Below are 57,671 nucleotides of genomic sequence, written 5' to 3'. Positions count from 1 at the left end.
CTCTACATCGAAAGTGAACAAAGCCGGCTGCTCGTCGATGCCGGATTGACAGGAAAAGCGATGCTTGCATTGTTCGACCAGATTCACCGGTCACCGGAAGGCATCGATGGGCTGTTCGTCACCCATGAACACTCGGATCATATTAAAGGGGTCGGCATCTTAGCCCGCAAGTACAACATCCCGCTCTATGCGAACCAAAAGACATGGGACGCGATGGAAGCAAAAATCGGCAAGATTGATCCCGCCTTGAAGTTCCTCTGGGAAGTCGGCGAAGTGAAACAGTTCGGCGATATCGAAGTCGAATCGTTTAACGTCAGCCATGACGCAGCCGATCCGATGTTCTTCCAGTTCGCCCATGAAGGGAAACGACTCGCTCACATCACGGATACCGGCTACGTCTCGGACCGGATGAAAGGGACGATTCGTGGTGCCGATGCCTACATCTTCGAAGCGAATCATGATATCGGGATGCTCCAGATGGGGCATTATCCGTGGAGCGTCAAACGCCGAATCCTTGGCGACTACGGTCACGTCTCGAACGAAGACGCGGCAGTCGCGATGAGCGAGGTGCTCGACGAGCGGACGAAACGGATCCATATGGCCCATTTGAGCAAGGACAACAACATGAAGGAACTGGCCCGGATGAGTGTCTCCCAGACACTGGCGAGCCGGGACGTCGACCTCAGCAAGATTCATCTGCTTGATACCGATCCCGTCATTCCGACACCACTCCTGAAGCTCTGATTATGGGAAATTACTGAATATGCTCAAAAGACCCCCACATTTGGCTAACTTGCCAGGTGATGGGGGTATACTTGTGTAAAGAGAGTTTATGAAGGAGGCATGTGCCGATGGATCGACCTGAAGAACCACGGAATGAATCGGAACAGATCAATCAATCGACCGATGAGGAGAGCGGATTTCCACCGCGTCGACCGACTGAAGAAGAACCGGTCAGTCCTTATCGTGAACCATATGAAGAAACAGACGAACCTCCACGTAAGCGTGGTGGCGGTGGTAAAGCATTTTTTGTCGGCTTAATCGGCGGCGTCATCGGCGCCTTACTGATTGCCTTGATCGCCTGGCCATTTGCCCGTGATCAAATGACGAGTCCGACACCAGCCGCGACGGTGACGACGGAACAGGCAGCGACGACAGCGACGGAAGCCGAGAATGATATCGTCGGTGCCGTCAGTAAAACGAAAGAAGCCGTCGTCAGTGTGACGAATTTACAAAGTTCATTCCGCGGTGCGGATCAAGAGACAGGAGCAGGATCCGGCGTCATCTATAAAAAAGATGGCAATAAAGCCTATGTCGTGACGAACTATCACGTCGTTGAAGGGGCAAGCAGCTTGTCGGTCACGTTATCAGACGGAACGGCGCTCGAAGCGAAAGTCCTCGGCGAAGATCCGACGTATGATTTAGCCGTCTTATCCATCGATGCAGCAAAAGTGACACAGGTCGCGAAAATCGGTGACTCCGATACGTTACGTGCCGGTGAAACGGTCCTCGCGATCGGCAACCCGCTCGGAATCTTCGCAAACTCGGTCACGCGTGGTGTCATCAGTGCCCAGGAACGGACGGTGCCGGTCGATACGAACAAGGACGGCCAGCAGGACTTCAACACGGAAGTGATTCAGACGGATGCGGCAATCAACCCCGGGAACTCGGGTGGCGCACTGATCAATACGTCCGGTCAATTGATCGGAATCAACTCGATGAAGATTGCGGAAGCAAGCGTCGAAGGTGTCGGTTTTGCGATTCCGATCAACGAAGCGTTACCAATCATGCGTGACCTCGAACAGAACGGTGAGGTCATTCGTCCGCAACTCGGGATTCAGATTCGGGACGTCCAGGAGTTCCCGAGCGGCTACCGTGAGGACCGCCTGAAACTGCCGAGTGACGTGACGAAAGGAATCGTCGTCGTCGGTCTGACAAACAACAGTGGAGCAGAAAAAGCAGGGATGAAAGCAAATGACGTCATCGTCGAAATCGACGGGACAAAGATTAATTCATTTGCAGATCTCAAGAGTGTTCTGTACCGTGATGCGAAAGTCGGACAGACCGTCAAAGTGACGTTCTACCGGAATGGGGATAAACAGTCCCTTGATGTGAAGTTGTCGGCACAAGCGGCGACGGTGCAATAACAGATTCAGATTAACTACTCGTACATGTACGGGTAGTTTTTTTGTTTGGGGATATGAATGGGCATATGAAAGAAAGAGAAAGAGTCATCGTGATGTGCTGTCACGCGCTTTCCTCAGGCGAGGAACGAGCCGTTGGCTTCTTGCCTGACGGCAGATGCCAGGGTCTCGTTTTCCTCTGACAGCACGGACGAGCCGTGCTTTTTCCTGTAGGAGTCGCGTGCAGCCGACACGATGAGCAGCAGCTTAATCATGGAACGAAAAGAAGCAAGAATACCACGCATGTGGATAACTTTTAAGCGGTTGAAGAAGCCGATTTTTGTTATACTGGTAGCGGATAACTGTGGATAACTAAAAAGGAGGAGAAGACCTGTGGATAAATACGTCTGCTTGGAACATGTCGAGTTAGCACTTGACGAAGTGGTTGATGAAACGGAAGAATACCCGATTTTGGAAGAAGTGAATTCAGAAAAAACGGTCACATGTGAGTACTGTGATCAGCCCGCAACATATCTTGTGTCAAGCAAAAAATAATTATCAACATGTGGACATGTGGATAACTCTGTGGATAACTCCTGAATTTTCTGTCAGAAAGCGAGAAAAATGATGCAAATTACCATTATTACGGTCGGAAAGTTGAAAGAGAAGTACTTGAAGCAAGGGATTGCCGAATATACGAAACGGCTTGGTGCCTATTGTTCGATTCAAGAAATCGAGGTCCCGGACGAAAAAGCACCGGAACAATTGAGTGACGCCGAGATGCAACAAGTGAAGAAAAAAGAGGGCGAACGGATTTTAGCGAAGATTGGACCGGACGTTCATGTCTACGCACTTGCTATCGAAGGAAAGCAACGGACAAGTGAACAGTTTGCAACAGAACTCGACCGACTGGCGACGTACGGCAAGAGCAAAATCGCGTTTGTCATCGGCGGATCGCTTGGTCTCGCACCGGAAGTCATGCAGCGGGCGAACGATACGATTTCCTTCTCGAAGATGACGTTTCCCCATCAATTGATGAAGATGATTCTGTGTGAGCAGATTTATCGGGCATATCGGATTAATCGGAATGAGCCGTATCATAAGTGAATAGAGTTGATAAGAAAGACCATTTCAAACGTTAAGAAGCGTTTCAGATGGTCTTTTTTTGGTATATGGGTGCAAATAAACAACTCCTTTTTCTGTGTCTACAAAATTAAAATAAGCAATTGATTTGTATGGCATTTCATTGTGTTACGCTAGATGAAAAAATTGCAAACCTTTAAGAAGGTGTTAGACACATCAAATAAAGGATGTAAGGTTTAGTTAAAATCAGCATACTTAGCGACTCTAATCGGATCATGATACCGTCTAATCTTTAGTCTGATACAATCTTTTTTACGGTAAACTTTACACGTGCGAAATAGATTGTTTCTTCTCTAATCTCAGTGGTGCAGAATAAAGTTTAAATTGAAAAGTGAGGATCTTATGAAAATACTAATTATTGAAGATGATGTGATGCTGTCCAATACAATTGTCGAGTCTACGAATACATTATATGAAACTTCTCAAGCCTTTGACGGAGAAGAAGGGCTTTATTTAGCTGAGCAAAACATCCATGACATTATTATTTTAGACTTGATGTTGCCGCTTATGAACGGATACGAAGTATTACAGGCATTACGGTCAAAGGACATCACGACACCCGTAATTATTTTAACAGCTAAAGATGCGATTGATGATAAAATACAGGGTCTTCGTCTAGGTGCAGATGATTATTTAGTGAAACCCTTTCACCGGGAAGAATTATTGTTACGGTTAGAGGCAATCGTTCGAAGGACAATTGGGCATTTCAAAGAAAATAATATTTCGTTTAAAGAGCTTATTCTGAATGTAAAAACTAAAACTGCCACTTTAAACGGAGAGTCGATTAAGTTAAATCGAAAGCAATTTGAACTACTTGAGTATCTCATTAACAACAAAGAAACGATTGTGACGAAAGAACAAATATTTGACCGGATTTGGGGCTTTCAATCAGATACGACGAATACAGTCGTCGAAGTCTATACAAGTCATCTTCGTAAAATATTAAAGGCATATGATTACGATCGTTACATTAAGACATTTCGTGGATTAGGTTATATGTTATCCGAGGAAGGTCAGGACGCATGAATAAAAACAAGATAATAAGCAAGCAGCAATTTACGTTTATGTCGTTGAACTTTATTGCATTTACGCTGATTTTTGCGATATTCAGCGTGATTATTTTTACACTCGTTCAAAGTACGCTTTATAAAAAAGCGGATGAGGAGTTATATAATTTCAAACAAAAAATACAACGTGAAGACTTAGATCAGCAAGAAAATCTGCCGGCTGACCGTGGGCAACCGGACCAGCTGGCGCCCCCGTTAAATCCACGAATCATTGTCTTACGGTGGAATAGTGAGGGCGAAAATGTAAATGAAGATCAGATTGGTACGCAGTTCTATCAAAATTATTTTGAAGACCAAAACTTTAACGAAGAGTCCTTGAATGAAGTCACGAAGGTTCGCTTAAAGGATGAATATACTTTTCGGTCTTTGTCTTACGAGAATGATGAGAGTGATGATTTTTCCTACACCCAACTGTTAATTAATACAGATGCTGAAGAAAGTCTAACCGAAAACTTCAGATGGATTTTACTGATTTGTTCAATTGTAAGCATTGTTCTTTCTCTTACGATTAGTTATTTACTATCCAAAAAAACAATGCAACCAATCATTAAGTCCTGGGATCGCCAGGCTGAATTTGTGGAAAATGCTTCGCATGAGTTAAGAACCCCGTTGACGATCATTCAAAATAAGCTTGAATTGTTATTGGTCCAGCCTAATGAAAAAATTGTAGACTCTTTTGAGAGCATTGCACTCAGTTTATCTGAAACAAGACGCATGTCGAAGCTGACGACCGACTTGCTAACGCTTGCCCGTGCAGATTCATTGGAAACCCTGTTAAGTACAGAAACGTTCCACTTAGATGATTTTGTACGACGTGTCTGTCAGCCCTATCTTGAAATTGCTGAAATGCAAGATAAAACGATGTGGCTTCATGTAAATACTCCGATAGAAATTGAAGCAGATAAGAGCAGGATGCATCAACTGTTCGTCATCCTGTTGGATAATGCATTAAAGTTTACCGCGGAAAATGGAAGTATCGGGGTGAAAACATATCTGGAAGGACATAAGATAATCATAGAAATAAGTGATACAGGCATTGGAATAAGTCCAGAAAATAGAAAACGAATTTTTGAAAGATTCTTTAGAGAAGATAAAGCGAGAACACGAGATACCGGTGGGACCGGTCTAGGTTTAGCAATCGCCCACTGGATTGTCGTTAGTCATGGCGGCACAATTAAAGTAGTCGATACTGGTGAATCAAAAGGAAGTATTTTTCAAATTAAATTGCCTAAAAAGGAAATCACGCATTTGTGATTTCCTTTTTTTTTTGTTCAAATCGCGTAAAACTTTAAGCAATTTTTAAGGTTCATCTTTAATAATCAAGGCATGAGGAAGTTATTAAAAGGGAGTTGAACGCTATGCAGGCAAAGACGTTGAATGGTGTACAAGGGCGGACGGAGCTTAAGCACGAGCTATCAAAAATGGATTGTTACCTGCTTCGCCATCGATTGAAGCACATTATGGAGGTCGATCCTCATGCAAACGAGGAAGGCAAATATCATATTCGAAGCGTGTATTTCGATAACATCGATAATAAAGTGCTAACGCAAAAAAAAGAAGGATACTACGACCGAGATAAATTTCGTGTGCGGTTGTATGACCATCGTATCAGTCTTCTCCATTTGGAGAAGAAAAGTAAGCGTAATAATCTCACGTACAAGCAAAAATGTCGTATTCGCATTGAAGAGTATGAAGACATGCGAAATGGCGAGATTTCTTGGATGGAACATGATGAACGAATGTTGATTCGTGAACTCTATATTGAAATGAAGATGTACCAGATCAAACCAATGACCGTAGTGGATTATGAACGTGAAGTGTTCATTTATCATTACGGGAATGTCCGGGTCACGTTTGACAGCGATATCAAAACCAGTTTTCGAAATAATGACGTTCTCAATTTTGATTTGCCGATGATTGAAACGAATCCGGATGTCGTCATTTTAGAAATTAAGTATGACGAATTTCTACCGGATGTCATAAAAAAACTTCTTCAGATTGGTAACAGACGAAAAGGAACGTATTCAAAATATCAAATGAGTCGAATGTACGGATAATAAAAAAGACTAACGTATAAAAGATTAGTCATTTGGAGGAATAGAAATGGAAAATGTAACTTTTGATGATATTTTCAAGTCCAATATTTTAGAGAAAACAACGAGCTTTTCAATTGTTGATTCTTTGATCGGTTTAGTGGCAGCGTTTATTTTAGGTTTATTGATTTACACGGTATATAAAAAGACGTTTGCCGGCGTGATTTATTCTCATACGTTCAACATCTCGCTGATTATCATGACGATGGCGACTTCACTCATTATCATGGGGATTTCGTCAAATGTCTTGTTGTCTCTTGGTATGGTTGGTGCGCTATCGATCGTCCGTTTCCGGACACCGATTAAAGATCCGATGGACATTGTTTATCTTTTCTGGGCAATCGTAGTCGGGATTTTATGTGGAGCAGGATTCGTTCCTCTGGCAGTATTAGGTTCTATCGCCATTGGTCTAGTTTTAATTTTGTTTGTGAATAAAATCAAAATCGAAAATCCTTATTTACTTGTTATCAAATATAACGAAAATTCAGTCATTGAATTAGTGGATCATGTCGTCAAGAATTATGCGAAGAAACATACAGTCAAATCAAAGTCTGTGTTACCCGGTAATCAGTTTGAGGTGACTTACGAAATTCGTGTTAAAGAAGACGATATGGAATTTTTAAACACACTTTCAGATATGAAAGGTGTCCAATCAGCGGTCATGATCAGTTACGACGGGAACTTTACTGCCTAATTAAAAGAGAGAACCTCAAGTGGCAGCAAGAAAACTCTTGCTGCCACCGCTGTTTCAATTAAACGGATTACTTAAGATTTACGTAATGGAGGGGTGGAAATGTTAATAAAAAAAAGATGGATTATCACGTTAATGCTCGTTGCGATTTTCTTTACAGTGGGGAGCCTTTATACGGTTCAAGAATTTCAACTACAAAAAGTAAATTCTGCGTATTCGTATGACGAAACCATGTTTAATAAAGATGAAGTTTCTACTATTGAGATTTCAATGGATGACGATGAATGGGAGGATTTGATTGAAAATCCGCTTGAGGAGGAGTATAAAGAAGCTTCTATCACGATTAATGGAGAAGAAGTTTCGAATGTAGCCATCCGTACAAAAGGAAACTCCTCATTAACATCAGTTGCTCGTGATGAAGATTCAGACCGGTATAGCTTAAAAGTAGATTTTAACTATTATGATTCCAATCAAAGTTATTATGGTCTATCCAAACTCAATTTAAATAACAACTTTAGTGACACGACACAAATGAAAGAGTTTGTTTCTTATGAATTGATGGAGCAAATGGGAATAGAGACACCGGAGCATGCCTACATGAAGGTCATGGTGAATGGAGAATACTATGGACTGATGCTCGGTGTAGAAGCAATTGACGAGACGTTTATCGCCCAAAATTATAATACGACGGAAGGGTACTTGTATAAGCCGGACGGTACAGGTAGTGATTTGGTTTATATAAGTGATTCACTTGAAGATTATGACGGTATCGAAGTTGAAATGAATGAAGAAAGTGTAGACGAATCTGAACTGATCTCGATGCTGAAAGCCATCAATGAAGGGGAGGGGTATGAGGATTACCTGAATACGGATGAGATGCTCCGCTATTTTGCCCTGAACACGTCTTTAGTCAGCTTAGATAGTTATCAAGGCCAACTGAAGCATAATTATTATCTCTACGAAGATGCAGACGGTGAATTTTCGATTTTACCTTGGGATTATAATATGTCGTTTGGTGGATTTAACATGGGTGGTGGCGGTCAGGGTGGACCCGGTGGTCAAGGCGGACCGGGCGAAGAAGCTACACAAAATGGTGCAGACACACAAGGTGAAGAAGTAACAGCTCCTGAAACTAGACCGGAACAAGTTCCGCCCACGCAGGAGTCTGATACAGATGCAGAACCGGTAACTCCTCAAGCAGGTGGAGGGAATCAAGGTGGCGGAACGCAGGCTGGAGAATTATTAAGTGAAGACACGATCAACTTCAGCATAGATCAGCCCGTTTCTGGTACAACTTTATCTGAACGTCCTTTGTTGAACGTACTATTAAGTGACGAAACCTTATCGAAGCAATACGAGGAGTATCTGGAAGAAATTGCGACTGAAATTTTAACTGAAGAAAACGTGGAGTCTATTACGTCGAAGCTCGGTATCTTATTAGAACCCTACGTCGACAGCGATCCTTCTAAATTCTTTACAACGGAAGAATTTTTAGAAGGTGTCAGTGGTGAAAACAGTCTCCCAGAGTTTGCTAAACAACGCAGTGAATCAATATTAGCTCAATTATCGGGTGAACTCGTGGTTGACGCTGACGAGGTAGCTGAAAACAATTCAGCTGCAAATCAAACCCCAGACAATAATAAACAAACTACGAATGAAGAAGGTGCACCAGCACAACCAGGAGGGAATATGGGGCCAAGACCCGACATTAACTCGATGACAGATGAAGAATTTAATCAATTTGTCGAACAGATTCAATCTGGAAATCTGCCAATCGCCTTACCAGATGATTTTGAGACGATGACGATTGAAGAGAAAAAGACGTACCTCAATGAAAATATGGGGGGCGGACAAGGACAAGGACAAGGACCGCCTCAAAATGCTGATGGAGAAAATCCAAATAACAATCAACCCTTAAATAATGAAGCGAGTAACAATGCAGACAGTGACGAAACGAGTGGAGACTATACGAAAAGCGATGCGTATATTCTGTTTGCATTCTTAATGAGTTCAGTCGGTGTGATTGTTGCCTTTCGTCGCATCGGACGATAAAACATTTAAAAGCAGCCAAGACGAGAACCTTCGCCATGGCTGCTTTTTCTCTTCTTAAGTACGTTCAAGCACAGTTGCTAACATCCGGTGTACCACGTCATGATCGCGGGCATCATATAACTGATAATCTTTCCCTGGTAAGGTATAGACGTCTGTTGCCCCGGCATATAAAATCGCAAGCTCCAGCATGCCGTCCTCCTGGCATGTCGTCCGTAATTCCAGCTCGCCGCTGATGACGCCGACTTCATTTGTCATCACACCATGCGTGGCGGTGAAAGTAGAGGTTTTCGTTTCCATCGAATCAGTCCTTCCGGATAACTTGATTTATGGGGAATGTGTGCTTCTTTTAGTAATAACATGTGTTTAACATCGTTTGTAATGCTGTTTTTTCGGCTGCTTGGAGACTTAAGCCCCAGCGACTTTTTGTATGGATCCACATCTTCGAGTAACCACAGCTTGCACCCGAGCGTGTCGGTTGCCATGTTGATGGATCCTGGTCTCCTTTTGAACGGTTCGAGCTTGCAGAAACCGCAATCAGTTGCGGACCTTCGAGGTCGTTTGCGAATGCTTGACGGGTCGTCGTCGTCCAGCTGCTTGCCCCAGAACGCCATGCTTCAGCGAGCGGCACGACGTGGTCGATGTCGAGGTCGGATGGGTTCGTGAACGTCAGTCCATCGTAATAACTGTACCATGAGCCGGACGTGACCGGACAATTGCCGACGTAAGAATCCGCATCGCGTTTCAAGACGACTTGACGTGTGTCACATCCACCACCTTGGCTGCTCCAATGCGGGAAAAGATCACGGGAGTAACCGGTCATCGTGCCCTCGGTCTTGACCGTTAATGCATTTAATTCAGACTGAGCGGTTGCTTTTGACGGAAGTCCGGACGGGAGTGCCGAGACGGGTGAAAGGTCGAACTGAAATGCAGTGAGGAACAAGACAACGGATACGGCGAGTAACTTGAGTTTCTGGAACATGAACTGCCTCCTCTTATGTAGGTTATGATGAGAGAATCCTCTTACATTTTTCAGTATGCCATTGAATTTTTTTTAAAGGGTTGAAATCATGTAAAAATTACAAAAATTAAATGGTATTGACATGGACAATATGAAGACACAAAGAAAGTAGATTTATAAAACTGCCATAATAATAAAACTAGGAACTTTCGATGAAATAAAACGTATTAATTGAAAAAGGGGCTGAGACCATGAAAAAAAGGTTACATTCATCTATTACATCTATCGTTCTTTTAACTGGTTTAGCGTTCGCGGTAGCCATTTCACTCGTCTTCGTCCAACGCCACCTTAATACGGTTCAGATTGAGTCGATTGTCGAGCAAGCGGATGAACGAGGTCTCGGCTACGAATTGGTGATCCATGAACCAATTACGAACTCTTACAGTTTTAGAGCCTTCGAACAGGATTGATACGAATTCCGTCGAAAGGAGAAATCCATTGAAAGCCATCAGCCAGTTTTTACTGTTTTATGCCGTTACGGTGATGATCATTTATGTCGTCTCGATTTTTCTGCCGGTCGCGCTGAATTTCATCGTCTACTTTTCCATCGCGTTGCTGATTGTTCTGGTCGGTTATCTAATTAGACATTATTTATTCAGTTCCCGGGCAAAGAATTGAACTCTGTCAGCGAATCTGATTCAAATCTTGTATAGTAAAGGGGTACCTCTGTTCGACTTGGACAGGAGGCACTCCTTTTTTAGGAGCCACGAGGAATTCAAACGCCAAGGAGCTGAAATCGCATCATGAACAAACAAGACATCAGTGATATCCGTCGCCATTTTAAGGTCGACTCGGAACTACTTAAAATCAACGAAATTTATAATGTATATATCCGCAAGGAAACGAGTGAAATTTTCTATGAAGAAAGCCGACCGTTCGCTTTTCTCGAACTCGAGCAACAGGAACTGTTCCTGGCGAACTTCAAGAAAGTTTTAACCGGTAAGCTCGACATCAAGCTGTTTGAAGTCAAATTCCAGCAACCGGAAGAAGGTGCGACCGGACATACGCAACAACTGTTGTACGAAGGGCTCTACACGGAAGAGACGGAAGACTGGACGGAACAGATGCAACAGATTGCGCTGAAGATGGTCCAGGACGTTCAGTACGACAATGATATCGTCGTCACGTTCATCCGGGGACAGTATTACAAGACGACGAAACGTCAGGCAGACGAGACGGAAGTCGATAAAAACGATGAAGTCTATACGACGCCATTCATCCTCAGCAGTCTTAATCAGACGGAACTGCCGAAACAGTCGCTCGTCTTTGACTATGTCGATCTCGAATTTAAGTCGAACCTGCTGATCAATCCGGTCATTAAACTCGCGTCACCGATCGGCGGCTTTTTATTCCCGTGCTTTACGGACAATGCGGCGGACGTTAACCGTGTCCTTTACACAGCAAGCAAGCCGAATAAACCGGACCTTGCCTTCATCGAAAATGTCCTGAACGGGGACCAAATCGTGACGGCGGAAGAAGATAAAGCGGTCTTTGAAGAAATCGTCAAGCTCGTCATCGGCGAAGAAGTCGATTCAAAGACGCTTGCCGGTGTCTATGAAGAAGTCAATCACCTGCTTGTCCTTGAAGACGAAAAGGAAGATGAGACGGAAGAGATACCGATGCTTGACGTCAAAGAAGTCGAACGGGTCCTAAAAGCGAGCGGCATCGAAGACGTCGACACGGAACAGGTCGAGCGGGCCTTCAAAACAGTCATCGATGATACGACGTACGAAATGAAGGCGAGCAACATCGTCCCGAACTATGAAGCGAAATCAATTAAAATCAATACGAAAGTCGCAAACATCACGGTCAGTCCGCAAGACTTGAAGTATATTAAGCAAGTCAATTACAACGGCAAACAATGTCTGTTGATCGAAGTCGAGGAAGATACAATCATTGACGGCTTTAAGCTTGTTTCCGAAGAAAATATTTTAAGTTAAGTCAAAAAGCCACTCATTTCACGTCATTCCGACAAGGGAAGCACGCGAAAGATGAGTGGCTTTTTTGGAATCATCCAGAATGATTGATTAATCGGATAAAGATGCGTATGATTGGTTTTGTAAGCGGTCTCTTTTTATTGATAAAGGGGATCCTAAAAATTTTTTGAGATTTACGAAAGCGGTTTCGATACTTATTTTGACAAATGAATAATCTCTGATAAGCAAGCAAATGATGGAGTTAAAGGAGGAAGATGCATGGGACAGGATTATCAGCAATTGGTCGATCGGTTAGCGGAAAAAACGACCGGGGAACTGCAAGATGGCGTTGAAGTCGTTATCAAATCGGTGCCGGACCGTCAAGAAAAAGGTGTGCTCGATCCACGGGTCATGGACGTGATGCAGCAGCAAGTGCCTTCACCGGAACCCATCCCGTTTTCACTCGAAGCGGCACGGGCCGGGATGGGCTGGGTCAATACCGACCTGACGACGACAGACATCACGACGGAAGACATCATGATTCCAAGTAGGGAACAACCGATTCCGGCACGAATCTATCGTCCCCGGTCGACGGAACCGTTACCGGCTGTTCTCTACTTTCACGGCGGCGGCTTTTTCGGCGGGACGCTTGAACCGGTCGAGCACCCGTGTAAGTTGCTGGCAGAAAGGGCGCACGTCGTCGTCATTTCCGTCGATTACCGGCTGGCACCGGAACATCCTTTCCCGAGCGGTCTGAACGATTGTTTCGCGGCCGTCAGATGGGTCTACGAACAGGCGCATGAGCTCGGCATCAACAGCGAGCAGCTAGCCGTCGCCGGCGACAGTGCCGGCGGCAACCTGGCGACCGTCTGTGCCCTGCTTGACCGCGAACAACAGACAGAGATGATCCAGTACCAAGTCCTGCTCTATCCGGTCATCAATCTTGCCGCCTTGCCGACGGACGACTTCGAGTGGCGTCTTGACGCGTACGAGATGAACGAAAATCGTGAGTTACTTGAAGGGATCGTCACAGCACTTGAAGACACGGATGGCTTGTTAAACCGCTTGTACCTGCAAGGGACGACGGACGTACAGGATCCGCACGTCTCACCACTCTTCAGTGACAAGCTGGCAGAATTACCGGAAACGTTAATCATCACGGCAGAGTACGATTACCTCCGTCTTGAAGGCGAAGCGTACGGACGGAAACTCGCGCGGGCCGGCGTCAAAACAAAACGGATTCAGTACAACGGCATGGATCATGCCTTCATTGAAAAACTCGGGCAATACCCGCAAGCGGAAGACTGCATCACGGAAATCGCGAACGGTCTTCAGAAACGGTTTGCTGAGATAAAATCTGATACAAACACCATAGGGGGATGAGCAGATGACGACATACACGCTAGATTGGGACGCTTATACAGCACTTGCACGAAAGACGGCCGCAGAAGGCGCGGTCCTGTTAAAAAATGATAATCAGACGTTACCACTTGCTACCGGGACAACGATTTCTGTTTTTGGACGCAATCAGTTCAATTATTATAAAAGTGGAACAGGATCAGGTGGAATGGTCAACGTCTCATACGTAGTCAGTCCGCTCGAAGCCCTGCAACGTCATCCGGATTTGACACTGAACCAGTCGTTACTCGACGTCTATGAAGCATGGCTCGAAGATCACCCGTTTGATAAAGGGGAAGGTTGGGCGGCAGAAACATGGTCACAGGAAGAAATGCCGGTTAGCGATGAGTTGGTCGCAGCCGCAGCGGAACAGTCAGATGTCGCCATCGTCATGATTGGCCGGACAGCCGGTGAAGACCGGGATAACACGGCGGACCCGGGCAGTTATCTGCTGACGGACGTCGAGTTGACGTTGATCGAAAAAGTCTCGCAGACCTTCCCGAAGACGGTTGTTTTACTGAACGTCGGGAACGTCATCGATATGCAGTGGGCAGTCGATTTCAATCCGAGTGCGATTCTGTACGGATGGCAAGGCGGGATGGAAGGCGGCAATGCTTTGGTCGATCTCTTGACGGGCGCTGTCACACCATCCGGGAAACTGCCGGATACGATTGCCCGTTCACTTGATGCGTATCCGTCGACACCGTACTTCGGTCACGAAGACCGGGCGATTTACAAAGAAGACATCTATGTCGGGTACCGTTACTTCGAGACGTTTGCGAAAGACGACGTTCTCTATCCGTTCGGATTCGGCTTATCCTATACGACGTTTGACGTCGCGACGGAGACGATCGATATGACGGAGCAACAGGTGACGTTAACCGTCACCGTCACGAATAGAGGAGAGCACAGCGGAAAAGAAGTCGTCCAAGTCTATCTTGAGAAACCACAAGGGAAGCTCGGCAATCCGGCCCGTGGACTTGTGACGTTCGCGAAGACCCAACTCCTTGAAGCGGGTCAAAGTGAAACGCTGACGTTAACGGTTCCACTGACAGAATACGCGAGCTACGATGACTCCGGTCTGACCGGTCATAAATCGTCTTACGTCATCGAAGCGGGAGCATATCATCTGTACGTCGGAACAGATGTCCGGACGGCGGCGCACGTGGCCACGCAAACGATCGGGCAGTTACAGGTGATCGAGACGTTAAGCGAAAACATGGCACCGGTCACGGCATTCGACCGCTTGAAGCCGCAACAGACGGAGACCGGTTACGACGTGTCGTACGAAGCAACATCGCTGCGGACGATTGATCCGGAAGCCCGTCGCTTAGCGGAACGTCCCGTAGAGCGGATCTACTCGGACGATCAAGGACTGACATTGCAGGACGTTTACGAAGGCAACACATCACTCGACGTGTTCCTCGATCAGTTGACGGATGAGGATCTCGCCGCGATCGTCCGCGGTGAAGGGATGAATTCACCGCGTGTCACACCGGGAACAGCGGCGGCGTTTGGCGGCGTGACCGACCGGCTGACGGCGTTCGGGATCCCGGCAGCCTGCTGTGCCGACGGTCCGTCCGGCATCCGGATGGATATCGGAACAAAAGCCTTTTCGCTTCCGAACGGGACGCTTGTCGCCTCGACCTTTAACGTCGAGCTCGTGGCTGACTTATTTGAGATGACAGGTCTTGAACTTCGGAAAAACGGCGTCGATACCTTGCTCGGACCGGGCATGAACATTCACCGTCATCCGCTCAACGGCCGAAATTTCGAGTACTTCTCGGAAGATCCGCACCTGACGGGGATGATGGCGGTCGCTGAACTGGACGGGATGCACCGGGTCGGCGTGACGGGAACACTTAAACATTTAAGCGCCAACAACCAGGAATTCCATCGCCATGATCTCGATTCGATTGTCTCGGAACGGGCCTTACGGGAGATTTATCTCAAAGGATTTGAGCATGCTGTCAAACGCGGACAGGCCTATGCGATTATGACGACGTATGGTGCCGTCAATGGCCTTTGGACAGCTGGACTCTATGATCAGAACACCCGGATTCTGCGTGACGAGTGGGGCTTTGAAGGTGTCGTCATGACCGACTGGTGGGCGAAGATCAATGCTGAAGGAACGGACGCGAACCGTCAACAAACGGCAGCGATGGTCCGTTCGCAAAACGATTTATACATGGTCGTCGGTGAATCGGGTGCCAATCCGTTTGAGGATGATACATTAACATCAATCACTGACGGCACATTGACACGGGCGGAGCTACTCCGGAGTGCATCAAACATTTGCCGCTTCATTCTCCGCTCACCGGTCATGGAACGGGCGCTTGGTCAAGAAGCGACAGTTGAAGTGATAGGATTACCAGAAGAAACAATGGATACAAACGAACAAGCCATGACGCATCAACCACTCATCAGTGGTGTGCCACTGGTCTTCGATGAACTTGTTACGTCAACTGGGAACAGTCATGTTTTTGCTGTGACTGCAGAAGAGACAGGTATGTATCATGTTTCGCTAGAAGTACGTTCGTTTGCCGGTGAGCTGGCGCAGATGCCGGTGACGCTGTTTGCGAACAATATGCCGGTCGCGACCTTTACATTCAACGGGACGAACGGCGAATGGGTGACGCAAACGAAAGACGTTTTCGTCTTTAATCCGCATAATTACTTCAAGCTCTACTTTACGCTCGGGGGTCTTGATGTGAAGCAAATTACTTTCACGTTGACGGAGTCGTTCGATATGAAGAACGGGTAAACTAAACACCAGGCAGTCAGTTGCTGCCTGGTGTTTGATGTGTGTAAAAGGAGGACCCGGTGCAATTCTCAAAAATAAAAAAACAGATGTTGTCGTTTGTCGCACCATCGCTTCAGACACGTATAAATCTCTATGCAACAGTCGATCGTCATTTTCATGACGGCGAAGCTCGAGTCTGGATGACACTGGATGGAAAACCCTTTTTTAAGGCCGAAGATTTACGTTTTACATTAGAGTCAGATCGTCGTTATGCGTTGGTGAAGAACCGCTTGCCGGAAAAGCCGGAACAGATTACGTTGGAAATCTTTCAATCAGACTGGTATAAGGCATCAAGTGAATTAGACCAGCAAATCGAACGGGAGTTGGAACAAGAGGGATGGCATGCCAATTATGCCGTCCAACAGAATTTTCTGTTGTACCCGACACTATCAATTGAAGAAGCGTTGACGCATCCCCATGCCTTTATCCGCGGCTTTGCCTTGCTCGACCGGCGTGTCGGAAAGCGGCGGCTTGAACGGGTGACCTGCGACACACCATTTGAATTCACCTGTTTAAAGATTCGACTGGAAGCGGTAGCGAACTGACGACAAAAAGAGCAAGGCGCGTGGCCTTGCTCTTTCACATGATTACATTAAATCGAAAACGAATTGACGGCGTGAATGCCTTCTTGTTCGACGAATTCGTCGAGCAGCGCCCGGACGTCATCCGTTGAATTCGTCTCCATCAAACGGGCGCGCAGTTCGCTCGCCCCGCGGAAACCGCGGACATAAATCTTGAAGAACCGGCGGAGCGGTTTGAACAGACGGGGTTCGAATTCAGATGAGTACTGATCATGCAGGTCGAGTTGCAGACGTAACAAGCCTAGTAACTCTTCGCTCGAGTGCTCTTTCTTTTCGACTTCGAACGCAAACGGGTTATGGAAAATCCCGCGGCCGATCATGACACCGTCGACACCGTACTGCTCGACGAGTTCCAGACCGTGCTGCCGGTCGTTGATGTCCCCGTTGATCGTCAGGAGCGTTTGCGGCGCGATTTCATCCCGGAGTTTCTTGATTTCCGGAATCAGTTCGAAGTGCGCCGGGACGGCACTCATTTCTTTACGCGTCCGCAGGTGAATCGACAGATTGGCAATATCCTGCTCGAGAATGTGGCGTAACCAGTCATGCCACTCCTCGATTTTCGAATAGCCGAGACGCGTCTTGACGCTGACCGGCAGACCGCCGGCTTTCGCTGCTTGAATCAATTCAGCCGCAACGTCGGGACGATTGATCAGTCCTGATCCTTTTCCGTTGACGGCGACGTTCTGGACCGGGCAGCCCATGTTGATGTCGATGCCCTTAAAGCCCATTTCTGCCATCCCGATACTCATCTCGCGGAAATATTCCGGTTTGTCGCCCCAAATGTGGGCGACCATCGGCTGTTCGTCTTCCGTGAACTCGAGGCGTCCGCGGACACTCTGTTTGCCTTTCGGATGACAGTAACTCTCGGTGTTCGTAAATTCAGTGAAGAAGACATCCGGCCGCGCTGCTTTCGCGACGACGTGACGGAAGACGACGTCGGTGACATCTTCCATTGGTGCAAGTACAAAAAATGGTCGTGGCAGGTCCTGCCAAAAGTTGTTTTTCATCGTATATAAAACCCTTTCCTTAAGGTAATTCGTTTTGCTCAATTAAAATTTCATCAACTATATACTTTAAGCGTATTGCAGAAAAAGTGCAAGCAGCTGACTCCACAGATCGTAGGAGTCAGCTGCTTGCACACGTCAATCATTTCAATGGATTGTAGTTCAGCGCCGTTGCTTTCGTGACATGACCATTTTGATCCTTGTAGATGATGTGTTCTGCCGTCAGCTGCGTCGGGCTTTCAAGTCCGGCCGCTGCCGTCAAATTATAGAGCCCTTCCCGAAGCGAGATGATGTAGTTCGTCACCCGGAAGCTCTTCTCGTCGACGATGAGGGCCTTTTGCAGTTTCGGGTCCGTCGTCGCAACACCGACCGGACAATGGTTTGTGTGACAGACTTGCGCCTGGATGCAACCGACGTTAAACATCAGGCCGCGGGCGATGTTGACGAAATCAGCACCGAGCGCTAAGGCGACGGCAATCTTATCAGCACTGATCAACTTACCGGACGCAAACAGTTTGATCCGGTCGCGAATCCCGTATGCGACGAGGAGCTGATGGACATAAGGGAGGGCCGATTTGATCGGAAGACCTGCCGCGTCGGCGAGCTCCTGGAACGACGCCCCGGTCCCGCCTTCGCCGCCGTCAATCGTAATGAAATCGGGATGTTTGCCGGAGTCCGCCATATAGGCGACGAGGTCCTTGATATCATCGACTTTCCCGACGACGATTTTGAGGCCGACCGGCTTCCCACCGATGTCGCGTAACTTCTCGACGAATGCCAGCATCTCGGCGTTCGTCTTGAACTCATTAAAGCGGTTCGGACTATCGATGCCGACACCGGCTTTGACTTTCCGGACCTTGGCGATCTCCGGTGTGACTTTTTCGCCTTCGAGGTGCCCGCCACGCGTTTTTGCACCTTGGGCAAGTTTTAATTCAAATGCTTTGACTTGAGGAATTCGACTTTTCTGTTCAAATTCTTCGAATGAAAAGTCACCGTCTTCCGTCCGGACTCCAAACAGTCCGGGACCGATTTGGCAGATGATATCGACGTCGCCTTTTAAATGGTGGTCGGACAGACCACCTTCGCCCGTGTTCATCCAGGCGCCTTGGGCACGTCCGAGGCCAATCGACAGCGCAGTGATCGCCCGGTCTCCAAGTGCTCCGAAGCTCATCGCTGATTGCCCAATCAGTCCGCGGACTTGAAACGGCTGGCGGCACGTCGCTTCACCGATGATGGGGGCGTCGTTGTCCTGTAATAAAAAGGGCGCGACTTGTTTTTCGACGAGATGTTCTTTCCGGGTGAATAAATTATCTTGATCGAGTTCATATAAGTAGGTCGGGACTTTGTTATCGTTCGCGACCCGGAGTTCATCGCGGTTCGTCGGAAAGAGGGCATTCTGGATATAAAAACCGGCTTCATCGAAGTCACGTTCTGATCCAAAACCGAGAATCCGTGAATTGTATTTACCGGCGATGACGGCTGATTTGTAATCGTTTCGGGAAAATGGTTTTCCTTCATTGTTGTTCAAGAACAGGTATTGCCGAAGTTCCGGACCCATCTTTTCTAAGATATAACGCATTTTACCGAGGACGGGAAAATTTCGGAGGACGGCATGTTCTTTTTGACGTGAATCGGTCACCCATAAGTAGAGAACGACAATAAGCGGGACGATGAAGACGAGCGCAACGAGCAGAAGTAAGGTAATCAAGATGACGGTATGGATGGGCATGAGTGGACCTCCTAAGCGAACTGTAGTCTTAATCCGATACCACTCACGAGACGCTAACAAACCTAACTAACTATGTGAAATATTCGTATTGTGTTGAAACTAAATACTAGTGTGGTGCGTAGAATAATAAAACTTCTGAATTTCGAAAGGATGAAGAGCCATGCACACACTTTACATGAAACAGAAAGTATTTAGTTTACGGGGGCGTTTTTCGATTCAAGATCAGCAGGAACAGGATGTCTATCTCATCGAAGGGAGCTTCATGCAAATTCCGAAGACCTTTTCGATTTCGAGCGTCGACGGGGAAGAAGTCGCCACCATCACGAAGAAAGTATTCAGCCTGTTGCCGAAGTTTTTTGTTGAGGTCGATGGCGAAACACTGACGATCGAAAAATCATTTACATTCTTTAAAGACCGTTACACGATTGACGCGGCAGATTTAGAAATCGACGGCGATTGGTGGGACATGGATTTTCAAATCAAACGTCATGGTGAAGTCGTCGGAAGCGTCGAGAAAAAATGGTTCACGTTTGGTGACAGTTACGAGATTCAAGTCTTTGATCCTGATGTCGAGAAGGTGTTGATTGCGCTGGTCGTCGCAATTGACTGTGTCAAAGAGGACGAAGAGGCAAGTTCATAAACCGAACTCAGGGAGGAACCGATGAAAGCACTTTTGATGAACCAGACGATGGATTTGAACCGTCGTTTTACAATTGAAGATGAAGCCGGACACGTCACGCATGAAGTGACCGGGCAGTTGTTGCAAATGCAGAAAAACTGGCAGCTTGTGCAAGAAGCAGCCGACGTCGGCCGCGTGACGAAACAGACGTTCAGCATGCTGCCGCATATCCTTGTGGAAGTGGACGGGCGTGTCGTTGCGACCATTCAAAAAACCGGGTTTTTGATGTTTGCGGATTACCGGATTGACAGCCGGGACCTGCAGATCGACATCAACTGGGCGACGATGACGTTTAGTGTCACGTATCAAGGAAACAAAATCGGGCAAGGCAAAAGACGGTGGGTTCGCCTCATCAAACAGTATAAATTGACACTGTTCGACGAGACGGCGGAGACACTGTTTTTAAGTGTCGTGCTCGGACTCGACCGGGCGAAAGCAGACAAAACGGTCTCGACGCTGTTTGCGGACAATTGGGCAGGGGGAAAGAAGTAAATGGAACAATGGGATATCTATACAGCGGACCGCGAGAAAACAGGACGGACATGGACACGGGGAAAGAAGTTACAAGACGGCGATTATCATCTAGTCGTGCACGTCTGTCTGTTTAACTCAAGCGGCGAAATGTTGATTCAGCAACGGCAACCTTTCAAAGAAGGCTGGTCCAATTTATGGGACTTGACCGTCGGGGGAAGTGCGGTCGCGGGAGACACGAGCCAGCAGGCGGCGGCACGGGAGCTGTTTGAAGAGATTGGCCTGCGCTATGATTTTGAGGGCATGCGCCCGCATTTGACGTCACATTTTGACGAGGGATTTGATGACATCTACTTAATCGAAAGGGATGTTGATTTAACATCACTCGTCCTGCAACAGGAAGAAGTGCAAGCTGTCGCCTGGGCGACGGAGGAGGAAATCATCGCCCGGATTCAAGCAGGGACGTTCATTCCGTACCATGAAGGTTTAATTTCGACATTGTTCGCGTTACGTAAACAACGCGGCAACATCACATCATACGCGTTATTGTAACTAAAAACCCATCGTATTTTTGTCAGGAAACACGATGGGTTTTTGCGATGTTACGCCGTTTTTTTCGAAGCGGGTTGCGTCTGCTTCGGTTTTGTTTCAGGTAGGAAGAAGCTGAACAGCAGATAAGTCGAACAGCTGACGAAAAAGACGACCATCGAGACGGTATAGCCCATATGACCGAGGGCATAGCTCCAAATGATGGTGAAAATCGTCTGCGTCGCATAAGCGATTTCCCAAAACAGACCGAAGAGGACGGTGATTTTTTGTGGTGTCATCCCTTTCATCTCATGTGCCAAGTTCATGAAAATCGGATACTGGATGTACATCGCAAAACCGGAAATGAAGGCAAAGATGTACGAAACGAGTGGCGAGATGTTGCCGAACGCAACCGTGACGATGAAACTGCCAATCATGATGAGTCCGCTGGTCAGGAGAATCGGTTTTCGCGGTGTTCCGCGACTGCCGATTTTCAGACCAACAAAGTTCCGATGATTCCGGCACCGGAGACAAGCAGATTGACGAGTGAGCCGTTCAGTTCGGTATACGTATCGAAAACGGCTTACTCGATTTCGAGAAAACCGTTTTTGAACTCGAACGTTACGGTCGGTACAACCAATCAGTGGAATCAGAAGAGATCTAACTGGTCGAAAACGAGAGCATCGTCAACTTCTGTCACGAGAAATACATCGGGATTGCGAAGTTGTTGTCCTTGTTCAAAACCAAAAGAGGCATCGAGTGAGTGGAGGTATAGCGCAAGTAGATTGCCATGCGTGACAAGAAGAGTTGTCTCAGCAGAATGTGACCAAACGTCATTCAGGACGTCTTGGATTCGCCGCGTCGCTTCTGCACTCGTTTCTCCGCCCGGACACGCATAATCAAAATCAGTAAACGTTCTTTGGAGATGCTCCTGCCAATCGGTCAGTGGTTGACGACTTAGGACACGTTCGCGCAAATCATCTTGGATTTCGATGGAACAATTTGTCTGAAAAGCAACAGCTTCGATTGATTCAATTGCTCGGCGAAAAGGGCTTGATAAGATACGGTCGACGGGACGGGATTCAAAAAAAGAAACCAATTCTTTAGCTTGTCTATGGCCGTTCTCCGTCAACGGAGCGTCCGGTTCTTGTCCTGATGCTTCGCAGTGGCGGATCAAGTAAATTTTTTTCATGTTAATCCTCCTAATTGACTGTAGTGATTTACTTTTTCTAGAAAATCAACATCGATTCCTGTTTCAGTCTATGAAAGAAGAAATGAAAGAATAAACTAAAACGGTTGACAAACAATCATAAGATTACTAGTATTAAAAACAATTCAGGTGATTATGTCACCTCAGCAACCGAATAAAAGAGAAAGCTATGATTGTCATGGGTCACACTATGGCAGGAGCAGCTTCTGGAGAGACCGCATGATGCGGCGCCGAAGGGTTCACAATCTCAGGCAAAAGGACAGAAGAGTAGTACTAAATCTTGATTCTTTGAATTGGCGTCGCCAGTCAAGGGATGATTATTTGCTATTCTGATGATTTTTTTGAGATTGGACACCCGTCCAGTCTCTTTTTTTTGTTGGACTGACAGAACAGTCCGACCGGGGGAACTAGAGAAAGCATTCAAGGAGGAGTTCAGGTTTGGAACAACAAGAAGGATTGAAAAGGGATTTATCGAATCGGCACGTCCAGTTGATTGCGATTGGGGGAACGATTGGGACAGGATTGTTTTTAGGATCTGGGAAAGCGATTCAACTCGCGGGACCATCGATCGTCTTTGCGTATTTACTCGTCGGGATTGCGATTTTCTTCGTCATGCGGGCACTGGGAGAATTGTTATTGTCGAAAACCGGATACGGATCATTAACGGACATCGCAGAAGATTATCTCGGTCCACGTGCCGCGTTCGTGACCGGCTGGACGTATTGGTTCTGCTGGATCATGACGGCGATGGCGGACGTCATTGCCGTCGGCGTGTACGTGAAATACTGGTTCGATATTCCGCAGTGGATTCCGGCTGTGATCTCGCTCCTGATTTTACTCGGCTTTAATTTACTGACGGTCAAACTGTTTGGGGAACTTGAATTTTGGTTCGCTTTGATTAAGGTCATTACGATTTTAGGTTTGATTGGTGTCGGGATCGTCTTACTGATCATCGGTTTCCAAACCGATTCAGGTCCTGTAACCGTCAGTAATTTGTGGCAACACGGCGGGATGTTCCCGAACGGTGTGACCGGCTTCCTGTTGTCGTTCCAGATGGTCGTCTTCGCCTATGTCGGAGTTGAATTAATCGGGGTCTCAGCAGCGGAAACGGCCGATCCGAAAAAGAATATTCCGTCCGCGATCAATAAGATTCCGTTACGGATTCTCTTCTTTTACGTCGGGGCGTTACTGGTTCTCCTGATGATCAATCCGTGGACGGGACTAAATGCGACGGAAAGTCCGTTCGTTAAAACGTTCAGCTTGATTGGAATCCCGCTTGCTGCTGGCGTCATCAACTTCGTTGTCTTGACGTCTGCTGCCTCAGCCTGTAACAGCGGAATGTTCTCGACAAGTCGGATTCTCTATAATCTCGGAAATCAAAAACAGGCACCGGCTAATTTTTCGAAGCTCAACAAAAACCATGTTCCGGCGAACGCTTTGTTTGTCTCGACACTCGTCGTATCGGGCGGAGCGTTACTCAGTAAATTGATCCCGGGACAAGCCTTCAGCATCGTCACGACAATCAGTGCGATCTGTTTTATCTGGGTCTGGGGTGTGATTCTCGTCTGTCACTTGAAATATAAGAAAACACAACCGGAACTGCATGCGGTGTCAACGTTCAAGGCACCGTGGACACCGTTCGTCAACTACCTCGTCCTCGGATTGTTCGGACTGATCCTCGTCGTCATGCTCGTCGCGGATGAAACCCGTCCGGCCTTACTCCTGACACCGGTCTGGTTCATCGGATTGTTTGTCCTGTATCAGTTGCGGACGAAAAAACATCAAAAAGCAGAACGGCACAGTGCGTGATGAAAAAAACAGAGCAGCGTCTGACAAAGGCGCGCTCACTTTTTTTCACCCGCGCTCCTGAGCTGAAAGACAAAGACCCGATTGCCTGCCGAAGAAGACAGGGAGTCGGGTCTTTGTCGAGCTGTCGCAGTGGCAGACTCAGCGATGAAACTGTCCGTCCGCCAACTGTTTCTTCAATGCCGTCGCTTTTTTACGGATGGCCTGCTGATCCGCTTTGTCCCGCTTGGCCCACTGCCGGTACATCATCGTCATCCGTTGATTGCCGGAGAAGCGTTCCTCGTGCCTCGCGATGAAGTCCCAGTACAAGGCATTGAACGGACAGGCCTCGTCACTTAGGGCCTCCTTCTGATTAAAGGGACAGTTCCCGCAGTAGTCGCTCATCTTATGGATGTAGTTCGCCGACGCGATGTACGGTTTCGTCGAGAGGAGACCACCGTCGGCATGCAAGGCCATGCCGAGTACATTCGGAAGGACAACCCAGTTATAGGCGTCGATGTACATTTCATTAAACCAGTCCGCCGTTTGTTGCGGCGAAATCTCAAACAGATTGGCAAAGTTTCCGAGCACCATCAGCCGCTGGATATGGTGATTGTGCGCCGTTTCGATGACAGGGCGGAGCGACTCGGCGACGCAGGTCATCGTCGTCTGACCGTCCCAGAAGAAGTCCGGCAAGTCACGATCGTGTTTGAGGACATTGACCTGTTCATAACCGGGCATCTCACTCAAATAGACGGCCCGCATGTACTCACGCCACCCGAGAATCTGGCGGATGAACCCTTCAACGGCATTGAGCGGCGCCTCCTGTTCTTCGAGCGCTGCGGCAACGGCTTTGATGACTTCGTCCGGTGACAGCAACCCGATATTGATCGACGAGGAAAGGAGAGAGTGTGATAACGTATCCTTTCCTGTCAGCATCGCGTCCTGATAGATTCCGAATGTCTCAAGCCGTTCGTCGATGAAACGGGCGAGTGCCCGCTGTGCTTCCTGTCGTGTGACCGGCCAGTGGAACGTATCGAGCTGCCCCGGATGATCGGCAAACGTCGTCTCGACTTTGTTGATGACGTCACGCGTAATCTGATCCGGCCGGAACCGGATCGGTGCTTTAAAATCGACGCCGTCCTTCGCCGGTTTTCGGTTATCGGCGTCAAACGACCATTTTCCACCGAGCGGTTTGGTTCCGTTCATTAACAGGAGGCGGTCTTTTCGGAGTTGACGATAGAACCGGTCCATCTTCCACGGTTTGTCCCCGAGCATGGCGACGGCTTCGTCCTGTGTCAGCAAAAAGAGCGGAACGTCGGAACAGACATCGACGGTGATTGTCTTCGGAAGACTTTCCTGGAATTTTTTCATGGCACGGCGCATCGGTTCGTCTGTGATGGCTGTATAGAGCAGGTGCGTCGGTTTGTATTGTTGCTGGTGCTGCTTCCATGCTTCGTCAAACGAATCCGCTTCCCGGTAATCGACCGTAAACCCTTTATTCCGGAGTTCGTCTGCGAAATGACGCATCGCTGAAAAAATCAGCACCAGTTTTTGTTTGTGGTACATTTTCCAGGTCGAGCGGGACGTTGCTTCGACCATCAGGATGACATCGTGTTTCGGATCCGCTTCCTGCAGAAGCGGTAACGTGTGGTTCAGCTGATTGCCAAAAATCCAGCGTGTCGCCATGAATCATTCCCCCTTTTTCTTCTACTAGAGTATATATCCGCTTTCTCTGAAAGTATGTCTCAGGATGTGCGCGTGCGATTCAGGGAAAGTGCATCTATTTTAAGTCGGAAACACCCAATATTTTAATATATGAACGACCTGTGATAGGGTTATAATGGAAAGGTAAGTTGTCGTCATGAGAGCGCTCTATTTTTCATGGCAGGTCCATAATATCAACGGGGATAGGAAGGATATCATGAGCAGTATGCCTAAACAAACAGACGTAATATTGATTGGTGCAGGAGTCATGAGTGCGACGCTAGGGGTCTTATTAAAAGAGCTCGCGCCTGACATGACAATTAAAGTGTTCGAGAAGTTACCGAACGCAGGGGAAGAAAGTTCGAATGAGTGGAACAATGCGGGCACGGGTCATGCCGCGTTATGTGAGCTCAACTATACGACAGAGAATGCAGACGGAACGATCGATATCAGTAAGGCCGTGAAAGTAAATGAACAATTCCAACTGTCACGCCAGTTTTGGTCGCATCTCGTCAAAGAAAACGTCTTACCGAATCCAGAAGAATTCATTATGCCGATTCCGCATATGAGTATGGTCGAAGGAGCGGAAAACGTCGAGTTTCTGAAAAAACGATTGGAAGCGCTATCAGCGAATCCACTCTTTAAAGGGATGGAATTTTCTGATGATCCGGAGCAGCTGAAGCAATGGATTCCGCTCATCATGGAAGGGCGGACGTCACCGGAACCGATCGCTGCAACAAAAATTGATTCGGGGACAGACGTCAACTTCGGTGCGCTGACACGGATTTTATTCACGCACCTCGCAGGACAGGGCGTTGAAATCAATTATGGGCACGGCGTCGAAGACTTGAAACGAGTCGACGGCGGCTGGGAAGTCAAAGTCAAAAACGAACAGGACAACCGGATTGAACATCATACGGCGAAGTTCCTCTTTATCGGCGGCGGTGGCGGCAGTCTGCCATTGCTCCAAAAAACAGGGATTCCCGAATCAAAACAAATCGGCGGATTCCCGGTCAGCGGTCTGTTCCTCGTCTGTAAAAATCCGGACATCGCGGAACGGCACCATGCAAAAGTGTACGGGAAAGCGAAAGTCGGAGCACCTCCGATGTCGGTCCCGCATTTGGATACACGATACATCGACGGGCAGAAATCACTGTTATTCGGACCGTTTGCCGGGTTCTCACCGAAATTCCTTAAGACCGGTTCGAATCTCGATTTGCTCGCGTCCGTCAAACCGAACAATGTCTTGACGATGCTTGCTGCCGGAGCAAAAGAAATGGGCTTAACGAAATATTTGATTGAACAAGTGCTGCTTTCGACAGAACAACGGATGAACGAGCTACGTGAATTCATTCCGAACGCAAAAACTGAAGACTGGGATGTCGTCGTCGCGGGACAACGCGTTCAGGTCATCAAAGATACACCACAAGGAAAAGGGACGCTCCAGTTCGGAACGGAAGTCGTCAGTGCGGCGGATGGGTCCGTTGCGGCCTTACTCGGTGCGTCACCGGGAGCTTCGACCGCTGTACCGGTCATGCTCGAAGTGCTCGAAAAATGTTTCTCGGATCAAATCGACGGTTGGACAGCTAAAATCAAGGAGATGATTCCGTCATACGGAACATCGCTTGTTGCGCACCCGGATCTGTTTGACGAAATCCATGCGGAAACAACCGAAACACTTAAACTAACAGCCGCACAACCGATTCATTAAAAACGACAAAATGAAAAAGCCCTGTTTCCTAATCGTTAGGAGACAGGGCTTTTTCATATGGATTATCCGCGCTGGCGGAAAAATGCTGTTTTCTTTAAAGCTGCGCTGACCGGAATCGCAACGAGGATTCCGACGACGTTTTGAACGAGGTTACCTGGGATTGAAGCAACAGGAGCGATCCAGTTACTATAAAGAATCCCTTCACAGATATAGTAAACGCCAAGCATAAATGGAACAGAAGCAATCATTGCGAGTACGTTGACGCTGACATTCGTTGCTTTACGACCATATGTCCAGGCAATATAACCGACAACGAAACCTTGCAGACCACGTCCGACGAACGAGAACGGAGCCCAAAGTGTCCAGCCTGATACGATATCGAAGAGTCCCATTCCGACTGCTCCGGCGATCATGGCAGTTCGCGGTCCGAACAAGAGGGCGATAATGAACAACATGGCCGTCCCCATATGGACAAGTCCGCCGTTCGCTGCGATTGGCAATTTAATATTAATAAAGAATGTTGCGACAAAAACAAGTGCAATCGACATCGACGTGATGACGAGTTGCCGGGTACGAGTGCTTGAATACGGTGTTGCGTTTTGCATGAGTCAGACCTTCTTTATGATAGATTTTGAATAGCTTAAATCTATCAAAATACTGGACTAGCTAAAAGTGTCAATATCGAACAATTTATAGGGGTCAGTTGAACCGTTGCTTTTTATACTGAAGAGGGAAGACGGCGTATGTATTCGTTCAAATTCGCTTCTGCTTGTTTTTCGCGTTGGAGCAATACCATTCAGGATACGCGTTAAAAGATCTGTGTTTCACATAGTGCTTCAGCCAAATGGTCTCGGAAAAGATTTATTTTCCATTGATTCCTACGGGAACAGTGCGTTATTAACGCACTCAGCGTGTAGACAAACGCTTATGAAGCGTGAACATGCGATAACGAGAGGCAATCTGTTCGCGCTCCCCTGTCTCGCCTCGTCTTCAAAGCGGCAATCGGTCACGCCGCTACAGCAAAGCTGCAGGGTCGCGATCGATTGCTTTTCGCTTTAAAAGCGATTCGAGACGGATTGCGCTCTAAGCCGTCTGCATGCCTGGATTTCCCTCACGGTATTACCTAAAAAGTGTCACGTTTCGTTGACTCCTGCGGGGAAAAGTGCGTTTTTAACGCACTTTCAGAGGCAGGCAAGACCCTGCTCATTGTCCGCTAGGACCAAGGAGCAACGGCTTGCGCCTCGCCCGAGGAAAGCAATGAAAAAAAGACGCTTGATCTCCCGATATCACTTTGTCTACAGTCTGAAGTGCGTTATTAACGCGACTTGCCAGAGGCAGGCGAGACCCTACTCATTGTCCGCTAGGCAAGGAGCAATGCCCGAGGAAAGCAATGGAAATAAGAATCGTACATCGATGAAAACATAGTATTTAAATTAAAAAAACGCCTTGCCGAAGCAAGACGTTTAAACGATTAATTGCGAATCATATGATCGAAGGCACCAAGTGCAGCTGTCGCGCCTGAGCCCATCGAGATGATGATTTGTTTATACACACTGTCGGTACAGTCACCTGCTGCGAACACACCAGGGACATTCGTCGCACCATGACGGTCGACGAGGATTTCACCGAATTTGTTGCGTTCCACCGTATCACCGAGCCAGTCCGTGTTCGGCACGAGACCGATTTGGACGAAGACGCCTTCCAGCTCAACGTGTTGTTCAACGCCTGTTTCACGCTCGACATAGGTGATGCCGTTTACTTTATCCGTCCCCGTGATTTCCTTCGTCTGGGCGTTTGCGACGACCGTGACGTTCGGAAGACTTGCGAGACGTTGTTGTAAAACTGCATCTGCCTTCAGTTCAGGTGCGAACTCAAGGACCGTGACGTGTTTGACGAGACCTGCGAGGTCGATTGCCGCTTCAACACCGGAATTACCGCCGCCGATGACCGCAACGCGTTTTCCTTCGAAGAGTGGACCATCACAATGTGGGCAGTACGCGACACCTTTGTTCTTGAACTCAAGTTCGCCTGGGACACCGACGTTACGCCAGCGTGCACCTGTCGACAAAATCAACGTTTTCGTTTTGAGGACCGCACCATTCTCAAGTTCCAGCTCAACGAGGTCTTTTTTCTCGAGACGTGTTGCCCGTTGCAGGTTCATGACATCGATGCCATACTCCTTGACGTGTTCTTCAAGACTCGCGACGAGTTTCGGACCTTCCGTGTACTTCATGCTGATGAAGTTTTCGATGCTCATCGTATCCATGACTTGTCCGCCGAAACGTTCTGCGACAATCCCGGTCCGGATGCCTTTACGTGCTGCGTAAATCGCGGCACTTGAACCGGCAGGACCGCCACCGACGACGAGGACGTCGTACGGATCTTTGTCAGCGAAATCGGCTGCATCTGTACCCGTACCGAGCTTCGCAAGAATCTCTTCGAGTGACATCCGTCCGTTCCCGAATGCTTCGCCGTTGACGAAGACCGTCGGGACAGCCATGATTTCTTTTTGCTCGACTTCTTCTTTGAACGCTCCACCGTCAATCATCGTGTGACTGATGTTCGGGTTGAGGACGCTCATGACGTTCAAGGCTTGGACGACATCCGGGCAGTTGTGACAGCTGAGGCTGATGTACGACTCGAAGTGATACGTCTCTTTGATGCCTTTAATTTGTTCGATGACAGGCGCATCGATCTTCGGCGCACGACCACTGACTTGGAGCAAAGCCAAGACGAGTGACGTGAACTCGTGACCGAGCGGAATCCCGGCGAACGTAATTCCACTTATTTCACCAGCGCGGTTGACGCTGAAGCTCGGTGTCCGGGCGAGCGTCGCCTGTTCGATGCTGATGCGTGGTGACATACTCGCGATTTCTTCGACGAGTTCGCTCATCTCGAGTGAGACGGAGTCCGTCCCGGCGCTGACGGCGAGGACGATGTCTCCTTCTAACAAATCGAGGTATTGAGCGAGTTGTGCTTTAATATCTGCTGCTAAAGCCATCTCAAATCCGCTCCTTAAATTTTCCCTACGAGGTCAAGGCTAGGTGTGAGTGTTGCAGAACCCTCTTCCCATTTCGCCGGGCAAACTTCACCTGGGTTGTTGCGCACGTATTGTGCTGCTTTGATTTTGTTGACGAGTGTACTTGCATCACGGCCGATTCCACCAGCGTTGATTTCAACAGTCTGGATGACGCCGTCCGGATCGATGATGAACGTCCCGCGATCAGCAAGTCCATCTTGTTCGTTTAAGACTTCGAAGTTACGTGAGATGACGTGTGACGGGTCACCAATCATGACGTACTCGATTTTACCGATTGTTTCTGAAGTTTCGTGCCAAGCTTTATGTGTAAAGTGCGTATCTGTTGAAACGGAGTACACTTCAACGTCAAGCGCTTTGAGTGCTGCGTATTGGTTTTGAAGATCTTCGAGCTCAGTCGGGCAAACGAATGTAAAGTCTGCTGGGTAGAAACAAACGACACTCCATTTTCCACGAAGGTTAGCGTCTGTAAGATCGACGAACTCTCCGTTGTGGAATGCTGATGCACTAAATGGTTTTACTTCACTTCCGATTAAAGACATGATAAAAATCCTCCTGTTGGGTTCTATTTAAGAATCTGTTCTAGTCGTTAAGAATAACTGTACTTATCACACTAGAATAATTCTAATCTAATACTAATTTCATATAAAGCGTCTCTTTTGTCAAGGTTTAACCTGTAAATTCTTATTTCAAGAAATGAATTGTGAACAAAAAAAGAGCTCTATCTCCCTGAATGAAACAGGGAGATGGAGCTGTATAAGTCATTGCCATTCAGTATGGAACATTCCTTCGCGATCGGTCCGGGCATACGTATGAGCTCCGAAATAATCACGTTGTGCTTGCAGGATGTTGGCATTTGAATTCGCTGTCCGGTAACTGTCGTAATACGTCAGTGACGTGCTGAGACACGGTGACGCAAGACCTGTGAGCGCACCTTCTGCGACGACTTGGCGGAGCGACGTTTGATACGCCTGTACCTTGTCTGCGAAGTACGGTGCGAGCATTAAGTTGTCGAGTGATGCGTCCGTTGCAAAAGCCTCGCTGATGACATTGAGGAACTCAGCGCGGATGATACAACCGCCACGGAAAATCAAGGCAATCTCTTCAAGACGTAAGTTCCAGTCATACAGTTCGGATGAAGTCCGGTACTGGGTGAAGCCTTGTGCGTAAGCCGCGATTTTACCCATGTAGAGTGCTTGGCGGATGCGTTCGATCCAAACGTCTTTGTCGAGCGCTGCACGGGCTTCCGGTCCACCGAGGACAGAGGCGGCAGCGACACGTTCTTCTTTGACGGCAGAGAGATAACGGGCGAAGAGTGCCTCCGTAATGATAGAGGAAGCGATCCCATTATCAATGGACTGCAAGCTCGTCCATTTGCCCGTTCCTTTTTGACCGGCTTGATCGAGAATGACGTCGATCAAGGGAAGACCCGTCTCGTCATCTTTTTTCCGTAAAATCTCAGCCGTGATTTCAATCAGATAACTTTTTAACTCGCCGTCGTTCCATGAGGAGAAGATGTCCGCAATTTCTTCGACATCGAGTCCGAGACGGACACGGAGGAAGCTGTAAGCTTCTGCAATCAACTGCATGTCAGCGTACTCGATTCCGTTATGGACCATCTTGACGAAGTGTCCGGCCCCTTTAGGTCCGATGTAGACACAACATGGGTCGCCGTTCACTTGTGCTGCAATTTTTGTCAAAATCGGCGCAACTTGATCGTACGCTTCTTTTGTTCCGCCCGGCATGATGGCAGGACCGGTCCGGGCTCCGACTTCACCACCCGAGACACCGACACCGATGTACTCGATGCCCTGCTCGTTTAGTTGATCAAAGCGACGTTCCGTATCGAGGAAGTGGGAGTTCCCACCGTCCATGATGATATCGCCCGTCTCAAGGTGCGGGATAAGCGAACCGATGACGGAATCGATGGCACTTCCCGCCGTGACCATGACGAAAATCTTGCGTGGACGCTCGAGTGAGCGGACGAAGGCTTCGACGTCATAGTACGGATGAAGCGGTAACCCTTCGCGGTTCGCGACGAGTTGTTCCGTTAAGTCTGGCGTGTAGTTATAGATAGCGACGTTTTCATCATGGCTCGCCATGTTCATGGCGATGTTGCGTCCCATGACACCAAGGCCGATGACTCCGATTGAATTTAGCATAGTGTAACGACTCCTTTTTTTAGACGACGAGACTGAGGAGGAGGACGAATCCAAGTCCGAAGACGGAAATGATTGTCTCAAGCAGCGTCCACGTCGCGAAAGTTTCTTTCATAGTTAAACCAAAGTATTCTTTGAACATCCAGAACCCGGCATCGTTGACGTGCGAAGCGATTAAGCTACCAGCACCAGTCGCAAGCACGACGAGGGCGAGGTTGACGTCTGATTGACCGAGGAGCGGGATGACGAGTCCAGCTGTCGTCAGTGAAGCGACCGTCGCCGAACCGAGTGAAATCCGTAAGATCGCGGCAATCAACCACGCGAGTAAAATCGGTGAAAGTGTTGTGTCAGCAAAGAGTTCAGCGACATATTTACCGACGCCTCCATCGATTAAGACTTGTTTGAAGGCACCGCCACCACCGATGATGAGTAACATCATTCCGATTTGTGTGATCGCTGTCGTACATGAATCCATGACGGTCTTGATTGGGATATTACGTGCAAGTCCCATCGTATAGACTGCGACGAGTAACGAAATCAACATTGCTGTGGAAGCATTCCCGATGAACTGGATGGCAGAAAGAACCGCATTGCCGTCCCAGCCGAGCGTTTTTTGTAGCAATGTCAAAATCGTGGCGATCGACATTAAGAGTACAGGTAGCATTGCTGTGAACACACTGATTCCGAATCCAGGTGTTTCACTTAAATCAAATTCTTTTTGTTCGCCGAGTGAGGCGATGTTACCTGTTTTTTTGAATGATTCCGGCACAAGACGTTTTGCGACTTTCGTAAAGAGCGGTCCGGCGATGATGACCGTCGGAACAGCGACTAAGAAACCGTAAAGTAAGACTTGCCCTAAATCTGCCCCGTATTCACCCGCGATGACAGTTGGACCGGGGTGAGGTGGTAAAAAGCCGTGTGTAACAGAAAGTGCTGCGACCATCGGAATCCCGAGATAGAGAATCGAGACGCGAAGCTGACGTGAAATCGCAAAGACGATTGGAATTAATAGAACAAGTCCGACTTCGAAGAATAACGCGATCCCGATGATGAATGAAGCGACGACGACTGCCCATTGAATGTTCTTTTCCCCGAATTTCGCGACGAGTGTCATCGCGATCCGCTGTGCACCACCGGCGTCAGCAATTAATTTCCCGAGCATTGCACCGAGTCCGAAGATCAGCGCAAGGTGACCGAGTGTTCCGCCGAGACCGGCTTCAATCGTCGTGACGATTTGGTCGAGCGGCATTCCAAGTAGTATAGCGACGACGAACGAGACGATGATTAATGAAACAAACGTGTTTAATTTCAACCCCATGATTAAAACGAGTAATGTGATGATCCCAATGGCAACGATGACTAACGGCATGTGACTTCCCCCAAAAGATAAATTAGTTTTCTTGCTGAATCAAGCTACGTTGATACTCTGCGATCCGCCGATGGTCGGCTGAAAGCGTCCGTGCCAAGCTGATGAAGATCGGTAGCAATTGACGGTATTCGTGCATCGCTTCTTCATTCGGTACATGACGATGTGTTTCCCCAATCATCTCAGCAGCTACTTCGAATGAATCGACTTCCCCAGTCGCATACAATCCGAGAATACAAGCCCCGAGACATGAACTTTCAAAACTTTCTGGAATGACGACTTCCGACTCAAAGATGTCGGCCATCATCTGACGCCACACTTCAGATCGCGCGAACCCCCCGGTTGCTTGAATCCGTGTGACAGGACCATCCATACATTCAATCAATGCCAGGAAGACAGTGTACAGGTTGTAGATGACACCTTCTAACGCGGCACGAATCATATGTTCTTTTTTATGTGACAACGTCAATCCGAAGAATGAGCCACTGACGTCCGGATTCCAAAGAGGTGCCCGTTCGCCCGATAGATACGGATGGAACAACAGTCCGTCTGAACCCGGACGGACCCGTTCAGCGATTTTCGTCAACACCGCATACGGATCAATCCCGAGTCGTTTCGCTGTTTCGACTTCAGCCGATGCGAGCTCATCACGAATCCAGCGTAAGACCATCCCGCCATTGTTGACCGGACCACCGATGACCCAGTGCTTTTCAGTCAGTGCGTAACAGAATGTCCGTCCCTTTTCGTCCGTCTGCGGCCGGTCAATGATAGTCCGGATCGCACCGCTCGTCCCGATCGTGATGGCAATCTCGCCCTTACGGATGGCGTTGACACCGAGGTTTGACAGGACCCCGTCACTGGCACCGATCATGAAAGGTGTTGCCGGATCAAGTCCGATTTGTTTTGCATATTCAGGATTAATGTCCGAATACTGTGTCGTCGTCGAGACAGGTTCCGACAATTTTGAAGCATCGATGCCGGCGATCTCTAAGGCTTTCGAGTCCCACTTCATGTCGTGGATATTGAACAATCCTGTCGCCGATGCGAGCGAATGATCAATCACGTAACGTCCGAACAGACGCTGGAAGACGAATTCCTTGATTCCGATGTATTTTTTCGTCCGCTCGGCAATCTCCGGCCGGTCTTCGACGAGCCAAAAGATTTTCGCGAGAGGGGACATCGGGTGAATCGGTGTACCGGTCCGGTGGTAGACATCATTTCCGTACTCTTCCTTAATCCGGTTCGACCAGGCTTCGCTCCGACTGTCCGCCCAGGTGATGCAGGCAGTCAAAGGCTGGTCGTCCTCATCGATGGCAATCAAGCTGTGCATTGCACTACTGAAAGCGACGAATTTCGGTTTTTGGTCCGGATACTGCCTCGTCAGCAGCCGGATTGTTTCGAGGACGGCGTGGAAAATTTCTTCCGGATCCTGTTCAGCAGTCGAACGGTTTGGTGTATGGAGCGGATAACCGACGTTCGTCTGGCCGACGACTTCTCCTTTTGTCGTAAAGAGGACGGCTTTCGTGCTCGTCGTCCCGATATCGATTCCTAGCATGTATTCAGTCATGTGGTTCGACTCCTTTCGTCATCATCTGTTGCGATTGCCATAAATCTTCGACTTCTTGGACATCGTCGAAGTTCTGGTGTAGAGACGTGACCATCCGTTCACGGTCTCCTGTTTCGATGGCTTCGATATAAAGTGCGTGATTGGCGATGATCCGGTCGAAATCCTCCATCTGTCCTTCGAAGCGAGTCCGCATCGATAAGAGGATGAAGCTTTCCATGACCGGTTTTAAGTTTTGCCAAATCATGCTGACATAACTGTGATCAATCGACCGGATGATCGTCTCGTGGAACAAAACATCTTGATACGAAAATTCGTCGGCATCATTAAACTTGATCGCGACTTTCATCATCTCAAGGATCTTGCTCAGTTCACGGACGAGTTCTTGACGGTCCATCCGGACGATCCGTTCGAAGACGAACGTTTCGATTAACAGGCGGACGTCATAAATCTCGCGGATGTCTTTTTCCGACAAACCAACGACGACGGCACCCATCCGCTCAAGCCGGATGATCCGTTCAGCAGCGAGAACTTTTAGAGCGTCGCGAACGGGCGAGCGACTGACGGAAAAATCCGTCGCTAATTTATTTTCAGAAAGGACGGTCCCTTGCTCAATCTTTCCGGAAATGATACGCATCCGGAGTTCGTGGGCGACACGATCTCCAGTTGATGCTTTTGATAACCATTTAATCGGGTATAAAAAATCAGACATAAAAATCACCTGCTTTGTTTTATGAGTATACTTGTATACAAGTAGTATAAACGACTGAATATAAAATGCAAGCGCTTTAATGAAAACGCTTTATTTCGTTTGGTTTACATTCGCATTACCTTCAGTATGATAGGATGTAGAAAACAATTTTCTGAGAAAAACATGTTGATCTTTAAGACAAAGGAGGATATATGATGAAGATTTTAGTCGTGGGTGCAGGAGCTGTCGGAGGGTACTTCGGGGGACGCCTAGCAGAAAAAGGGGAAGACGTGACGTTTCTTGTCCGTGAGCGTCGGGCAAAGGAGTTAGAGCGAACAGGTCTTGAGATTGACAGTCCGCACGGAGACGTGTCGTTGACGCCGCGTTTAATCCAAGTTGGAACAAAAGAGACGTTTGACCTAGTCATCGTGTCGACGAAAGCGTACCACCTGGAGCATGTCATCGGGGATCTCGAAGGGTTCGTCGGACCTGATACATATGTGTTACCTGTCTTGAACGGGATGCGGCATATCGAACAACTCGTCGCTAAATTTGGCGAGACGCGTGTCCTCGGAGGCTTATGCTTCATTGAATCGACGCTTGACACGAATGGACGCGTCATTCAGACGAGTCCTGCCCATCAACTCGTGTTTGGTCCAAGAACAGGGGACTGGACGGATCGCTTGTTTGAGGTGAAGGAAGCACTTGCAGGGACGAAAGCATCGATTAAAGCATCAGACCACATCATGCAAGATATGTGGCAAAAGTATCTCTTCATTACGACTTTTTCCGGAGTGACTTCGCTATTTCGGGCACCGATCGGTCCGATTCGCGACGACGCAGCCGGGGATCGTGTCATCCGGAATGTCTTACAAGAAGCAAAACAAGCCATGGAAAGTCAAGGGGCAACGTTCGTGCAACATATCGAACAGGAGCAGGAAAAACGGATTCACCAAATGGCACCGGATATGAAGTCGTCGTTGCAACGGGACATGGAAAAACAAGGCATGGTCGAAGCAGACCATCTGTTTGGCAGTTTAATAGAAGGAGCGGAGCCAGCGGTGTACCCGACGTTACGGATGATTCATACGAATTTAAAGATATATGAACGATTGCGGAGTGGAGTTTCCGAATAAGGAATTAGTACGCTGTTTACTATACTGGTAAAATTAAGCGGAGAGAGTAGACTGGAGAGCACAAACGTTCTAGCTGAACTTTAGCTGAATCTCGCGGACATAGCATTGACTTCCTTACTAGAATTCATCTATTCTTAGTAAGATTGAAAAAACCATCAATATATTGTGTAGTACCATTTGGATATAAAACTGAACAACAGATGTGAGAGGGGATTTAATTTACATGAAACGTATTATCATTCGCGCCGGTATGACACCGTTTGAGCAGTTCGACGCTGAGTACATGATGAAAGAAAACTCAATCGGAGGGAACGTCGGGAACTTGATCTATCAGTACAGTATCTTCCGTACATTGATGACAGAAGGAACGACGATCACACCTGACTATTACTACTACGATGAAGAGCGTGCAGACGAGATCAACGAAAACTTCGATCTTTACGTCATTCCACTTGCGGATGCATTCCGTCAAGAGTTCGCACCATCACTTCGTAAGTACACACGTTTGATTAAGAAATTGAAAATTCCGGTCGTCGTCATCGGTGTTGGTCTACGCGCACCATTCGAGCCGGACTTAAAAGGCGGATTCCCGTTCGACGAGGATGTTAAAGCATTCGTCAGCGCAGTCCTCGAACGTTCAAGCATCATCGGACTTCGTGGTGAAATCACATCGAAATACCTGACACGCCTCGGTTTCCGTGAAGGCATCGATCACAAAGTCATCGGTTGCCCATCGATGTATGCGTTTGGTCGTGATCTTCACATCCGTGAGACAAACATCACGAAAGATTCGATGATCAGTGTTAACTCGTCACGTCTTTCGCCGAAAAACGTCCTTGATTTCATCACACGTGGAATGGAAGAGTATCCAAATCACTACTTCATCCCGCAATGGATGAAAGAATTGAAATTGACGTACACAGGAACGCATCCGATCGCGGACCTTTCTGTCACGAACTACCCGGTTAAAATGTCTGACCCGACATATATGAACGACCGTGTTCGTTTCTTCTTGAACGCTCAAACTTGGTTCGACTTCCTCAAAGAAGCTGACTTGAGCTTTGGTGCGCGTCTCCACGGAAACATCACAGCGACGCTCGCTGGAACACCAAGTATTTTGATTCCGAAAGATGCACGGATGCGTGAATTGACGGATTACCACCAATTGACGCACATCTGGGCGAACGATATCACGGCAGACACACGTCTTTCAGACATCGTCGAAACAGCTGACTTCCAAAGCCCGGCTCGGATTCAAGCGAAAAACTTCGACAACTTCGTCGATTTCTTGAACACAAACGAATTGGAGCACATCTACCAAGACACGAACTACCCAGAGAACGTGCCGTTTGACCGTGAAATGGCGAAAACAGAACTTCTCCCAGCGGTTAAACCGATCACAGGAATCAGCATGGAAGAAGCAATCGCTCGTTTTGAATCATTCTTCCCGGAAGAAGAGAAAAAAATCGCTGCGATCCAAAAACGCGATAAAGATAAAGATAAAAAGATTAAAACATTACAAGGTAAACTCAACAAGCAGACGAAGATGGTTAAACATCAAGAAGGTACATTGAACCGTAAAGCGGTTCGGATGGCACTTAAGACAGCCGATCTCTTCGCGAAGAAATAAAAATAAGACGTCTCATGCCAATGCGGTGTGAGACGTTTTTTATTGCATAGAAAAAGCTTCATCTCCTAAAAAAGAAGAGATGAAGCTTTTTAATTAACGTTCCCGTAGTTCACGATTAAATTGTTGGAGCAGGCGTCCAAATGCTTCCGTATCATCGCCTGACCAGTCTGTCAGTAAGCGTTCGATGCTCGCGAGGCGTGCCGTCCGGTAAATCGTCAATTCTTCCTGTCCGAATGAAGTGATGTGATAGAAGAAGGCACGGCCATCTGCTTCATCGCGTACTTTTTCGACCAATTTCTTTTGATCGAGCGCTGCCGCTTGCCGGCTGACGGTAGAGACGTCAAGTTGCAATTCGCGTGCCAATGTCTTCACCCCGACTGGACCAGACTCGGACAGTTGACGCAGTAACAAATACGACGCGCGATCCAAATTTCGGTTATCGGCCGTCGCTGTCGTCAAACGACGAATCAGAATCGCAAGTTCTAGTTCAATCACTTCGAGTGCCTGATCAGACATGTTAATCCCCTCTTTTCCTAAGTGTTTCATGTTTCCCATCATTACGCAACGACTTAGCCCCTGTCAATGAGAGTTCAGGAAACTTGACAGACCTTTAGTTGTATTATACAATCATTTTTGTTATTTAATTGCATCATACAACTTATTTATTCAGAACGCACACAAAAGGAGAATTCCGATGAAAGCTTATGAATCGATGAAACAAGAAGTGATCACAGTCCACGAAACAGACGTCATCCGCCATGTCGTCGAACGTTTCATCCAATCCGGAATCAGCGGTGTTCCCGTCATCAATGACGAGAGCGAAGTCGTTGGGTACATCAGTGATGGTGACATCATGCGGGCGATTGGAAAGCACAAAGACATCATCGTCGATACGTTTTTATATGTAGATGTCATCAAAGGGGATGAAGAAGATTATGACGCGCGGGTGCGTCACATTCTGAACCGTCCGGTCATGGAGATGGCACGCCGGAAAGTCGTCACGGCAGATGTTGAAACGGAGATGGAAGAAATCGCAGCGACGCTCGGTTCGAAACGGATTAAAAAATTACCGATTTTAAAACAAGGAAAGCTTGTCGGAATCATCAGTCGGGGCGACGTCATCCGTCACTCCTTTAAACGGTTCTTATAAGAGAAAGAAGGGACAATATGGCACTTGCCAATAAAACAACGACGCTTGCGCCGGAAACGGTGTTAGAAGAAAGCAAGCATGGATTATTCCACCAACCGATTGCCGTGTGGGCAGTATTTTTTGCGAGTATCACGGCATTCATGGGGATGGGGCTCGTCAACCCGGTTTTACCGACGATCGCCGATAATTTAGAAGCCTCAAAAAGTGAAGTCACGCTCTTATTTACAAGTTATAATGCCGTCATGGCATTCGCGATGCTGATCACAGGTGCGATTTCATCACGGATCGGTCAAAAGGGAACATTGATGTTAGGAATTGCCGTCATCGCGCTCGTCGCTGGATTTGCAGCGCAAGCCGATAGCATTTGGACGCTTGTCGCCTTACGTGGCGGCTGGGGGCTTGGGAATGCCTTGTTCGTCGCAACGGCACTTGCGGCCATCGTCTCCCTTTCGTCAGGCGGGACAGCAAAAGCAATCATCTTATATGAAGCAGCTGTCGGTCTCGGGATTTCAATTGGGCCGCTTCTCGGAGGGACACTCGGTTCGATCACATGGCGCGCACCTTTCATGGGTGTCGCGACAATCATGGTCATCGCCTTCCTTGTCCTGTTGTTCTTGATGCCGAAACCGGTCGCAACAACGACGGCACCACGGCAAAAAAATTCCTTGCTCGCGCCTTTCCAAGCGATGAAACACCGGTCGCTCTTGACACTCGGGATTGTCGCGGCCTTCTATAACGTCGGTTTCTTTACAATCATGGCCTACGCGCCGTTCGTCATGAAACTGCCGGCACAAGGTCTCGGGTTCGTCTTCCTGGGATGGGGGATGTTGCTCGCCATCACGTCTGTCTTGACGGCACCGAAATTAAAACAATGGCTCGGGACGATTAAAGCGATGGTGTTGATGCTGTTACTGTTCGCCGTTCTCTTATTATTGATGGGGATCTTTACGGAAACACCAGCTGTTGTCATCGTCTGTGTGATTCTTGCCGGGGCGGTACTTGGTAATAACAACACACTCATTACGACAGCCGTCATGGACGCGGCACCGGTCGAACGTTCGACTGCATCTGCTGCATACAGCTTTTTACGTTTCCTCGGGGCAGCCATCGCGCCATTCATGGCCGGTAAATTGGCTGAAATCTTTAACGCAAACTTGCCGTTTTACGTCGGGAGCGGATTTGTCTTACTCTCTGTCGTCATCATCGGGGTCAATCTCAAGCACATCCGTCACATCGATACAATCGATAGCGGTCACTAAACAATCCGCTCTTCTTTCAATTGCTTAAGAAAGAAGAGCGGATTGTTTTTCTTAATCAGGATACGTAGTACGTAAAAAAGTCATAGACTCGACGATAAGGGATTCGATGACAGCCAGATCGACATCTGCTACCGTATTGATATAGACGCATGCCTTTCCACTTTTGTGTTTACCTAACTTGGCGAGCAATGCCTCACGATCAGCCCCGGGAGCGAAATAAAGACTAATGTTTGCTTTGCGAGGTGAAAAACCGACGAGAAAGGCATCTCCTTCATGTCCGGAGGCGTATTTATAATGATAGTGACCAAATCCGATCATTGATTCTCCCCACATGACAGGTGGAGCGTTCGTCGTTTTTTCAAATAGCTGAAGTAATACCTGACAATCTGCGCGCCTTGCAGGGGATTCGATTTGATTTAAAAATTCAGTCACACTGTTTGTGTTGGGTTGCGTTTTTTGTTTGTAAGTCATATGGCGGCTCCTTTCTGAAAACACCTATTGATATTTATGATTTTAGTTCTTCTTTTCCCGATTTTATGTCGATCCACTCAATAAGAATCGAGGTGAGCGTGATGAAGGTCCATAGTATTTACTTTATTGGTTATGAAGGGAAGGTCGAATGGCGTATTTTACGGGTCAATCGTCTGGAAGAAATACTGGAAATCGATGTCGTCCTATCGTAATCGGACAACCAGACCAGTCATCGATTAAATATGTCGTTCGCTGAGTATGATTCCTTTGCGCATGATTTTTTAACGGTCCATGAGCAACTTCGTGGATCTGCGACCTATACGCAAGCAGATTTTCACATGACGTTGACCTATCATCGTCTCGGTCACGTCACGATTGAAATCGGATGGAAGGGTCAACAGACAATAGCGTTGCAAAGTGATCAGAGTTATCTCGGACAAGCGCTTGCGAGTATCGGAGTCTATACGTAAAAACCGCTCGAGTCTTCGAAAGAGAAGGCTTGAGCGGTTTTTTTCGTTCAGGCTAGGGGTTCAAGTGCGAGTTGCTTACATAACGCAATCGTCTGGAAATACTCCGACAAGGGAATCGATTCATCGACTTGATGGGCGAGACGGAAGTCGTGGAACGAAGCGACGGCAATCGGGAAGGTCCGGTTAGCTTGGCTGAACATGGCTCCGTCCGTCCCACCCGGAATCGCAACGCGCCGCGCCGGATGACCCGTGATGGTTTCCATGTGTCGTGCAACCGTTTCGAGGAACGGTGCATTCGCATCCGTCTCACATGAAGGAATCTCTTTGATGACACGCAGGGTCATCGCGAACGTCGGATCTTCCTTACGCAGCCGTTGTTCGATCTGCGCAAAAGCTTCTAAAATCTCGAGGCGTCCGAATCCGGGAATCGTCCGGATGTCCATGTAAAAGGAAGCGTTACTCGGGATGACATTCGGACCTTCTCCGCCTTGGATCGACGTGATCGAGGCGACGACAGGTCCGAGTTGCGGGTGGCGATTGTCGGTGATCGTGAAACGGTCCGACTTCACTTCCTGAATGACACGATACAGATCATCGATGGCATTTTTTCCGAGTTGCGGCGCGGAACTATGAGCCCCTTTACCGACGCACGTCACTTCGATTCCGACGACACCTTTTTGAGCATACCCAATCATTCCGCTTGTCGGCTCCGTGATCAACAGCGCATCTAAATCGTCGGCGTCACCACGTTCCGTCAAATACTTCGCGCCTGTCATACCATTTTCTTCATCAGATGTAATAAGTAGTTTGAGATGATTCGGGCGGTCCGCACAGTCCTTTAACTCAATCATCGCATTGACCATTGCCATCACACCAGACTTCATATCGGATGCCCCGCGACCGTAAATCCGTCCGTCGCTGATTTCACCACCAAAAGGTTGTTTTGTCCAACCGGTCGTTTGGACAGGTACGGTATCAAGATGACCCGAGAAACCGATTGTTTTTGGTTCGGTGGCTACCTCGCTTGCCGGAAGGGTCGCGACGAGACAGATTCGTTTTGGCGCGACCTCAATCCATTCGGTTTCGATTTCGTGAGTGGTCAAGTAGTCATAGACAAAAGTCGCGACGTCTCGTTCCCCGTCGAGCGGATTGACACTCGGAATTTGCAGGCAGTGTTGCAGTGATTCGATTTGTTGTTGTTGCGTCATGCTGATTCCTCCTTGATTTACATTCACTAGAGTATTCCCCGAAAAAAAGCTATCCGAGAGATAAACAAGCGAGGAGAAAATTTAAAATCGCGGTATTTCTTAGAATCAAATGGTCCGTTTTTAAGAGGATGCGTCAAAGGACTGTGGTCAAAAGGCGCAGATTGTTGATTTAATAAGTCGAAGGACATACGAAAAAGAGGAGGACGATTCGAAATCGTCCTCCTCTTTATTTAGATGTTGCGATGTTTCATGCGTCAAATGGATCGTTATTCAGCATCCGTTTTCCATTTATCATCAATCAACATCTCGCCAGGCCATGTGTAGGCCATGATCCCGCCGTCTGCTGTGATGTCTTCACCTGTCACGTAAGAGCTGTCGTCGGAAGCGAGGAAGAGGGCAACCGTTGCCATCTCACGTGGTTTCCCGAGACGACCCATTGGTGTGATCCATGCATTGGCATCACGGAATTGTTTTCCTTGGTCTTCGTCTTTTCCACCGACGAGCGTGTCGATGAGTGGTGTTTCGATCGTACCTGGTGAGAGCGAGTTGACACGAATGCCCTCACGCGCATAATCGATTGCCATCGCCCGTGTAAAGTTCGTGATTCCACCTTTTGCTGCGTTGTAACCTGAGCGGTTTAAGTCGGCAGCGCGACCTGACATCGATGACGTATTGATGATCGATCCGCCCTTCTCAAGCATTAAAGGAATCAAGAATTTACTCGTCAAGAATGTACCACGTAAGTCGACCGCGATGATTTGGTCAAACAGTTCAATCGGATATTCATGGACTTTTCCGCCTTGCTGATCAATCCCGGCATTGTTGAACAGGACGTCAACCGTCCCGTACGTGTCTTTCAGCTGAGTCGCGAGTTGTTCGACACTATCGACTTGCGTGACGTCGACGTGAATCGCTTCCGCTTGTCCACCAGCCTGTTTGATTTTTTCGACCGTCTCCTGTGCTTTTTCAAGATTGACGTCAGCACAGACGACTTTCGCCCCTTGTTCGGCAAAGACGAGTGCCGTTGCTTGACCAATTCCTGTAGCTGAACCTGTAATAACTGCTACTTTATTCTCTAATCGACCCATGTGTAATTTCCTCCTTCTAAGTACTCTTGCTCCGAATGTTGTTCACCTTATGAATCATTCCCTTGACTTTGGAGGATAAACCTACTGAACTGTCTAGCAATCCATGAGAACGGGAACAGATGAAAAGTGAAAACCCGACAGGAAAGGAATGAGAACGCTGACATCTGAACAACGTGAATATGCAAAAAAATTACTCGATGAAGCGATTCTGTACCAAATCGAGTTAGAGAAAGATGTATTTAAGGATGAGTTGATTGACCGGACGACACCGGTCTTATGGTTTGGTGACGTAAGCGAGCGTAGCTGGCTTACGATTGCGACGAATCCGTCGGCAGGCCAGTTTTTGAACCGGGATGGCACGTTACGCTATGAGACGACAGGACCATTCGTCCTAAGAGAAGTCGATGCGCCGCTTACGGAGTACCGGACGGACCAACGATTTAATCAAATGATTGATTCCTATAATCGTTATTTCAAACAGCCGGACATTTATAAATCGTGGTTCGGACGGGAGGGGGGAGGAAAATTGGAAGGTTTTCTAAATGGATTCGAAGCTTCTTTTTACGGAACCGGAGAGCCGGTCATCCATGCGGATTTTTTTCCATTTCCGACGAAACGTTACATGGGAACGATTGCTCAGCGACATGAACTGGAAGAAACCGTATTTGGTCAGACGTTCCTTTTGAAATTGATTCGTCTTTTTTCGTTACGCGGAATTATTCTTCTCGGACGGGAACATACGGAACGTTACCGGACAATCGATCAGACGGCTACATGGCAAGCACCCGAGCCGGTCCCGGGGTATCCGGATGCCGTCGTCGAACTCGGGTCTTCGGAACAATTTTCCGTTCCAATCATCGGTCTTCACTTTAAACCGAGTGAGCAGTTCATCGGACTCGGGAATCGGCCGGACTGCCATGGTGTCAGTCATGGCACATACGGGTCGGCGGAAAGCTTACGTAAAATCGGAAAATATATCCGCAGCCGACTCGAAGAAGGGGATTGACACTATTTTTCCAATCCGTAATAATAGATTTGTATTAGCACTCTTGTTGTTAGAGTGCTAAAAAAGAACTAGGGGGTATCGGAAATGGAAACGAAACAGTTCAAGGCAGAGTCGAAACGTTTACTCGAAATGATGATTCATTCCATCTATACACATAAGGAAATCTTTTTACGTGAGTTGATTTCGAACGCTAGTGACGCGATAGACAAGATTTATTACAAAGCATTGACGGACGAGACGATGACGTTCGAAAAGGATGCCTATAAGATTACGATTGAACCGAATCAAACGACACGACAGCTCGTCATTCGTGATACGGGAATCGGGATGACAAAAGAGGAGCTCGAAGCGAATCTCGGAACAATCGCGAAGAGTGGGTCACTTGCCTTTAAGGCGGAGAATGCCGCGCAAGACGGACACGACATCATCGGACAGTTCGGTGTCGGCTTTTATTCGGCATTCATGGTCGCGGATGTGGTCACGGTCATCACGAAACCATTCGGTAGCGAAACAGCGTACAAGTGGGAGTCGCACGGTGTCGACGGTTATACGATTGAAGAAGTCGAAAAAGCTACAGTCGGGACGGAAATCACGCTGCACATCAAAGCGAACGAAGAAGATGAAAATTATGATGAGTATTTAGATACGCATCGTTTGCGGACGATCGTCAAAAAGTATTCCGACTTCATCCGCTATCCGATTGAGATGGAAGAGACGGAACGTCAACCGATTGAAGGATCGGACGAGATGGAAGAAGTGAAGGTCGTCAAGACAATCAACAGCATGGTGCCGATTTGGCGGAAAAATAAACGGGAGTTGACGGACGAGGATTACACGAACTTCTATCAAGAAAAACGATATGGATTTGATACACCAGTCAAGCACATCCATATCAGTGCAGATGGTGCCGTCCGTTATCAATCGATTTTATTCATTCCGGAGCAACCGTCCTTCGACTATTATTCGAAAGAGTTCGAGAAAGGGCTTGAACTGTATGCGAACGGCGTCTTGATCATGGAAAAATGCAGTGACCTCTTGCCGGACCACTTTAGCTTCGTCAAAGGGATGGTCGACTCGGAAGACTTGTCACTCAATATTTCACGTGAGTTGTTGCAGCACGACCGCCAACTCAAATTGATTGCAAAAAACATTCAAAGTAAGATTAAGACGCAACTTGAAGGACTGCTTCGTGACGATCGCGAGAAGTATGAAGCCTTTTATCAAGCCTTTGGTCGTCAATTGAAGTTTGGAATCTACAATGATTACGGCATGCATAAAGAGACGGTCAAAGATCTTGTCCTGTTCCACTCGGCAAAAGAGAAGAAGCTGGTCACGCTCGCTGAATACGTCGCGGCGATGCCGGAAGATCAAAAATACATTTACTATGCTTCAGGGGAAAGTACGGACCGTTTAGATAAGTTGCCACAGTCGGAGCTTGTCAAAGACAAAGGGTTCGACATTCTGTACTTTACGGAAGAAATCGATGAGTTCGCGATTCAAATGTTGCTCAACTATGAAGGAAAAGAATTTAAATCGGTTACGAGCAGTGATCTTGGCATCGAGCAAGCGGATCAAGCAGAAACGACCGAAACACAAGTCGAGATGTTTACAGCGATGCAAGAAGTGCTTGCTGGGCAAGTCAAAGAAGTCAAAGCTTCTTCACGCTTAAAATCACATCCGGTCTGCTTCGCGACGGATGGTGCCGTTTCGATTGAAATGGAGAAAATTCTTAAATCGATGCCGAACAACCAAGATGTTTCAGCCGTGAAAATTTTAGAGTTGAACACGTCGCATGACGTCTTCCAAGCCATTGAAACGGCCTTTAAAGAAGACCGTACGAAATTTGAACGCTATACGAAATTAATGTACCAACAAGCGTTGCTCATGGAAGGCTTGCCAATCGAAGATCCAGTTGCGTTTGCAAATGAAGTGTGTGCCTTGATGGTGTAAGAATGATCGCTTCAGCGTGTAGACAAACGCTTATGAAGCGTGAACATGCGATATCGAATTGCAATTCGTTCGTGCTTTCCTGTATTTCTCTCACGGTATTACCTAAAAAGCATCACGTTTCGTTGACTCCTACGGGGAAAAGTGCGTTTTTAACGCACTTTCAGAGGCAGGCAAGACCCTGCTCGTTGTCCGTGAGGATCAAGGAGCAACGGCTTGCGCCTCGCCCGAGGAAAGCAACGAAAAAAAGACGCTTTTTATTTCTCCATACCATGTTGTCTACAACTTAAAAAAGGGATTGCACATCACGGTAGATGGCAATCCCTTCTTTTTTTCTCGTCTCGGCTAAGCTGAGCGTTATTTTTTTATTATTCAGCGCGAAGTTCAGTTGGTACTTTGCCGCGTTTCGAGACGACATTCAGGACGACGAGTGCGAGTAAGAAGGCGATAAGTGCACCGATGAAGCCGATGATTGATGAATCGGTTAAACCGAGCACAAGGTAGCCGACTGCCGATGTCGCTGCACCAACCAACGCATACGGAAGTTGTGTCGTGACGTGATCGATATGATGCGAACCGGCACCTGTCGAACTGAGAATCGTCGTATCGGAAATTGGTGAACAGTGGTCTCCGAAGACGGATCCGGCAAGAACGGCAGCGAGCGTCGGAAGTAAGAGATTCGGTTCGACCGCCATGATGAGGTCAGCACCGATCGGCAGCATGATACCGAATGTTCCCCAACTTGTACCTGTCGAGAATGCCATTAAGCTTGCAATCAAGAACAATAAGAAGGGGAGGTACGAAGCAGAAATCGACTTACTGACGAAGCTTGCTAAGTACTCACCTGTTTTCATGTCACCGATAACAGCGATGATTGTCCAAGCGAATAATAAGATGACGACAGCAGGCCACATGGATTTCATCCCAGCCCAGATGCTGTGTCCGTATTCGCGCGCCGGGATTTTCCGACCAATCAACATCAGGAAAGCAACGACTAAACTGATGACGACACCAGCAACGAGTGAACGTGTTACGTCTGTCGCTTCAAATGCACCAATCAACGTAAATGCACGATTGTCAGCAGCGAGTGCCTGAGCACCGGTAAAGAGTAATGCGGAAACCGTTGCAATGACGAGAACGATAATCGGAACGACGAGGTCACGTACTTTTCCACCTTCGTGTTCTTTGACTTCCTCTGCCATCCCCATCGGTGTTCCTTTACTTGCGTCGAAAAGTTCACCTTTTAATGCACGAAGTTCATGCGTCCGCATCGGTCCGACCGCAATCCCTGTGTACGCGATGTAAAGCGTCAGCAATAGAGCGAAAATCGCATAGAAGTTGAGTGGCACGATCATCATGAAAGCACTGAATGCGGAATACTCCGTAATCGAATGTGTCGTCAAGATACCCGCGATGATTGAGATGATGAACGCTCCCCAACTTGAAAGCGGGCTGATGACACAGACTGGAGCAGCCGTCGAGTCAATAATATAAGCAAGTTTTGCACGCGAGACGCCACGACGGTCCGTTAACGGACGACTGACATTCCCGACAGCAAGACTGTTGAAGTAATCATCGATGAAGATTAAAATACCTAAACCAAATGCTGCGAGGCGAGCGCCGCGCGCTGTCTTGACGTGTGTTGTTGCCCATTCACCGAAGGCATGTGCACCGCCCGATGTTTGGATAAGCGTCGATAGAACACCGAGTAATAGTAAGAAGATGAGTAATAAGACGTTCCATTCATTTAACGCCCCATCCGCCCAAAATAGACTAAAGATGTTTTTGCCGAGATAGACGACCGTATCGATTGGATTAAGGCTATGCAGCAATAAAGCACCAATCAAAATACCGACACCAAGTGAAATAACGACTTTGCGCGTCACGATTGCAAGTGCGATTGCAATGACAGCTGGAATGAGCGCAACGATTGAATCTGAATAATTGACCATTGTGTGGTTCCTCCTCTTTTTTTAGAAGATGAGACCCATTGCATATAAAAAAGCAAGGGCACCGGCAACAAAGCCGACACCCTTGCTGGATGCGTCTTTCTTAGCCGAATTGGAGCGCTCCATACAAAACACGTATGGCAATCGAACGGGTATTTCCCAATTCGACCAGTACCATCAAGTCAGACACTTGACGATACTTCGGCAGCATTACCTTTCCTTGATCGTCCTCGTTGTCATCCTCAGATCAAATACTCATTAAGACCGCGCCTCTACCTCATCGATAGAATAGTCATATTCTTTTAATAAGAAAACCTTATCATATTTCAGAAAAAAGTTTCAAGTCTGTTTTTAAAAAAAGTAGTAAAGTCTGTTCAAAAGGAACAATGAAGTTATTCGGCGTTCATCCGATTTAAATGGGCAGCACCGATGACACCGGCATTTCCTTCCAATGCAGCTAAGCGAATGATTGTTTTTTGACGTAACGTCGGGTAGAGACGGGCATTGACGGCTTGTAAGAGCTCTTCCCAAAATAAATCGGCGGAAGCCGTAACACCGCCACCGATGATGACGGCTTCCGGATCAAGTGTGTGAATGATGTTCGCTACGCCTGTTGCTAAATGATTTACGAAACGAAGCCTTTCCTGTGTATTGCCAAGAAGTTGTGCAATAGAAGATTCATTTAATGAATCAGCCCGCGTCTGAAGAGCCGTACCGCTTGCTAATCCTTCGAGTGAGCCTTTGTTCAAGACGTGATGTTCCGGTCCAGAAGCATCGATGATCGTATTTCCGATTTCACCAGCATATCCGTGTGCGCCTCGAATCAACGTCTTTTGATAGACATATCCACCACCGATTCCTGTACTGACTGTCATGTAATAGATGGATGTATAGTCTTGTCCTGCCCCGAACAATGCTTCGCCGAGCGCGGCGGCATTTGCATCATTTTCAAGGGAAACCGGGATGTTGAAGAACTCTTCTAACGGGCGAACTAAATTTACATCGTCCCAACCCGGCAGGTTCGGAGGTGACAATAGCCGACCCGTTGCTGCATCAAGCGGACCAGGCGCTGCGATACCAATTCGTTCGACTTCAAATTCTTCAAGTAGCTTTTGGATGGCTTGTCTTAAATGTTTAATTGTATAGTCCGGGCCAGCAGCCGCCTCTGTCAAAAATCGATATTGTTTTACGACATGGTGCTGATTGATTGCGGCAACACGCGTGTGAGTCCCACCAAGATCAATTCCGATGAGAAGTCGTTGTTTCGGTGTTGGATTTGGACCAGTCAATAGAAGTTTCCCCTTTCCAGAAACGGTACAAGTTACTTTTGCCGGAATCAGAACCGTGTCTCCGGCGGTATAACGCAATTGGTTGATGATCAGCGTGCCACTGATGATAGTGATGACTTGGAAGGAAGTTCGTGGTGCAATCGTAATCATGTCATGGATGGCCCATTCCTCGACAAAAAAATAGGCGTTGGTTGTCAGTAATCTTGAACAAAAAGAGGTCGGTACATAAGGCTCCTCGTACTGGAAATGAGGAAATTGAATGACTTCGAGTGCTTCTTTAAGGTGGAGTTGACGCGGTTTGTTGGTCGAATGGTCAATTCGATCGTAATCGTACAACCGATACGTGGTATCAGAATTCTGCTGGATTTCGATGACAAGACACCCTTCGGTTAAAGCATGAACAGTACCTGCTGGAACGTAAAAAAAATCGCCGGGTGAAACAGGCAAATTAATCAAGCCGGAAGTTAAATCGTCTTCACGGACAGCGCGCAACAAATCAGCTTTTGTTTTGAAGTCATGCCCATAAATAATGGTGGCGTCTGCCGGACAATCGACGATATACCAACATTCATTTTTCCCGTAAGGCTGTCCTTCTAGGCGACAGGCGTCATGATTGTCAGGATGGACTTGAACGGACAAATCATCCGCAGCGTCAATCCACTTAATGAGTAAAGGAAAAGCTTCCGTTGTGTCCATCCCGAAAATTTCAGGGTGATTTGACCATAAATCCCGTAGTGCATCACCGGAAAAACGTCCGGCATTCACCTTGGTTTGCCCGTTTTGGTGATCAGCCAAGGTCCAAGCTTCACCGATGTTTTGTTTGCCTAACGTATCAAATCCATATGCACCAAGCTTACATCCACCCCATATCCGCTCCTGTAAAATCGGCTCAAAACAAATCAGTTCTTCCATGATTGTTCCTCCTCCAAGTTGTTTTCGATTACAACACTACACTTTTTAAAAATAAAAATAAACAAAATAAAAATCAAGTATAGACATGAATGTTAAAATCCGTATAATCAAAGTTGTAAGCGATTCCAAAACGCGGGAGGAATGGTTGAAATGAAAAAAATCATGTTGGCGTGTAGTTCAGGAATGTCGACGAGTATTCTCGTCACTAAGATGCAGGAACATGCCCAATCACTTGGTGAAGAGGCGACAATTTGGGCAGTCGGTCAAGACCAGGCTTTAAAAGAAATGGATGGAGCAGATGTTGTATTGATTGGTCCACAAATGCGCTTTTTATTATCAAAATTTCAACAAGCGACAGATAAACCAGTAGAAGTCATCGATATGATGGCGTACGGAATGGCCGACGGAAAAGCGGCCTATGAACAAGCCGTTAAGTTGATGGGGTGAAGAAATGAAAACAAATGAACAGACGATGGAACAAGTAGCATTCATGATGATTTTGCATAGTGGAAATGCGCGAAGTACGATTCGTGAAGCAATCGAAGTGTACAAGGAAGAATCATTTGAGGCATTTGAGCGGTTATTAACAGATGCCCGAGAACAGTTGAAAGAAGCGCACCAGATTCATTTCGGTCAAGTCCAAAAAGAAGCGAGCGGTGAGCCGACGACATTGTCTTTACTGCTTTTGCATGCAGAAGATCATTTGATGTCGACACAAACGATGCTTGATTTGACGTCAGGATTAGTTGAAATGATGGAACATAAATTTTCTCAAAAATAAGAGGAGGGATTGAAATGGCTGGTAATAGTAAGTGGTTCGATTTGTTGAGTCGTTTTCTGATGCCGATTGCGGCATATTTAAACAATAGCCGCTATCTTCAGACGTTACGTGACGCGTTCATGCTCGCTTTTCCGATTACGATGTTCGGTTCATTAATCGTTGTTATTGCGAATTTACCATTCTTAGATAAATTTATGTCGCCTGGAGTATTGGATGCTTTTAAAACTTCATTAGGAAACGCCCCCTCGGCGACGATGGGAATCATGTCACTATTCGTCGTCTTCGGTATCGGATATTATCTTTCGAAAAGCTATGATGTAGAAGCTGTTTTTGGTGGTGTAATCGCCCTTGTTTCTTTTTTACTTTTAACACCTTTCTTTGTAGCAGTCGAAAATGTTGCTGATCCTGTCGGAAATGTCATTCCACTTGACCGTCTCGGTGCAAAAGGCATGTTCCTTGCAATGATGACAGGGTTCTTAGCAGGAGAAATTTATCGATTTGTCGTTCAAAAAAACTGGACGATTAAAATGCCGGCTGGTGTGCCGACTGCTGTGGCTAAGTCATTTTCAGCTCTTGTGCCTGCACTTTTGACACTTTCCATTTTCCTTGGCATTAACATCGCTATCACCTCGCTTTTAGACACGAATCTCCACGATTTAATCTTTAATTTAGTTCAAAAACCACTCGTGAATCTTGGGAACGGTTTGGTTCCGACATTAATCGCGATCTTTTTTGTTCAATTGTTTTGGTTTTTCGGCCTGCATGGTCAAGTTATCGTCAATTCGGTCATGGATCCGATCTGGAACACTTTGTCACTTGAAAACTTAAACGCCTATACGGCGAATGGAGAACTCCCGAATATCATCAGTAAACAATTCATTGAAATTTATACAGTTGGAATTGGTGGTTCCGGTTCGACACTGGCTGTCGTCGTCGCAATCCTCCTTTTCATGCGCTCAAAACAGTTGAAGCAAATCGGTAAGTTATCGATCGGACCCGGAATCTTTAACGTCAATGAACCAATCATTTTCGGGTTACCAATCGTCATGAACCCCCTCATCATGATTCCCTGGATTTTTGCACCGTTGATTACCGTAACCGTTACTTATTTTGCGATGTCGACAGGAATCGTTCCGCCGCCAACAGGAGTTGCTGTGCCTTGGACGGTGCCGATGTTTATCAGTGGCATGATGGCAACGAATTCACTGGCGGGCGGATTGTTACAACTCGTCAACTTCGCCATTATCATGGCAGTGTGGTTCCCATTCCTAGTCTTCATTGACCGCTTGAATATGAAAAAAGAACGAGAAGAAGCGAATGTTGCCGGAGATGAAAATCAACATGTAGGTTGAATTCAAAAATAGAGATAGGACGTGGATGAGATGAATCAAACGGAAGTTACGACGGCAAAAGAACAAAAGTATACATTCCCTGCAGATTTTTGGTGGGGAACAGCAGCTTCAGCGACACAAACGGAAGGGGCAGCATTTGAGGGGGGAAAAGGACCGAACATTTGGGATCATTGGTACGAACAAGAACCGAATCGCTTTTTCGATGGTGTAAATGCAACGGTAGCCTCTGATTTTTATTATCGTTATGAAGAAGATATTGCGTTGATGAAAGAACTCGGACACAACTCGTTTCGAATCTCGATTTCCTGGTCACGTCTTTTTCCTGAGGGGCAGGGGGAAATGAATCCGATTGCCATTGATTTCTATAATCGTGTGATTGACGAATTGATTGCAGCGGACATCGAACCGTTCGTAAATCTATATCACTTTGATATGCCGCTTGCACTGCAAAACATCGGTGGCTGGGAAAGTCGTGCCGTCGTCACCGCCTATACAGAATATGCTAAAACGTGCTTTTCACTATTCGGAGATCGTGTCAGTAAATGGTTTACGCATAATGAGCCAATCGTCCCGGTAGAAGGTGGCTATTTATACGACTTCCACTACCCGAACGTTGTTGATTTCAAGCGTGCCGTTCAAGTGGCCTATCATTCGATTTTATCGAGTGCACTTGCAATACAGGCCTATAAAGAAACAGAGCAGACGGGTGAAATTGGCATCATCTTGAATTTAACGCCATCTTATCCTCGAAGCCAAAATGCTGGGGATGTGAAAGCGGCCCAAGTAGCCGACGTATTGTTCAATCGTTCCTTCTTGGATCCTTCCGTACTCGGAACGTTCCCGGCCGAATTGGTCGATTTATTGGAACAACAAGGTGCTTTGCCCGAGGTCGTTCAAGGTGACCTGGAACTCATCGCGAAAAATACCGTTGATTTACTCGGAATTAATTACTATCAACCACGACGCATCAAAGTAAAAGAGCACCTTCCGCATCCAGATGCACCTTTCATGCCGGAGCATCTGTTCGATTATTACGAGATGCCGGGAAGAAAAATGAATCCATATCGTGGCTGGGAAATCTACGAAAAGGGAATTTACGATATTTTGACGAACCTGCGAGAGAATTACGGGAACATCAAGTGTTTTGTTTCTGAAAATGGAATGGGTGTAGAAGGGGAGGAACGTTACCGGGACGAGGACGGCAGTGTTCAGGACGATTATCGCATCGATTTCATCGCCTCTCACTTGCAATGGATGCATCGTGCGCTGAAGGAAGGATCAAACGTCAAAGGTTATCACTTATGGACGTTCATGGATAACTGGTCTTGGAGCAATGCCTATAAAAACCGTTACGGTTTTGTCGGACTCGATCTCGCGACCCAAAAACGAACGGTCAAGAAAAGCGGCCATTGGTTCAAACAAGTGATTGAAGAGCAAGGATTTACGAAATAATTGAAAAGATGATTAGGATGTCTAGTCCTGATCATCTTTTTTTGTTATATTATTTTTATATGTCTATACATGGGGTGAAGTCATGTCTATAAAGAAACAACCGAAATATGAGAAAATTGCTGATGAACTTCGCAAACGAATCCTAAATGGGGGATATGATGTCGATCAGGCGATGCCGGACGAAATCAACTTAGCAGAAGAATTCGAAGTCAGCCGGATGACGATGAAGAGAGCACTTGAGATTCTCGTCTTAGAAGGAATTATTTACCGACAACGGGGACAAGGGACGTTTATTTTACCATCGAATTTTTCACAAGGACGTATTAACGTTCTGAACAAAGAATCGCAAGGATTGACCAAATTGCTTGGGGAACGGGCTGTTAAAAGCGAAGTACTTCAATTTGAGGTGCGCTTTCCGGAGAAGGAAGTCGCACGACATTTGATGATTGAGCAAACGGATCCGGTCTATGAAATTAGACGTGTCCGCTACGTCGAAGGAGAGGCTTACGTGATTGAGCATACATTTATGCCTTCCTCCTTGATTACAGGTTTAACGAAGGCGATTCTCGATCAATCGATTTACCGCTATATTCAAGAAGAACTTGGTTATACGATTACGAGCTCGCACAAAATGATCCGTGCAGATAAACCGAATGAATGGGATCAAAAATATCTTGGAAATCTCGAAACCGATCCTGTCATCGAAGTGGAACAAGTCGTTTTTTTAGGGAACGGAAAACCATTTGAATATTCATTTTCGCGGCACCGGTATGACAAATTCGTGTTCACATCTGTACATATCGGTCGATAAGAAGTCCCTGACGTCTCAGCGCGAAGCTGGTACGGCAGGGACTCTTTTTTTGATTTAATCCGAACGCGTGAAGTAGTGAATCAATTGTTGGTTGAGGTAGGAACGGTTGTCTTCGAATTGACGTTTACGATGGCCATTGGCACCAGAGGGGTGAGGAAAACCCGATAAAAGAAAATGTTTTCGAATCCGTCCTTGATGAAGTAAGGTCCGGACCGTCGCCTCAACGATTCGGCCGAGCGGAATAATCAGGGCAGGTTCATTTAATTGATTCAATTCTGCTGCGAAGTGTTCATACGCATAGTGTCGGAGTAAAGGGATACGATCTATCTTCGGTTGATGACCACTGTAGTTTTTCCCGCGATAGAAAACAGGATGTTTTAAGATGGAGGTCGCATGGAGTAATTCCTGGTGTTCATTAAATAAAGTAGCGGTCGTCGGAATCGACAGCATTGTCGCAAAATCAAGTTCGTCCAGCATCGTTACGAGATTTCGACGCATCACACCGGAAAAGCTAGCTGAATAATTGGCGTTTTTTGCCGCTTCCTCTAACGAAACACCATGGTGTAAGGCATCGGCCATCTCTTCGAACGCGATTCGCATCTGTTCAAGTCCTGGCGTAATTCCGACGATAATGACTTTTGCGAAAGGATTGATGTAGTCACCGATTGGGGAATAATAGACCGATAACTCATGTTCCGTTTGCAATAAAAAATCTTCTGTACAAATATCTTCTCGTGTCAACGACCGGTCGACAGGCAAATCTCGAATGACTTGTTCAAAAATCGTTAAGGAATCAATCATAATATGTCCTCTCTCTCTAGTATTGGACATATAATAACAATAAATGGAACGATATACAATTTAACCCTTGTTAAATATTGTGCGAGGTTAATTGCAAAATAACGTTTGAAAAATTAAATCCCCGAATCGATTTAAGGATTCGGGGATTTAAGTCGTGTCGATTAACGTGTACTTTCTTTTACAGAAGCGACTTCATAGGTGATGATTTCACTGCCGAGCATCGGTGACTCCTGTGCCTCGCCTTCTTGCTGCGCAGGACGCTTATGCGATTCCTTGAAGTCATCACTGTTCCGCCATGCTTCGAAGTGCTTCATGTCTTCCCAGTACATGTTGACGTTCATTTCGTCATGTTCTTCGATATTTTGCGTTAAGAGAACTTCGACACGAATGAATCCGTCCATCGAGTCGAGACCACTCGGGCGTGTGAAGCGAG

Annotated in this window: 54 protein-coding genes and 2 riboswitches (2 of these 56 cut by a window edge); of the genes, 32 read left to right on the top strand and 22 right to left on the bottom strand. The window is 47.2% G+C overall.

Annotation, left to right across the window (positions count from 1 at the left end):
- The 9 genes from KNQ05_RS10800 to KNQ05_RS10760 all read left to right on the top strand — a co-directional run.
- Positions 1–744 carry the 3' portion of an MBL fold metallo-hydrolase gene (locus tag KNQ05_RS10800; protein ID WP_029332152.1) on the top strand. Its footprint begins 48 nt before the window's first position, so only the last 744 of its 792 coding nucleotides appear in the window; its start codon lies beyond the left edge, outside the window; the stop codon is at positions 742–744.
- A gap of 107 nt (positions 745–851) precedes the next feature.
- A complete protein-coding gene (locus KNQ05_RS10795; protein ID WP_088838294.1) occupies positions 852–2,147 on the top strand; it encodes a S1C family serine protease in 1,296 nt (431 codons plus the stop codon).
- 369 nt (positions 2,148–2,516) lie between these two features.
- Complete coding sequence (locus KNQ05_RS10790; protein ID WP_084157652.1) at positions 2,517–2,678, top strand: CxxH/CxxC protein; 162 nt, start codon at positions 2,517–2,519, stop codon at positions 2,676–2,678.
- 72 nt (positions 2,679–2,750) lie between these two features.
- Positions 2,751–3,230 (top strand): 23S rRNA (pseudouridine(1915)-N(3))-methyltransferase RlmH, encoded by a 480-nt coding sequence (gene rlmH / locus KNQ05_RS10785; RefSeq protein ID WP_012371884.1) that lies wholly within the window; start codon positions 2,751–2,753, stop codon positions 3,228–3,230.
- 378 nt (positions 3,231–3,608) lie between these two features.
- On the top strand, positions 3,609–4,292 hold the full coding sequence (locus KNQ05_RS10780; protein ID WP_088838293.1) for a response regulator transcription factor: 684 nt from the start codon (positions 3,609–3,611) through the stop codon (positions 4,290–4,292).
- The gene (locus KNQ05_RS10775; RefSeq protein WP_214770310.1) at positions 4,289–5,587 is read left to right on the top strand and encodes a sensor histidine kinase; all 1,299 of its coding nucleotides are present in this window, start codon (positions 4,289–4,291) and stop codon (positions 5,585–5,587) included. The genes KNQ05_RS10780 and KNQ05_RS10775 overlap by 4 nt, the downstream gene beginning before the upstream one ends.
- Positions 5,588–5,691: 104 nt before the next feature.
- Positions 5,692–6,390 carry a polyphosphate polymerase domain-containing protein gene (locus KNQ05_RS10770; protein WP_214805371.1) on the top strand — a complete coding sequence of 233 codons (699 nt, stop codon included), beginning with the start codon at positions 5,692–5,694 and terminating at the stop codon, positions 6,388–6,390.
- 46 nt (positions 6,391–6,436) lie between these two features.
- Positions 6,437–7,120 (top strand): DUF4956 domain-containing protein, encoded by a 684-nt coding sequence (locus tag KNQ05_RS10765; protein WP_088838290.1) that lies wholly within the window; start codon positions 6,437–6,439, stop codon positions 7,118–7,120.
- Positions 7,121–7,219: 99 nt separating this feature from the next.
- The gene (locus tag KNQ05_RS10760; RefSeq protein WP_214805369.1) at positions 7,220–9,169 is read left to right on the top strand and encodes a CotH kinase family protein; all 1,950 of its coding nucleotides are present in this window, start codon (positions 7,220–7,222) and stop codon (positions 9,167–9,169) included.
- Positions 9,170–9,223: 54 nt separating this feature from the next.
- On the opposite strand, the gene KNQ05_RS10755 is transcribed toward KNQ05_RS10760, so the two are convergent.
- Both KNQ05_RS10755 and KNQ05_RS10750 read right to left on the bottom strand, forming a co-directional pair.
- A complete protein-coding gene (locus tag KNQ05_RS10755) occupies positions 9,224–9,466 on the bottom strand; it encodes a hypothetical protein (RefSeq protein ID WP_088838288.1) in 243 nt (80 codons plus the stop codon).
- A gap of 49 nt (positions 9,467–9,515) precedes the next feature.
- Positions 9,516–10,148 (bottom strand): HNH endonuclease family protein, encoded by a 633-nt coding sequence (locus KNQ05_RS10750; RefSeq protein ID WP_214805367.1) that lies wholly within the window; start codon positions 10,146–10,148, stop codon positions 9,516–9,518.
- Positions 10,149–10,378: 230 nt separating this feature from the next.
- Between KNQ05_RS10750 and KNQ05_RS10745 the strand changes: the two genes are divergently transcribed.
- The 6 genes from KNQ05_RS10745 (at position 10,379) to KNQ05_RS10720 (ending at position 16,849) form a co-directional block, all read left to right on the top strand.
- Positions 10,379–10,597: a hypothetical protein gene (locus KNQ05_RS10745; protein WP_088838286.1), complete on the top strand. Its 219-nt coding sequence runs from the start codon at positions 10,379–10,381 to the stop codon at positions 10,595–10,597.
- Positions 10,598–10,625: 28 nt separating this feature from the next.
- The gene (locus KNQ05_RS10740) at positions 10,626–10,805 is read left to right on the top strand and encodes a hypothetical protein (RefSeq protein WP_012371875.1); all 180 of its coding nucleotides are present in this window, start codon (positions 10,626–10,628) and stop codon (positions 10,803–10,805) included.
- Positions 10,806–10,930: 125 nt separating this feature from the next.
- The gene (locus KNQ05_RS10735) at positions 10,931–12,127 is read left to right on the top strand and encodes a DUF4317 domain-containing protein (protein WP_214805365.1); all 1,197 of its coding nucleotides are present in this window, start codon (positions 10,931–10,933) and stop codon (positions 12,125–12,127) included.
- A gap of 255 nt (positions 12,128–12,382) precedes the next feature.
- Positions 12,383–13,486, top strand: a complete 1,104-nt coding sequence (locus KNQ05_RS10730; RefSeq protein WP_214802384.1) for an alpha/beta hydrolase — start codon at positions 12,383–12,385, stop codon at positions 13,484–13,486.
- Positions 13,487–13,490: 4 nt separating this feature from the next.
- Positions 13,491–16,265 (top strand): glycoside hydrolase family 3 protein, encoded by a 2,775-nt coding sequence (locus KNQ05_RS10725; RefSeq protein WP_214802379.1) that lies wholly within the window; start codon positions 13,491–13,493, stop codon positions 16,263–16,265.
- Positions 16,266–16,324: 59 nt separating this feature from the next.
- Positions 16,325–16,849 carry an SF0329 family protein gene (locus tag KNQ05_RS10720; protein WP_214802377.1) on the top strand — a complete coding sequence of 175 codons (525 nt, stop codon included), beginning with the start codon at positions 16,325–16,327 and terminating at the stop codon, positions 16,847–16,849.
- 47 nt (positions 16,850–16,896) lie between these two features.
- On the opposite strand, the gene KNQ05_RS10715 is transcribed toward KNQ05_RS10720, so the two are convergent.
- Together KNQ05_RS10715 and KNQ05_RS10710 are read right to left on the bottom strand one after the other, a co-directional pair.
- Positions 16,897–17,892, bottom strand: coding sequence for a tRNA dihydrouridine synthase (locus tag KNQ05_RS10715; RefSeq protein WP_088838280.1), 996 nt, complete (start codon positions 17,890–17,892; stop codon positions 16,897–16,899).
- A gap of 139 nt (positions 17,893–18,031) precedes the next feature.
- Positions 18,032–19,618, bottom strand: coding sequence for an FMN-binding glutamate synthase family protein (locus tag KNQ05_RS10710; protein WP_214766259.1), 1,587 nt, complete (start codon positions 19,616–19,618; stop codon positions 18,032–18,034).
- Between the two features lie 160 nt (positions 19,619–19,778).
- Here KNQ05_RS10710 and KNQ05_RS10705 point away from each other — a divergent pair, with 160 nt between their 5' ends.
- Genes KNQ05_RS10705 through KNQ05_RS10695 form a run of 3 tightly spaced genes read left to right on the top strand, consistent with a single transcriptional unit; the run spans position 19,779 to position 21,320 of the window.
- Positions 19,779–20,258: an LURP-one-related/scramblase family protein gene (locus tag KNQ05_RS10705; protein ID WP_214766261.1), complete on the top strand. Its 480-nt coding sequence runs from the start codon at positions 19,779–19,781 to the stop codon at positions 20,256–20,258.
- A 21-nt stretch (positions 20,259–20,279) separates the two neighbouring features.
- Positions 20,280–20,789 (top strand): LURP-one-related/scramblase family protein, encoded by a 510-nt coding sequence (locus KNQ05_RS10700; protein ID WP_214766263.1) that lies wholly within the window; start codon positions 20,280–20,282, stop codon positions 20,787–20,789.
- Positions 20,790–21,320 (top strand): NUDIX hydrolase, encoded by a 531-nt coding sequence (locus KNQ05_RS10695; protein ID WP_214766265.1) that lies wholly within the window; start codon positions 20,790–20,792, stop codon positions 21,318–21,320.
- A 50-nt stretch (positions 21,321–21,370) separates the two neighbouring features.
- On the opposite strand, the gene KNQ05_RS10690 is transcribed toward KNQ05_RS10695, so the two are convergent.
- Entirely contained in the window at positions 21,371–21,733 is a 363-nt protein-coding gene (locus KNQ05_RS10690; RefSeq protein WP_214766268.1) for a hypothetical protein, read from the bottom strand.
- A 212-nt stretch (positions 21,734–21,945) separates the two neighbouring features.
- Positions 21,946–22,488 carry a histidine phosphatase family protein gene (locus KNQ05_RS10685; RefSeq protein ID WP_214766270.1) on the bottom strand — a complete coding sequence of 181 codons (543 nt, stop codon included), beginning with the start codon at positions 22,486–22,488 and terminating at the stop codon, positions 21,946–21,948.
- Between the two features lie 214 nt (positions 22,489–22,702).
- A riboswitch (glycine riboswitch) is annotated at positions 22,703–22,779 on the top strand.
- 165 nt (positions 22,780–22,944) lie between these two features.
- On the opposite strand from KNQ05_RS10685, the gene KNQ05_RS10680 reads away from it, so the two are divergent.
- Complete coding sequence (locus KNQ05_RS10680; protein WP_214766272.1) at positions 22,945–24,315, top strand: amino acid permease; 1,371 nt, start codon at positions 22,945–22,947, stop codon at positions 24,313–24,315.
- Between the two features lie 138 nt (positions 24,316–24,453).
- Here KNQ05_RS10680 and KNQ05_RS10675 read toward each other — a convergent pair whose 3' ends face one another.
- A complete protein-coding gene (locus KNQ05_RS10675; protein ID WP_214805363.1) occupies positions 24,454–25,980 on the bottom strand; it encodes a cryptochrome/photolyase family protein in 1,527 nt (508 codons plus the stop codon).
- A gap of 235 nt (positions 25,981–26,215) precedes the next feature.
- On the opposite strand from KNQ05_RS10675, the gene KNQ05_RS10670 reads away from it, so the two are divergent.
- Complete coding sequence (locus KNQ05_RS10670; protein WP_214805361.1) at positions 26,216–27,709, top strand: malate:quinone oxidoreductase; 1,494 nt, start codon at positions 26,216–26,218, stop codon at positions 27,707–27,709.
- 62 nt (positions 27,710–27,771) lie between these two features.
- Here KNQ05_RS10670 and KNQ05_RS10665 read toward each other — a convergent pair whose 3' ends face one another.
- The 7 genes from KNQ05_RS10665 to KNQ05_RS10635 form a co-directional block, all read right to left on the bottom strand.
- On the bottom strand, positions 27,772–28,314 hold the full coding sequence (locus KNQ05_RS10665; protein ID WP_029332126.1) for an ECF transporter S component: 543 nt from the start codon (positions 28,312–28,314) through the stop codon (positions 27,772–27,774).
- Positions 28,315–29,180: 866 nt separating this feature from the next.
- Complete coding sequence (ahpF, locus tag KNQ05_RS10660; protein WP_214805359.1) at positions 29,181–30,710, bottom strand: alkyl hydroperoxide reductase subunit F; 1,530 nt, start codon at positions 30,708–30,710, stop codon at positions 29,181–29,183.
- 14 nt (positions 30,711–30,724) lie between these two features.
- The gene (gene ahpC, locus KNQ05_RS10655) at positions 30,725–31,288 is read right to left on the bottom strand and encodes an alkyl hydroperoxide reductase subunit C (RefSeq protein WP_028105377.1); all 564 of its coding nucleotides are present in this window, start codon (positions 31,286–31,288) and stop codon (positions 30,725–30,727) included.
- Between the two features lie 219 nt (positions 31,289–31,507).
- Complete coding sequence (gnd, locus tag KNQ05_RS10650; protein WP_214766278.1) at positions 31,508–32,908, bottom strand: decarboxylating NADP(+)-dependent phosphogluconate dehydrogenase; 1,401 nt, start codon at positions 32,906–32,908, stop codon at positions 31,508–31,510.
- Positions 32,909–32,927: 19 nt separating this feature from the next.
- A complete protein-coding gene (locus KNQ05_RS10645; RefSeq protein WP_029332123.1) occupies positions 32,928–34,274 on the bottom strand; it encodes a GntP family permease in 1,347 nt (448 codons plus the stop codon).
- A 22-nt stretch (positions 34,275–34,296) separates the two neighbouring features.
- Positions 34,297–35,838: a gluconokinase gene (gene gntK, locus KNQ05_RS10640; RefSeq protein WP_214802357.1), complete on the bottom strand. Its 1,542-nt coding sequence runs from the start codon at positions 35,836–35,838 to the stop codon at positions 34,297–34,299.
- Positions 35,831–36,547: a GntR family transcriptional regulator gene (locus KNQ05_RS10635; RefSeq protein ID WP_088838264.1), complete on the bottom strand. Its 717-nt coding sequence runs from the start codon at positions 36,545–36,547 to the stop codon at positions 35,831–35,833. Before KNQ05_RS10635 ends, gntK begins: the two co-directional genes overlap by 8 nt.
- 194 nt (positions 36,548–36,741) lie before the next feature.
- On the opposite strand from KNQ05_RS10635, the gene KNQ05_RS10630 reads away from it, so the two are divergent.
- Both KNQ05_RS10630 and KNQ05_RS10625 read left to right on the top strand, forming a co-directional pair.
- Positions 36,742–37,662, top strand: coding sequence for a ketopantoate reductase family protein (locus tag KNQ05_RS10630; RefSeq protein WP_088838263.1), 921 nt, complete (start codon positions 36,742–36,744; stop codon positions 37,660–37,662).
- Between the two features lie 223 nt (positions 37,663–37,885).
- The gene (locus tag KNQ05_RS10625) at positions 37,886–39,292 is read left to right on the top strand and encodes a polysaccharide pyruvyl transferase family protein (protein WP_088838262.1); all 1,407 of its coding nucleotides are present in this window, start codon (positions 37,886–37,888) and stop codon (positions 39,290–39,292) included.
- A 93-nt stretch (positions 39,293–39,385) separates the two neighbouring features.
- On the opposite strand, the gene KNQ05_RS10620 is transcribed toward KNQ05_RS10625, so the two are convergent.
- On the bottom strand, positions 39,386–39,808 hold the full coding sequence (locus tag KNQ05_RS10620) for a MarR family winged helix-turn-helix transcriptional regulator (RefSeq protein WP_088838261.1): 423 nt from the start codon (positions 39,806–39,808) through the stop codon (positions 39,386–39,388).
- A 178-nt stretch (positions 39,809–39,986) separates the two neighbouring features.
- Between KNQ05_RS10620 and KNQ05_RS10615 the strand changes: the two genes are divergently transcribed.
- Positions 39,987–40,442 carry a CBS domain-containing protein gene (locus tag KNQ05_RS10615; RefSeq protein WP_029332115.1) on the top strand — a complete coding sequence of 152 codons (456 nt, stop codon included), beginning with the start codon at positions 39,987–39,989 and terminating at the stop codon, positions 40,440–40,442.
- Positions 40,443–40,459: 17 nt separating this feature from the next.
- Positions 40,460–41,701: an MFS transporter gene (locus KNQ05_RS10610; protein ID WP_214805357.1), complete on the top strand. Its 1,242-nt coding sequence runs from the start codon at positions 40,460–40,462 to the stop codon at positions 41,699–41,701.
- A 51-nt stretch (positions 41,702–41,752) separates the two neighbouring features.
- Here the strand turns inward: KNQ05_RS10610 and KNQ05_RS10605 are convergent, their stop codons facing one another.
- On the bottom strand, positions 41,753–42,172 hold the full coding sequence (locus KNQ05_RS10605; RefSeq protein ID WP_214766284.1) for a DUF1801 domain-containing protein: 420 nt from the start codon (positions 42,170–42,172) through the stop codon (positions 41,753–41,755).
- A 338-nt stretch (positions 42,173–42,510) separates the two neighbouring features.
- Here KNQ05_RS10605 and KNQ05_RS15760 point away from each other — a divergent pair, with 338 nt between their 5' ends.
- Positions 42,511–42,642: a hypothetical protein gene (locus KNQ05_RS15760; protein WP_256445133.1), complete on the top strand. Its 132-nt coding sequence runs from the start codon at positions 42,511–42,513 to the stop codon at positions 42,640–42,642.
- A gap of 47 nt (positions 42,643–42,689) precedes the next feature.
- Here KNQ05_RS15760 and KNQ05_RS10600 read toward each other — a convergent pair whose 3' ends face one another.
- Both KNQ05_RS10600 and KNQ05_RS10595 read right to left on the bottom strand, forming a co-directional pair.
- Positions 42,690–43,850 carry an ArgE/DapE family deacylase gene (locus tag KNQ05_RS10600; protein WP_214770256.1) on the bottom strand — a complete coding sequence of 387 codons (1,161 nt, stop codon included), beginning with the start codon at positions 43,848–43,850 and terminating at the stop codon, positions 42,690–42,692.
- A 266-nt stretch (positions 43,851–44,116) separates the two neighbouring features.
- On the bottom strand, positions 44,117–44,938 hold the full coding sequence (locus KNQ05_RS10595) for an SDR family oxidoreductase (protein WP_214805355.1): 822 nt from the start codon (positions 44,936–44,938) through the stop codon (positions 44,117–44,119).
- A gap of 148 nt (positions 44,939–45,086) precedes the next feature.
- Between KNQ05_RS10595 and KNQ05_RS10590 the strand changes: the two genes are divergently transcribed.
- Entirely contained in the window at positions 45,087–45,944 is an 858-nt protein-coding gene (locus KNQ05_RS10590; RefSeq protein ID WP_214802354.1) for a hypothetical protein, read from the top strand.
- An 84-nt stretch (positions 45,945–46,028) separates the two neighbouring features.
- Positions 46,029–47,894, top strand: coding sequence for a molecular chaperone HtpG (gene htpG, locus KNQ05_RS10585; RefSeq protein WP_214805353.1), 1,866 nt, complete (start codon positions 46,029–46,031; stop codon positions 47,892–47,894).
- Between the two features lie 365 nt (positions 47,895–48,259).
- On the opposite strand, the gene KNQ05_RS10580 is transcribed toward htpG, so the two are convergent.
- Together KNQ05_RS10580 and KNQ05_RS10575 are read right to left on the bottom strand one after the other, a co-directional pair.
- Positions 48,260–49,843 carry a Na+/H+ antiporter NhaC family protein gene (locus tag KNQ05_RS10580; protein ID WP_214805351.1) on the bottom strand — a complete coding sequence of 528 codons (1,584 nt, stop codon included), beginning with the start codon at positions 49,841–49,843 and terminating at the stop codon, positions 48,260–48,262.
- A gap of 104 nt (positions 49,844–49,947) precedes the next feature.
- Positions 49,948–50,123: riboswitch (Lysine riboswitch) on the bottom strand.
- Positions 50,124–50,232: 109 nt separating this feature from the next.
- On the bottom strand, positions 50,233–52,041 hold the full coding sequence (locus tag KNQ05_RS10575) for a type I phosphomannose isomerase catalytic subunit (RefSeq protein WP_214805348.1): 1,809 nt from the start codon (positions 52,039–52,041) through the stop codon (positions 50,233–50,235).
- Between the two features lie 150 nt (positions 52,042–52,191).
- On the opposite strand from KNQ05_RS10575, the gene KNQ05_RS10570 reads away from it, so the two are divergent.
- The 5 genes from KNQ05_RS10570 to KNQ05_RS10550 all read left to right on the top strand — a co-directional run bounded on the left by KNQ05_RS10570 (position 52,192) and on the right by KNQ05_RS10550 (position 56,437).
- Positions 52,192–52,488, top strand: coding sequence for a PTS sugar transporter subunit IIB (locus tag KNQ05_RS10570; RefSeq protein WP_088838250.1), 297 nt, complete (start codon positions 52,192–52,194; stop codon positions 52,486–52,488).
- Between the two features lie 4 nt (positions 52,489–52,492).
- Positions 52,493–52,822, top strand: coding sequence for a PTS sugar transporter subunit IIA (locus KNQ05_RS10565; RefSeq protein ID WP_214805347.1), 330 nt, complete (start codon positions 52,493–52,495; stop codon positions 52,820–52,822).
- 14 nt (positions 52,823–52,836) lie between these two features.
- Positions 52,837–54,174 (top strand): PTS cellobiose transporter subunit IIC, encoded by a 1,338-nt coding sequence (gene celB, locus KNQ05_RS10560; RefSeq protein ID WP_088838248.1) that lies wholly within the window; start codon positions 52,837–52,839, stop codon positions 54,172–54,174.
- Between the two features lie 30 nt (positions 54,175–54,204).
- A complete protein-coding gene (locus KNQ05_RS10555) occupies positions 54,205–55,626 on the top strand; it encodes a glycoside hydrolase family 1 protein (protein ID WP_214805345.1) in 1,422 nt (473 codons plus the stop codon).
- A gap of 82 nt (positions 55,627–55,708) precedes the next feature.
- Positions 55,709–56,437, top strand: coding sequence for a GntR family transcriptional regulator (locus KNQ05_RS10550; protein ID WP_088838246.1), 729 nt, complete (start codon positions 55,709–55,711; stop codon positions 56,435–56,437).
- Positions 56,438–56,491: 54 nt separating this feature from the next.
- On the opposite strand, the gene KNQ05_RS10545 is transcribed toward KNQ05_RS10550, so the two are convergent.
- Both KNQ05_RS10545 and KNQ05_RS10540 read right to left on the bottom strand, forming a co-directional pair.
- Positions 56,492–57,238 (bottom strand): uracil-DNA glycosylase family protein, encoded by a 747-nt coding sequence (locus tag KNQ05_RS10545; protein ID WP_214805343.1) that lies wholly within the window; start codon positions 57,236–57,238, stop codon positions 56,492–56,494.
- 161 nt (positions 57,239–57,399) lie between these two features.
- A protein-coding gene (locus KNQ05_RS10540) for a heme oxygenase (protein WP_029332105.1) crosses the window boundary here: on the bottom strand, positions 57,400–57,671 show its 3' portion. Its footprint extends 58 nt past the window's final position; only the last 272 of its 330 coding nucleotides appear in the window; the start codon falls outside the window, past its right edge — the gene reads right to left on this strand; the stop codon is at positions 57,400–57,402.

Source organism: Exiguobacterium sp. s125 (genome assembly GCF_018618605.1).
Classification (GTDB): domain Bacteria; phylum Bacillota; class Bacilli; order Exiguobacteriales; family Exiguobacteriaceae; genus Exiguobacterium_A; species Exiguobacterium_A oxidotolerans.
This window is presented reverse-complemented; position numbering and strand designations above follow the sequence as displayed.

Bases quoted from the DNA above. Each gene is read 5' to 3' on its own strand.
- KNQ05_RS10600 (WP_214770256.1), bottom strand. From the start codon at position 43,850: ATGACGCAACAACAACAAATCGAATCACTGCAACACTGCCTGCAAATT.
- celB (WP_088838248.1), top strand. From the start codon at position 52,837: ATGGCTGGTAATAGTAAGTGGTTCGATTTGTTGAGTCGTTTTCTGATG.
- KNQ05_RS10690 (WP_214766268.1), bottom strand. From the start codon at position 21,733: ATGATTGGCAGTTTCATCGTCACGGTTGCGTTCGGCAACATCTCGCCA.
- KNQ05_RS10780 (WP_088838293.1), top strand. From the start codon at position 3,609: ATGAAAATACTAATTATTGAAGATGATGTGATGCTGTCCAATACAATT.
- KNQ05_RS10565 (WP_214805347.1), top strand. From the start codon at position 52,493: ATGAAAACAAATGAACAGACGATGGAACAAGTAGCATTCATGATGATT.
- KNQ05_RS10770 (WP_214805371.1), top strand. From the start codon at position 5,692: ATGCAGGCAAAGACGTTGAATGGTGTACAAGGGCGGACGGAGCTTAAG.
- KNQ05_RS10545 (WP_214805343.1), bottom strand. From the start codon at position 57,238: ATGATTGATTCCTTAACGATTTTTGAACAAGTCATTCGAGATTTGCCT.
- KNQ05_RS10760 (WP_214805369.1), top strand. From the start codon at position 7,220: ATGTTAATAAAAAAAAGATGGATTATCACGTTAATGCTCGTTGCGATT.
- KNQ05_RS10615 (WP_029332115.1), top strand. From the start codon at position 39,987: ATGAAAGCTTATGAATCGATGAAACAAGAAGTGATCACAGTCCACGAA.
- KNQ05_RS10670 (WP_214805361.1), top strand. From the start codon at position 26,216: ATGAGCAGTATGCCTAAACAAACAGACGTAATATTGATTGGTGCAGGA.
- KNQ05_RS10775 (WP_214770310.1), top strand. From the start codon at position 4,289: ATGAATAAAAACAAGATAATAAGCAAGCAGCAATTTACGTTTATGTCG.
- KNQ05_RS10695 (WP_214766265.1), top strand. From the start codon at position 20,790: ATGGAACAATGGGATATCTATACAGCGGACCGCGAGAAAACAGGACGG.
- KNQ05_RS10550 (WP_088838246.1), top strand. From the start codon at position 55,709: ATGTCTATAAAGAAACAACCGAAATATGAGAAAATTGCTGATGAACTT.
- KNQ05_RS10765 (WP_088838290.1), top strand. From the start codon at position 6,437: ATGGAAAATGTAACTTTTGATGATATTTTCAAGTCCAATATTTTAGAG.
- KNQ05_RS10635 (WP_088838264.1), bottom strand. From the start codon at position 36,547: ATGTCTGATTTTTTATACCCGATTAAATGGTTATCAAAAGCATCAACT.
- KNQ05_RS10570 (WP_088838250.1), top strand. From the start codon at position 52,192: ATGAAAAAAATCATGTTGGCGTGTAGTTCAGGAATGTCGACGAGTATT.
- KNQ05_RS10645 (WP_029332123.1), bottom strand. From the start codon at position 34,274: ATGCCGTTAGTCATCGTTGCCATTGGGATCATCACATTACTCGTTTTA.
- KNQ05_RS15760 (WP_256445133.1), top strand. From the start codon at position 42,511: ATGACGTTGACCTATCATCGTCTCGGTCACGTCACGATTGAAATCGGA.
- KNQ05_RS10750 (WP_214805367.1), bottom strand. From the start codon at position 10,148: ATGTTCCAGAAACTCAAGTTACTCGCCGTATCCGTTGTCTTGTTCCTC.
- KNQ05_RS10595 (WP_214805355.1), bottom strand. From the start codon at position 44,938: ATGGGTCGATTAGAGAATAAAGTAGCAGTTATTACAGGTTCAGCTACA.
- KNQ05_RS10705 (WP_214766261.1), top strand. From the start codon at position 19,779: ATGCACACACTTTACATGAAACAGAAAGTATTTAGTTTACGGGGGCGT.
- KNQ05_RS10620 (WP_088838261.1), bottom strand. From the start codon at position 39,808: ATGTCTGATCAGGCACTCGAAGTGATTGAACTAGAACTTGCGATTCTG.
- KNQ05_RS10630 (WP_088838263.1), top strand. From the start codon at position 36,742: ATGAAGATTTTAGTCGTGGGTGCAGGAGCTGTCGGAGGGTACTTCGGG.
- KNQ05_RS10755 (WP_088838288.1), bottom strand. From the start codon at position 9,466: ATGGAAACGAAAACCTCTACTTTCACCGCCACGCATGGTGTGATGACA.
- KNQ05_RS10605 (WP_214766284.1), bottom strand. From the start codon at position 42,172: ATGACTTACAAACAAAAAACGCAACCCAACACAAACAGTGTGACTGAA.
- ahpF (WP_214805359.1), bottom strand. From the start codon at position 30,710: ATGGCTTTAGCAGCAGATATTAAAGCACAACTCGCTCAATACCTCGAT.
- KNQ05_RS10625 (WP_088838262.1), top strand. From the start codon at position 37,886: ATGAAACGTATTATCATTCGCGCCGGTATGACACCGTTTGAGCAGTTC.
- KNQ05_RS10795 (WP_088838294.1), top strand. From the start codon at position 852: ATGGATCGACCTGAAGAACCACGGAATGAATCGGAACAGATCAATCAA.
- KNQ05_RS10715 (WP_088838280.1), bottom strand. From the start codon at position 17,892: ATGAAAAACAACTTTTGGCAGGACCTGCCACGACCATTTTTTGTACTT.
- KNQ05_RS10735 (WP_214805365.1), top strand. From the start codon at position 10,931: ATGAACAAACAAGACATCAGTGATATCCGTCGCCATTTTAAGGTCGAC.
- KNQ05_RS10610 (WP_214805357.1), top strand. From the start codon at position 40,460: ATGGCACTTGCCAATAAAACAACGACGCTTGCGCCGGAAACGGTGTTA.
- gntK (WP_214802357.1), bottom strand. From the start codon at position 35,838: ATGACTGAATACATGCTAGGAATCGATATCGGGACGACGAGCACGAAA.
- htpG (WP_214805353.1), top strand. From the start codon at position 46,029: ATGGAAACGAAACAGTTCAAGGCAGAGTCGAAACGTTTACTCGAAATG.
- KNQ05_RS10580 (WP_214805351.1), bottom strand. From the start codon at position 49,843: ATGGTCAATTATTCAGATTCAATCGTTGCGCTCATTCCAGCTGTCATT.
- rlmH (WP_012371884.1), top strand. From the start codon at position 2,751: ATGCAAATTACCATTATTACGGTCGGAAAGTTGAAAGAGAAGTACTTG.
- KNQ05_RS10665 (WP_029332126.1), bottom strand. From the start codon at position 28,314: ATGCAAAACGCAACACCGTATTCAAGCACTCGTACCCGGCAACTCGTC.
- ahpC (WP_028105377.1), bottom strand. From the start codon at position 31,288: ATGTCTTTAATCGGAAGTGAAGTAAAACCATTTAGTGCATCAGCATTC.
- KNQ05_RS10725 (WP_214802379.1), top strand. From the start codon at position 13,491: ATGACGACATACACGCTAGATTGGGACGCTTATACAGCACTTGCACGA.
- KNQ05_RS10575 (WP_214805348.1), bottom strand. From the start codon at position 52,041: ATGGAAGAACTGATTTGTTTTGAGCCGATTTTACAGGAGCGGATATGG.
- KNQ05_RS10730 (WP_214802384.1), top strand. From the start codon at position 12,383: ATGGGACAGGATTATCAGCAATTGGTCGATCGGTTAGCGGAAAAAACG.
- gnd (WP_214766278.1), bottom strand. From the start codon at position 32,908: ATGCTAAATTCAATCGGAGTCATCGGCCTTGGTGTCATGGGACGCAAC.
- KNQ05_RS10710 (WP_214766259.1), bottom strand. From the start codon at position 19,618: ATGCCCATCCATACCGTCATCTTGATTACCTTACTTCTGCTCGTTGCG.
- KNQ05_RS10590 (WP_214802354.1), top strand. From the start codon at position 45,087: ATGAGAACGCTGACATCTGAACAACGTGAATATGCAAAAAAATTACTC.
- KNQ05_RS10675 (WP_214805363.1), bottom strand. From the start codon at position 25,980: ATGGCGACACGCTGGATTTTTGGCAATCAGCTGAACCACACGTTACCG.
- KNQ05_RS10685 (WP_214766270.1), bottom strand. From the start codon at position 22,488: ATGAAAAAAATTTACTTGATCCGCCACTGCGAAGCATCAGGACAAGAA.
- KNQ05_RS10700 (WP_214766263.1), top strand. From the start codon at position 20,280: ATGAAAGCACTTTTGATGAACCAGACGATGGATTTGAACCGTCGTTTT.
- KNQ05_RS10745 (WP_088838286.1), top strand. From the start codon at position 10,379: ATGAAAAAAAGGTTACATTCATCTATTACATCTATCGTTCTTTTAACT.
- KNQ05_RS10555 (WP_214805345.1), top strand. From the start codon at position 54,205: ATGAATCAAACGGAAGTTACGACGGCAAAAGAACAAAAGTATACATTC.